Here is a 57671-nt window from a genome sequence, read left to right on the forward strand (position 1 = left end):
ATTTTAATATTTTAGAAATTAATAAAATTTTAACTAAAAAATGTCATGGTTTGCGCCCTGTTGCTTTACTTATAGAATGCTCTAAGATGCTTTGTGAAATTTTAAAACTTCAAGCTACTTTAGGTGTACATGAAAAAAATCAAATCCGTTCTCAAAAAGGAAAAGAAAAAGGCTATTTTGTAGATTATCAAAAAATTTGGCTAGAAAATGGTGGAGAATTAATAAAAATCGATAAACACAAATACTACAAGCTCCACCACTCGCAAAAAAACCTAGAAGAAATCCCTTCACAAAAACGCTCCATGTATAAAAAACGTTTTGCCATGCTTGAAAATATTAAACAAAATTTATTCCAAATTTTATCTAAATAATACTTTTTAAATATTCTACACTTTTCTCACAACCTTTTTTTTGAAGTTTTAAAAGCCTCTCTAAGCATTCTTGAGATACTTCTTGAGGATAATAATACTGCATAGCTTTTAAATCTTCAAACAAAGATTTTTCTATCTTAAAAGCCCCTTTACCTAATTCTTTAACCCCGCCTGTTCCTTTTTCTCTTTTAAAAGTCGCACAATAAGGATAACATTGCTCTACATTAATACGGTCAAGTCCTTCTTTTTTAAGAATTTCTACACAAGTTTTAATGTCTAAATTTCCTTCTCCCAAAGGAACGCCACAAACATATTCTACACCCTCTTCAATGAAAACTATATGATCTTTACAATGCGTGCTAAAAGTATATTTAGCCATGTCTTTGCAAGCTTTTATAGGATCTTCATAGGCCATCATAGAATTTCCAAAATCATATAAAAATCCTATTTTAGGATGATTGATCAATTTCAACAAATCAAGCAAATCCTCTGAAGTTTGATACTCATGATTTTCTATAGCAAGTTTTAAATCATATTTTTCCAAAATCGGTATCAAAGCTTTTATTTCATCCTTTGTAGCTAAAAAATCTTCTTTATCGAATCTAGCAGTAATTTTAGAATCATCATAAGCCCCATCGCTAGCATGTTTAACCTTTTTATTTTTATCGGTTAAGGGCACATAAGAGCGTATAATTTTAGCGCCTAAAATAGAAGCTACTTTAGCAATTTTTTCAAATTTATCTTTATTAAAACCCTTAGAGTCGATCTCACAATACATATTGTATTCATCCAATTTAGCTTTAATTTTTTTAAGATGATTTTCGTCATCGCTTCCTAAGCATCCCCATTCTTCATCCAAACCAAAATCTTTAATGATATTTATAATCACACCCTCACAGCCCAAATTTTTAGCAAAATCGATATAAGAAAATATATCCATCCTGCCATTTTGAAACCATAAATGCATGCTTTCAGTTTCTAAACCTATTTTCATGATACCACTCCTTTTGATGCTTTTTTTCTAGCTATCATCTTAAGTAAAATCGTAGTTACAATCACACCACAAATAGCAAAAATCCCCATTAACGCAAAAACAATTTGATAGCCTAATAAACCTTTAAAATGATCGATCATAAAACCATAAAGCGCAAAACAAAAAAGTTGTGGAGAATAACCAAAAATACAAGCTATACTCATAGCAGCTCCGCTAATTTCTCTAGGTACTTCTATCTCATCCACAGGTGCAAAAAATGTCGCACGCATAGTAAAAACAAGAGCGGCAAAACCTAAGGTTAAACTCATACCAAAATAAATATTTAATTTCTCATGAGGCATAAAAACAAAAATTAATATGGCCAAGGCTCCTAAAATCAAAGCAAAACGCAAATATCTTGTTGAAGATTTAAAGGTTTTATCTGCTAAATATCCCCCAATTGGCCCACCTACTAATTTTAAAGTGTATTGATTGATAATACCATAAGCACCAACCAAAGCCACAGGCATACCATAAATATCTTTTAAAAATGGAATAAAATAAGTCAAACCACAATACACAGAATAAATAGTAAAAATGGTCAAAGATACCACCCAAATTTCAGGAGTTTTAATCGCTTTAATAACTCCATTCCAAGCGGTTTTGTTTTTGCTGATTTCATTTCCTTGCTCATCTTGGGTATTAATTTTGTCATCTTCAAGTAGAAAATATGCCAAAATACCTGCTATAATCACACAAGCGCTATAAAATAATATAGCAGCCTTAAGTCCACCTGCACCAGACCCTAAAAGTAAAAAAATTCCCAAAGCACTAGAAGCAACTATAGTATCTATAACACCACGTCCTGCTTCTAAAAATCCGAAAAGTCTTCCTTGTTGAGTAGAATCTCCAAGCAAGCGAATGGCTTTAAGCAAAACAGGCCAATACACAACTTCTCCAAATAAAGAAAGCAAACCCCAAGCTATTAAAATTCCATAAAAAGAAGGAAAAGTAGAAATATAAATTCCAACCAAACCCACACAAACCAATGAAAAAGGAATGAGTATTTTTTTAGAAAATCTATCTGCTATATAAATAGATGCAAAATTTCCTACCGTTTGCACTATGCCATAAACTGAGAGCGCGAGTCCAATTTGTGTATTGCTAAGATTCATAAATTCTTGCATAGGCACATAAAAGGCATCTTTTAAAGAGGAAAGTTTAAAAACAGTTCCTCCGCCAATAACTAAAACGATAAAAGTAAACCAACGAATAGGTTTCGTACTATTCATATCCACCCTCCTTTTTTAACAATTCGCAACTTAAATTAATTATATCACGGATTAAGATAAAAGGTTAAAATTTCACCTTTAAATTATAAACAGTAATTACAAAAAGTTACAACACTTATTGAAGTATAAATTAAGTATATTTTGATATAATTTAGTCTTGCTTTATGCAAAATCCTTGCTCATGAAAATGGGCTTTAATATCCATAAGGAGAAAAAATGAAACATTATGAGGTTTTATTTATCTTAAAACCAACACTTACCGAAGAGGAAGTGAATGCGAAGTTGGAATTCGTTAAAGAAGTCCTAACCAAAAATGGTGCAGAAATTGAAACTGTTGTTCCAATGGGCACTAGAAAATTAGCGTATAAAATCAAAAAATACGAAAGAGGAACTTATTTTGTGATTTATTTCAAAGCTCCTACAAACTTGATCGCTGAGCTTGAAAGGGTGTTAAGAATCACTGAAGAAGTAATAAGATTTTTAATCGTAAAATATGAAAACAAAAAAGAAATTGCAGCTTGGAAAAAACTAAGCCACGGGATTAAGCAATCTAAAAAAGAAATCAAACCTTTAGATGCTCCTGAAATTCAATAAGGAAAAAGATGTTTAACAAAGTTGTTTTGGTTGGAAATCTTACACGTGATATAGAAATGCGTTATGCACAAAGCGGTAGTGCTATTGGGGCTTCTGCTATCGCAGTAACAAGAAGATTTACCACAAATGGAGAAAAAAGAGAGGAAACTTGCTTTATTGATATAAGCTTTTATGGTCGCACCGCAGAAGTTGCAAACCAATACCTTACAAAAGGTTCAAAAGTACTCATAGAAGGACGTTTGAGATTTGAACAATGGAGTGATCAAAATGGGCAAAATCGCTCTAAACATAGCATTCAAGTTGAAAATATGGAAATGCTTGGCGGCAATTCCAATGCTCCACAACAAGGTGGAATTGGCAATAATAGCTTTTCAAACAACAATTATAGTGGAAACTATGAAAATCAAAGCTATGATCCTTATATGAGTGAAAATCAAAATTTTAATAAAGCAAAAGCAAACCCTGCTCCACAAAGAAACCAAAACCCACAACACGAAGAAAAATTAAAAGAAATTGATATCGATGCTTATGATAGCGATGATACTAATTTACCATTTTAAAGGATAAACTATGGCAGAAAAAAGAAAATACTCTCGCAAATATTGCAAATACACTGAAGCAAAAGTTGAATTTATTGATTATAAAGATACAGCAATGTTAAAACATGCTTTATCTGAAAGATTTAAAATCATGCCACGCCGTTTAACAGGTACAAGCAAAAAATACCAAGAAATGGTAGAAGTTGCAATCAAACGTGCAAGACATGTAGCTCTTATCCCTTATATAGTGGATAGAAAAGAAGTAATCAATAATCCTTTTGAAGGACTATAATCTTTTAAAAGCAAACTTATAAAAAGTTTGCTTTTATATACATTTATTCTCAAAATAAAATTAAACCAAAGTATATTCTAAAACATCACTAAAAGTATCAACAGCAATGATTTCCATATTGTCTCTAACCTCACTAGGAATATCTTTTAAATCCCTTTCGTAATTTTTTCTTGGGATTAAAGCTATTTTTATATCTGCTTTATAAGCCGCAATTAATTTTTCTTTTAATCCACCTATTGGTAAAACTTTTCCTTTTAAATCTATTTCACCTGTCATTGCAATATCTGCTTTAACCTTTCTATCACTAAAAATAGAAGCAATAGCTGTGCTTATCGTAATGCCTGCACTTGGGCCATCTTTTGGAGTAGCTCCATCTGGCACATGTATATGAATATTATAACTATCATAAACATTAACTTTAGGATCGATAATTATTTTTTTAGGTATTTTTATTTTTCCTTCATCGATTAAAACTTTTATCATGCTAAAAGCAATTCTAGCTGATTCTTTCATTACATCACCCAAACTTCCCGTGAGCGTTAATTCTCCTTTACCTTTAATTTTTACAGCCTCTACTTTTAAAACATCTCCACCTACACTTGTCCAAGCCAAACCATTAACCTGACCTACTTGATTTTCTCCATTATTTTTTTCTATTTCAAAAACTTTTTTATCTAAAAATTCATTCAAATTTTTTGTATTAATAATGACTTTTTTAATATTTTCTAAAAGTAGTTTTTTAGCACTCTTACGACACAACTCTGCCACTTTGCGACGCAAATTTCTGACTCCTGATTCACGAGTATAATCACTAATGATTAACTCTATAGTTTCATCATCAATAGATAATTCATTGGATTTTAAGCCATGTTTTTTAAGCTCATCTGGAATTAAATATTTTTTCATTATATGAAATTTTTCACTTGGAGTATAAGAGCTAAGTTCTATAAATTCCATTCTATCTCTTAAAGGTGCAGGAATATTGCTAATATCATTTGCCGTTGCTATAAAAATGACTTTACTTAAATCAATATTAAAATTTAAATAATAATCCCTAAATTTAGAATTTTGCTCTGGATCTAAAATTTCTAAAAGCACCGCACTTGGATCGCCTCTAAAACTGCGATTTAATTTATCAATTTCATCCAATACAATTACAGGATTAATTTGTTTTGCCTCTATGAGTCCTTGGGTAATACGTCCAGGCATAGCGCCTATATAAGTTCTACGATGACCACGTAGCTCATTAACATCTTCAAGTCCGCCTAAGGCTATGCGAATAAGCTCTCTTTTTAAAGCTTTTGAAACAGAATTTGCCAGTGAAGTTTTACCCACGCCAGGAGGTCCATAAAGACAAAGTATAACTTTAGCACCATCTTTTTCTGCTATTTTTCTTTTTTCTAAAAGTTCCCTAACTGCAAAATATTCTTCTATGCGTTCTTTTGGTTTATTTAATGCATAATGATCATGGTTGAGCTGTTTTGAAACTTCTTTAATATCAAGTTTTTTCTTAGAAATTTTTTCAAAAGGAATATCTAATGCTGTTTCTATGTAAGTTTGAATCATCGATGCTTCAGAATTATCTTGATGAATGCGTTCGAATTTTTCAATTTGTTTTTTGATTTCTTTATAAGCGTCTTCGTGCATAAATTTCTTCTTTAACTCCAGACGCTTTTGATATTCTCTAACCTCATCTTCTTTTTGTGTATCAGAACCAAGCTCTTTTTGAATTTGTCTTAATTGTTCTTTTAAAAAATATTCTTTATTTACCTTGTCAATACGAGAATGTACTTTATTTTTAATTTCTTTTTGAATTTTATTGGCTTCTATTTCTTGAGCAATTAAATCTATTAATTTTACTAATTTTTGCTCAAGATCTGTTAAAACAAAAAACTCATAAGCAACTTGTTTTTTAATACGCACAGTATTTAAAATCAAATCACAAATCCTAGATGCATCAAAGCCTTCTTCAATTGTTCTTAAAAGATCTGGAGAAAAATAATGACTAATATTTGCCAAATTTTTTACCTTCTCTTTTAAAACTTCAAGAAGTGCTTCTTTTTTAGTTCCTTCTAAAAAGTCTTCTTTTATAAGTTCTATCTTGGCTTCCAAAGGTTTATTAGAAACTTGCTCTATAATTTTACCCTTAGCATATCCTTGAAAAAGTATTTTCACTCTTCCATCAGGTAAAGGAACTTTTCGCATGATAGTCCCAATCACTCCACAATTATAAATTTCATCAAAATTTCTTCCATTTTCCAACCTTGAAGGTGCAACAAAAAGCATACTATCATTTTTAATCGCAAGATCTAAAGCTTTCATATTGGATGAATCGTTAATAAAAATAGGAGTTATCATAAAAGGATATAAAAATAATTCATCTTCAACCAATACTGGTAAATTTGCTGGATAATTTTGTATCTCTTCAATCTGCATTTATTTTCCTTGTTTATTAAAATCTTTCAAATATACTTCTATACCAAGGAAGCTCAGGTTTGATAATACTTTGCTGATAAAATTCACTTTCTTGAAGTCTTTGTTTATAAATTTGTGCACTTTCATCATGCCCTATGCGCTGGTATAGATTTTCTATAGTACTATTAAGATAAAAAACCGCTAAATTAAATTTTGTAAGCATTGTCTGAACCAAAGGTTCATATTCTGTATAAGGATAATCTTTCAAAAAAGTATCTATTTCTTTTTGGCTTTCAAGCATTAAAGCCTGATTACGATTTGGCACTGCAAATGCATCAAATTTTGCTTTAATTTTAAGATAGCGAATATAATCAGCATTGCGTGAATTTCCAAATTTTTTATTATATTCATCTAAATAAAATTCAGCTAACTTATATTCCTCTTCATCCATATGAGCTTGTGCTAAAATAATTAAAGTAGTTTCCAATAAAGGATCGGCAATGTGCTCACTTGCCATGCCATTATAATGATCATCGGCTTTTTCCAAATCCTTGTCCTGTAAATCTTTAATAATTTGCTTATACCACTCACTAGCACTAAGATTGTATAAACCTTCATCATTTTTCGTACTACACGCATTAAAAAAAACACTTAAAAAAACCAATAAAAAAATACCTTTTTTCATACTTCACCTTGATTTATATTCTCAAAAATCTATATTTTAACGATTTTATAATTATGTTCTTCTAAAATTATAATAAAATTAATTAAATAATTTAAAATTTTTGGAATGATTATTGCTTATTTTATGTTAAAATATTAAACATTATAACTTGAGGAGAAAACATGACCCTAGCTGTTAAATGCCCTATCTTAGGTTTTGAAGAAACCAAAAATATGGAATTTTCAACTATCGATGAAGTATTTGTAAGACTTAAAAGTCTTGATGGTAAAGACTTTTCTTTTGTTTTAATTAATCCTTATTTAATTAGACCTGATTATGAATTTGATATACCAACTTATTATCAAGAGCTTCTTTCTTTAACACCTGAATCTAATATGAAAATTTTTAATATAGTAGCCATAGCAAAAAGCATTGAAGAATCGACAGTGAATTTTCTAGCTCCAGTAGTCATTAATCTTGATAATAATACTATGGTACAAGTGATACTAGATACAGTTAATTATCCGGACTTTTTTCAAGCTGATCAAATTGCTAATTATATTAAAAAATAATGCTCTATATACTTGCAAATGGAGCTATGGCAACAGCCTTAGCCTATGGATTAAAAGATGATTATGAAATTTGTATAGTAGGAAGAAGTATAGAAAAACTTCAAGCCCTCACCAAAGAAGGCTTTAAAACCTTACTTTACAAAGATTTTAACATAGAAGGTAAAGATGTTATTTTAGCATTTAAACCCTATGCTTTAGAAAATATTGCTCAAATGCTAAAAGGACAAGCACGTATCTTAATCTCTGTTTTAGCCAATGTTGATTTTGAAAAACTACAAACCATCAAAGCTCAAAATTATGTTAGAATAATGCCTAATACAGCAGCTAAATATAAGGCTTCAACCACACCATATATACTTAAAAACTCTCATTTTGAAAATGAAATTTTAGACATTTTAAAAACTTTTGGCTCGGCTTATAAATTAGATAATGAAATACAAATGAATGCAGCTATGGCGATTAGCGGCTGCGCTCCTGCTTTTTTAGCACTTATAGCAGAAAGTATTGCTAATGCTGGAGTTTATGAAGGTTTGTCAAAAGAACTTAGTCTCAATCTTACGCGCTCTTTATTTAAAAGCTCTAGTGCTTTACTAGAACATGAACATCCAGCTATTATCAAAGAAAATATTTGCTCTCCTGGCGGAGTTACAATAAAAGGCATAAAAATACTCGAACAAAAAGCAATTCGCGGAAGTTTTTTTGAAGCCATAAATGCTAGCAGCGCTAAATGAAAAAGGCTTTCATACTTATAGAAAGTATTAGTGCTATAACGATCATATCTTTAATTTTCATTGGCATTTTTTATTATTATACTCAACTTTACAAAAACTATGAAAATTTAAATATTTTTGAAAGACTCTATAGACTTCAAGAAGAATTATATGAAAAGCCCATTTTTAAAACCATCATACTTCAAACTTCAGCCTTAAAACCTATAATTTTACAAGAACAGTTTGTTAATGATGGTATATTTCAATTTCAAAAATTATATTTTCAAGATCAAAATTATAGTGTTTATTTTAAAGAATGAGCAAAGCTTTTACACTTTTTGAACTTATATTATCGCTAATACTTTTTACTTTTATAGCTAGCTTACTTTCAAAACCTTTAATGGATTTTTATCATTTAAATTTCACTGCTTTACATACAAACAATCTTATCACTCAAACACATTTAAACTTGCTTAAAATAGAAAAATTAATACAAAATTGTATTAATATTACATTTTCACAAAATACATTAAAATGTCTTTTAAAAGATGAGTTAATTAGCCTAAAAGATAATAAACTTTATCTTATTAATTCTGCTCTTATTTTAGAAAATAATCATACACTTTATTCACCTCATTCTGATTTTAAAACACAACTCCAAAACAGAAAAGATTTATATAATGACAATGAACATATTGGCTATGCTTATAAAATTAATAAGGTTGAAAAAATATTCATCTTAGAAAATGGTATATCTGCAAATTTTACAGGTAGTTTTATTCCTTTGCAAGCTCAATTAGTTATCAAATTGCAAAATGGAGAACTTATATATGAAATAAAGCCAAAATTTAATGGACAATTAAACCAACAAGGATTAATTTCTAAAAACATAAGCTCATTTAACCTGCAAAACAATAAATTAAAAATTTGCCTAAAAAGACAAACAAAATATTGCCTTGAAAAAAGAATTTTACTATGAAAAAAGCTTATGTTTTAATTTGGACAATTTTTTTAATATTACTAATAAGTCTATGGATGAGCTTGACCTTAAACATATCTAGCTACACTCCAAAAATAATCCAAGATAGTTATTACTACCTTCAAGCTCAAATTTTAAGTCATAATGCAACACAATTTTCTAAATATTTTTTATATCAAGCAAAGCAAGAAAATAAAGAATGTTTAGATAATATATATTTTAATTACACAAAAGCTTTGATTAAAATAAAATATTTTTATCCTATTGCACAATGTGTTAATTTTAAATTTTCCAACTTCAATCCCGATGCAAATTTAAGCAAAGATGGTGTTATTATAGCCCACATTAGCATTGCTTTAAATCGTGATAAAAACGTCAATGATGAAATTTTACTCACAAAAAGCATTATTATTTATCCCAAAGAAAATTTTTGGAATTTAAAAAATTAAACCAAAGTCTTAGCAAGCTTAACACACTCTAAAAGACTTTGATTTTCGCATATATAAAGATTTTTAAAATTTAAAAGCTTCTTTGCTGTGCTTTGTCCTATAACTACAACCTTATCTTCTTCTTTTAAGCTATAAAATTTTAAAAAATTTTCTACACTTAAAGGAGAGGTAAATATAAAAATAGCAGGATGAGTAAGTTTTTTGTCACCTTTTTTAAAAACATTTTCATAAACAATCACTTCATCTAAATCCACACCTACATTTTTAAGATCCAAATTTAAAGTTGAAACAATATTTTTAGCCCTTAAATACAAACATTTTTGCGTTTTTAATTCCTCTTTAAATTCAAGAAAAAGATCTTTTCCATAAGCCTTTGATGGAATTTTAATCTTTTTAAAACCTAAATTTTTAGCGTATTGAGCTGTACTTTGTCCTACAGCGTATAAATTGAGTTTAAAATTTAAAGTGATTTTTGCATGTTGTAAAGCTTTTAAAGCATTTTTTGAGGTGCAGATTAAAGCATCATATAAACTTAAATCCACACTAAAATCGTAAAAAATAATCTCATTTAAAATAAGATTTTCCACCCCTTTAAAAGGAGTTTCATTTAAAAGGTAAATTTTCATAGATTTTACGCTTTAACTCTTTAGCTGCCAAAAAAGCATCTTTAGCATCCATGATCGCCCTAACCACAGCCACGCCGCTTAAATTTATACCCTTTAACTCATCAAGCACTGCTTTATCAACCCCTCCTATAGCTACAACCCCTATAGGACTTTTATCACAAATTTGACTTAAAAGCTCAAGGCTTAAAAGCGAACTTTCTTTAGTAGGTGTTGTCTTAATGGCTCCACAACCTAGATAATTTGCTCCCTGTATGAACTCAAGTTGTTCTAGCTTTTTAAGGCTTAAGCCTATGATTTTTTCATCTCCCAAAAGCTTTCTAGCTAGTTTTACTTCTAAATCTTCCTGCCCTAAATGCACCCCATCAGCATCTAAAGCTAAAGCTATGTCCACTCTATCGTTAATTAAAAAAGGTATTTTATAAGCCTTGCAAAGTTTTTGTACTTTTAAACCTAGTTTATAAAATTCTCTTGCATTAAGCTCTTTTTCACGAAGTTGTATGATACTTACTCCGCCTTTTATAGCATTTTCTAAAGTATTTAAAAAACACTCCTCGCTTTTATTTCCCTGAGAAGCAACTAGATAAAGACTAAGATCTAATTTATTTTTCATCTAAAAACTTGAAAAAATGATTTGTAGGACCACAACCTTTTCCAAGATTGAGTGAATAATAAATCGCATTTCTTACATATTCTTTAGCTTCACTAACGGCGTGAAATAAATCCTTGCCCTTAGCTAAATTACTAGCAATAGCCGAAGAAAGCGTACAACCTGTACCATGAGTATTTTTAGTTTCTATGCGTTCGCCTTTTAAAATATAAATTTCTTTTCCATCATAAAGCACATCATTGGCATTTTCTTCACTATGTCCGCCTTTAAGTAAAACCGCCTTAGATCCCAAGCTACATAAATGCTTAGCTGCCTTTATCATCTGCTCTTCATTGGCAATCTTAAAACCACATAAAAACTCTGCTTCAGGAATATTAGGCGTAAGAATGTCTGCAAATTTTACTATGGTTTGTTTGAAAAAATCACAATTTTCTTGAGGCATTAAAGCATAACCATTTTTAGCAAACATTACAGGATCAATCACTATATTTTGAGGTTTAAACTCGCTTAAATTTTTAGCTACACAGCTCATTAATTCACAAGAACCTATCATTCCGATTTTAGTTGCCTTTGGCGCTATATCTTCAAACACGGCAAGCATTTGTTCGTCCACGCTTTGAGTAGGTATATCGTGTACAGAAATCACCCTTGCGGTATTTTCAGCTACCACACTTAAAACCACACTCATACCAAAAAGATTGTGTGCACTAAAGGTTTTAAGATCGGCTTGTATCCCTGCTCCACCACTACAATCACTCCCTGCTATAGTTAAAACAGGTATAAGTTCACTTCCTTTTGCTTTCATAAATCTTCCTTTAAAATTTTAATCCATTCTTCACCCTTAGGGCTTAATTTTTGTCCTTTAAAACTCTGTTTTGCAAAAGCTACGATCAAAGCATGAAAAATTTGATAAAGTTCGTAAAGTTCGCATTTTTTTCCTAAAATTTTACACAAATTTTCTTGCTCACTTTCTATGCCACTTTGAAAAAATTCTCTTAATTCTTCATAATTTTCAAACTCATAACCTAAGTAAAAAGCCAAACGCAAACTATAGCTATCTACAACCAAAATCTCTCTTTTACAAAGATAGCTTAAAATACCATCAACACTTTCAAAACCTAAACCTTTGATATTTAAAAGCCATTCTCTGCTTACATTTGTTTTAAAATTTTCTAAATTTTTATAAGTGTTTATGATACTTTCTACCAAGCCTTTTAAACGCTTGGCTTTGGTGTTGTAAAATCCGCTAGGCTTAATTAAAGTTGCAAGTTCTAAATTGGATAAAGTATTGATTTGTTCTAAGCTTGCAATATTTTCTTTTTTTAAATTGTCTAAAGCTTTTAAGACATTTTTCCAATTTGTATTTTGAGTTAAAATCACAGAAATTAAAAGCTCAAATTCACTCAATCCTTGATTTTCAAGCCAATCAAAATCATGATAATTTAAATCCAAATTTAAAAGCTTGGTAAAAATTTGCGCTCCAGTCATTTAAAATTCTCCTTAAAAGCCAAATAAAATTGCTTTGCAGTACGACCACTTCTACTTGCTCTTAGAGTAGTAAATTCTTTAGCTTTAGCGTGTAAAAGCTCTTTATCACAAGAATAATCTTTAAAATAAAAATCTATCATCTTTAAATACTCTTCTAAATTTCCTTGATAAAAACTTAACCACAAACCAAATCTATCACTCAAGCTTAATCTTTCTTCAGCAGCATCGCTTAAATGAAGTTCTGTATGTGCAATTTGCGTATCAAGATTATCAGCAATGCTTTCACTTAATAAATGCCTACGATTTGAACTCGCATAAATAATTACATTATTTGGGGCTTTTTCTATGCTTCCCTCAAGTAAAGGTTTTAAAAATTTATAACTATCATCTCCCTTCTCAAAAGAAAAATCATCACAAAAAAGTATGAATTTAAAATTTTCTAATCTGATTTCATCGATGATATCTGCTAAGGCAAATAAATCTTCTTTATTTAATTCAACAAGTCTTAAGCCCTGATCTTTAAATTCGTTAAATATAGCCTTAATTAAACTTGATTTTCCAGTACCCTTAGATCCCCATAAAAGTGCGTGATTTGCCCCTTTGTTTTGAATGAAATTTAAAGTATTTTCATAAAGTGCTTTTTTTTGTTTTTCCATACCTACTAAATCTTTTAAAGCAATAGGATCGATTTCAAAAATAGGCTTTAAATAGTCTTTTCTTGCTCTATAAATTGCTGCATAAGTTTTATTCCAATCCATTTTAAGCCTTTCTTAAATGCGTTAAAATTGCCTCTAAAATATCATCATCGTCTTTGCTTTTTGCTTTGATGAGTTCTTTTTCATCATTTAAAGCAGTAAATTGAATATTTTGCTCATAGTTGCTAATACTTTTAAATTTATTTAAAGCTAAAATTTTAATAATAATCAAAGATAAAAATTGCTTAGTATAAACATCAAGTTTTCCAAAGCGATCTTCAATTTCACCTTCGATCTCATAAACCTCATGAACTTGCTCACACTTGCTAAGTCTTCTATAAAGTTCTAATCTTAAGCGATCTTCGCTGATAAGCTCACTATTTAAAAAGGCATTAACATTGAGTTTTAAATCAAGTTTATTTTCTTTTTGATCCACTTCATTTTTACTTAAAGCATTAAGTTCATCTTCTAACATTTTAAGATATAAACTATATCCAATTTGCTCGATATGTCCACTTTGATCTACGCCTAATAAATTTCCACCGCCACGAATTTCAAGATCATGATAAGCCAAAACAGAACCTGCGCCTAAAAAAGAATTACTTTCTAAAGAAACTAGACGCTTTAAAGCATCTTTTGTGATAGCATTTTTATCTTCGATTAAAAAATAACAATAACCTTGCTTATCACTTCTTCCTACACGCCCACGCAATTGGTGCAAATCAGCCATACCAAAACGATCGCTTTTTTCTACTATGATAGTATTTGCATTAGGTAAATCAATCCCACTTTCTACGATAGAGGTACTTAAAAGCAAATCATATTCTTTGTTTTCAAATTTCAACATTTCTTCTTCTTGCACCTTGGCATCGATTTTAGAATGTAAAATCAAAATACGCAAAGTAGAAAAAAGTTCTAATAAATGTTTTTTACACTGCTCTATACTTGCAATATGATTATGAATATAAAAAATTTGCCCACCACGTCTTAACTCTCTTGCTATAGCTTCTTTTAAAAGTGCGTCATCATTTTCTTTGACAAAAGTTCTTACATCCATTCTATCTTCTGGTGGAGTTTGTAAAACACTATAAGATTTTATAGAACTTAAAGCTTGATTTAAGCTTCTTGGTATAGGGGTTGCTGACATGGATAAAATATGTGAATTTTGAGTGATTTCTTTAAGCTTTTCTTTTTGCTTCACTCCAAATTTATGCTCTTCATCAATAATAACAAGAGCTAAATTTTCACATTCTACACTTAAAAGCGCATGAGTTCCTACAACTACACAAGCTTTATTTTCTTTTAAATTTTGTAAAACTTGTTTTTTTTCTGCACTACTTGTAAAGCGATCCAGTTTAAAAACCTTTATATCAAAAGGATCAAAACGCTTTTTTAAGGTTTTATAATGCTGATGAGAAAGCAAAGTTGTAGGCGCAAATAAAAATGCACAAAATCCACTTTTAACCACTGGATAAATAGCATTCATGGCAACTTCTGTTTTTCCAAAACCCACATCACCGCTTAAAAGCCTATCCATAACTTTTCCACTTTGAAAATCTTGCAAAATTTCATGACAAGCTTTCTCTTGATCGCTTGTATAAATAAAACCTGCACTAGTTATAAAATCAGCTTGTCTATTTAAATCCACTGTAATTTTTTTTGCTTGCACCAAAGATCTTTTAGCCGCCATAATAACAATTTCAGAAGCTATGGCTAAAAGTTTAGTCTTTAATTTTTCTTTAAGTTTAATAAAGCTTGTTTTACCTAGTTTATCTAAGCTTGGAATAGATCCACTCACACCCAAATATTTATCAATCAAATAAAGATTTTCCACTGGTAATAAAAGCTTATCAGAATTTTGATACTCTATAGCAACAAACTCTTTTTTTGCTCCGCTTATCACTATCATCTCAAGACCTAAAAATTTGCCCACTCCATAATCTTCGTGCACTATATAATCCCCATTTTTAAGCTCATCTATAATCAAACTAGCTTTTTTTCTTGTTTTTTGTTTTTCTTTTTGATTTAAAGAAATGATTAGCTCTTCAGGACTAATAAGATTAAGCCTTAAATCACTTTTTACAAAATGGATATTTTGAGTATCTTCAAGCTCCAAAGCTTTAAACAAAGCTTCATTTTTAGCTAAAAGTGTGATTTTTTTATTTTTATGAAATTCAAAAAAATCTTTATTGTAAGAACTTTGCAATTCTTTAAATTTTTTAGCTTGAGGTAAAATTTTTGCATTCACAAAACTTATATCTTTTTCATATTCATTAATATCAAACTTTTCACAAGCTAAAAAATCAAGTTCTAAATAATCAAAAAAATCATCAATACACCAAAATCCTAAAGAATTAATATCATGTATTAAAGTATCGCTTTGAAAATCTTCTAATTTGTCCTTAAAAATTTCATAATTTTCTTTGTCAAAATATTTTAAAAAAGGACAAATTTCAAAATATTCTAGTTCATTAGGAATAGACTTTTGACTTTGCAAATCAAAATATCTTATGCTTTCAATCTCTTCGCCAAAAAGTAAAATTCTAATAGGATTTTCTTCATTGATACAAAAAATATCAATAATATCCGCACGAATTGAAATTTCACCTTTATCCTGAACTATATCTACAAATTCGTATCCCAATCTTGAAATTTCATCTTCAAAACATTTCAAATCAAAATTTTGTTTTTTATCGATATGATAATTTTGTAAATGTTTTTTTGAAGGAAGTTTTTTTAAAACAGTATTTAAAGGAGAAATAAGGATTTTTTTTTCTTCTTCTTTATGATAAGCATTTAAAATCTTGCAAAGATCAAAAAGTTCTTTGGAAAAAGCCCTTAAATCATCTCCAAACTGCGCTCTAAAATCAGGTAAAACAAAGGTTTTTAAACCCTTAAATCGTGAAACTTGAGCAAGTAAATCTGCTTGTTTTTCATCTTTACAAAGCAAAAGTTCACAAATTTTTGGATTTTGTAGGTATTCATAAAATGAAGCTTGCATTATTCTTCGTTGTTATTTTCAATAAGTTTGATAGTATCTTCTTTAATTTTACTAGTTCCATTAAAGCGACCGCCATTTTCTATAGAAATTTTTTGCGTTGAAATATCGCCATTAACAACTCCGCCTGCTAAAATTTCTAAACTATTAGCCTCAAGCTGCCCTTCAAAATACCCATTTACTACAATTTTATCTGCTTGTAATTCACCTTTTAAATTTCCATTTTTTCCGATAACTACAATACTTTCAGAATGAATAATACCACTTAACTCTCCATCAACATGAAGCATAGAAGCAAAATAAAATTTACCCTCAATTCTCGCACCTGAAGAAATTACTGTTGTTTCTGAGCTAGAGCTGGATGTTGGGCTGATACCGCCTTTATTAAAGATTGCCATGGAACTCTCCTTTCTTGATTAAAAAAATCATTCATATTTTTTCTTTGCAAATTTAAAAAATACAAAGGTTCTAAAGTTTTATTAATAAACCTTACCTCATAGTGCAAATGCGGCCCCGTAGAAAGACCTGTATTGCCACTATAACCTATCAACTGCCCTTTATTAACAAATTGACCCGCTTTGACTACTTCTTTGCGCATCATATGAGCAAATACTGTTTTAAAACCAAAATTATGCAATAAAATTACATTATAACCATAGCCATTATCATTATAACCTGAAAATTCCACCACTCCACTTGCTGGTGCATAAATAGGAGTACCAATTTCTGCTCTTAAATCAATGCCAGGATGAAATTCCCTTCTTTTTAAAAGCGGATGCTCTCTCCAGCCAAAATTTCCCGTAATACCTTTATTTTCAATAGGCCATCCATTAGGAATTTGTCCCAAAATTCCAAGTTGCTGCTCATTGGTAAGCTGAAGATTATCAAGTCTTGCACTAATTGTAAGATTATTTTCTGCTTCTAAGCCCAAAGCCTCTTCAAAAGAAGCTATTTTATCTTCTATAGCTGCATACTGCTGAGTTTTTTCTTCTATGCTTTTTTGCATTTGCGAATTAGATAATTCCAATTCTTTACTTTTTTTCAAAAGCTCCTCACGCTTTTCACTGATATCACTAAGTTTGCTATCGAGATATTTGATATAAAAACCACTAAAAACTAAAAATAAAACAATAAAAGCAATAGTATAAAAAACTATTTTTTTGATTATTTGATTTAAATAAAAATGTCTTGAACCGTTAATATCTGTAATGGTAATAGTGAATTTATTTTTTACCACACCACTCCTTTAAAAAATTTTCTACCAGCATAAAAGAGCCAAAAACTAGATTTTTTTTATTTTCTTCTAATTTTACAAATTCTTTACATTGTATGCCTAGCTTTGATGCAATACTATAAATTTCATCATCAGCCAGCTTTCGTTCTGCACTTTTATATTTATATATTTGTATTGTATCAATAATAGGCTTTAATGCATTTAAAATTTGAAAAATATCCTTATCTAAATAAGCATTATAAATAAGATTTATTTTTTCTCCTTGAAATTTATCAAGCATAGCCTTAGCAGCCATGGGATTATGACCCACATCAACAAAAAAATTTGGAGAAATTTCTTGGCATCTTCCTTGTAAATTTAACTCTTGTAACTTTTTTAAAGCTTCTAAGGTTTTTTCTTGCGAAGTTAAAATTTCACAAGCCTTTAATGCAAGCTTTAAATTATGCTTTAAAAAATAAGGTAAAACAAACTTTTTACAATAAATCTCAAAATTTTCTTTCAAAAAAGGATTTAAGGAAGAAACTTGCAAATCAGCTTTTTTTAAAAAAGCAATTTTTTTTGCTAAATTTAAAACATTTTGCTCTTGCTCATCACTTATAAGCGCTATAGGTGCCATAATTTTAAGCTTGGTTCTTGCAATATCTTCTAAAGAATTACCCAAAATTTGAACATGGTCAAATCCAATTCTTGTAAAAATATTCATTCTTCTTTCAAAAACAGAAGTAGCATCATATTCTCCACCCACCCCTGCTTCTAAAACAATGAAATCGCATTTTTGAAATAAAATCATAGCTAAAAAAGTAGCATATTCGAAATAACTTAATTTTTGCAAGTCTTGTTTAAAAATTTCTTCAAGTCTTATATGAGCTTGTTCTAATTCTTTATCATTTGCAATCTTACCATCAAGATAAAATCTTTCATTAAAACTGAAAATGTGCGGGCTAGTATAATGCCCTATTTTATAATTTAAATTTTCTAAAAGTTGGGTTAAATATCTACCCGTGCTACCTTTACCGTTTGTGCCTATAAGTTGAATTATAGGAATATTTTTAAAACATTTCTTATATTTTTCATACATTCTAAACATCAAAAAACGGTCAATTTTATCGTAATTTATGCTTTTTTGGGCTAAAAAATTCTCAACTTTCATTATATTGTTCATTAACCGCTGCAATTTGCTTTATTAACTCATCTAAAATATTAATACTTGGTTTACTTTGCTTATCAAGATAAGCCACGTGAATTTTAGGGGTTATAATATCTTGCTTATAAATAAATCTAAAATTTTCTATAGTTTTAAGATTTGTATTTACAAGCTGTGTAATTTCATCTTTGCTTTTTCCTGGCGAAACAATCAAATAACTCTTTTCATCTATCATCCACAGTTCATCAAATTCGCTACAAGAATCTTTTAAAATTTTTTTAAATCGAACAAAAATTTCATTCAAACTTCCCATACCATATTTTTCCATAATGAAACGGTAATTTACTATAGAAAATAAAGCTAAAGAATAATTAACTTTATACTTATTAAAATTTTCATCCATTTTATCAAGCTCTTTAAGAACACTCCAAGCCTCTCTCTCCTCCAAATTTTGCGTGAATTCAATTTGATTATTTAAAGATGTAATTTTTTCTCCAAGTTGTTTAAATTTTAGTTTTAAATCCTCAAAACTAAGTTTTACTTCCCCATTTTCATCTGGTTTTAAGGTATTGATAAAATCCATATTTTTTTCATTCGATTTATTAAGCAAAACAAGTAATTCATAGATTTTTTTTAGATTATCATTAAAAAAATTTAAATTTTTTTGGACATACATATTATCAACCATTATGCGATGATTGATAAATTCCATTAATTCGTTCTTAAAATTTTCTTCGCCTATTACAAAAGGCTTTTGTGTTAAATTTTGTATAAAACCTTGAATTTTTAAATCTTCTACCAATGAAGGATTTAAACCCAAGCATAATAATTCACTAAAGTGCTCATAACTACGCTCTTCAAGTTTAACTAAGAGTTTTTTAATCACGCTATCATAATCATCATATTTACTAATGCCATATTTACGAGCTTGTTCTTCTAAATTATTTTCATCATAATTTCTTTCAAGCTCTTTCCATTTTTTGGTAAGCAAGTAAATACTTTCACTATCCATAGTTTTAGAAATTCTAATCGAAGTCACCTTAGCCAAATCTCTTATCTTTTTATCCTTACTTATTTGCAAAGTTTTAGATATAGTATATAAAAAATCAAAAAATTCACTAAATTGTTTTCCGCTTTGTCTATTTAAAACAGAAATTAAAAAACTAATTAGTTCTTCTAAACTTCTTATAGTTTTAGAATTTAATTCTTGTTGATAAATCGGTAAAAGCAAGGTTTTGTATTTGTCAAGTTTAGCTTTATTTGAGCTTGTGATACCATATTTTAAAGATAATTCTTCAAAAATTTCCGTATAATTTTCAGGAGTTGGTTTTAGTTTTCTTTCTTTTAATGCAATTAAAGTTTGCTTTGCTATTTCATTAGTATTTGGAATCACGTTTTTGCCCTTTAATAGCAATTACGGAAATAAACTCATCAAATGCCTCGCTTGAAGCTGCTCGAATAGCCTCATACCTTGCAGAATCACTAATAATACTATTTGGAGAAATTTCAAAATTATAACTTCCACTTGTACTAAAAGCCTGACTTGAACCATCTTTAAAGACAACATTAAAATCTAAATTTAATTTAGCTTTATAACTAATAACATAGCCATTTTTATCATAAGCTAAAGGAATAAATTCTAAATTATTCATTTTAACATTAATTACATCATCTGCCTCGTGTTTTAAAGCAAGTTTACGCCCTAATTTTGAAATTACCATTTCTTTTAAAGTATCGGCAACATAGATACTATTTTTTGGGTCTTGTTGACTTAATTCAACATTAACATAAACCTTCTCATCAAAAATATTATTAGCGATTTTTGATGTAGGAACATATCCACAAGCACCTAAAAATAAACCTATACAAAAAATTAAAATCTTTTTCATTTAATCACTAGATTAACTAGCTTTCCTTCCACATAAATTTCTTTAACTATACTCTTACCTTCAAGCCATTTAGCAGTATTTTCTTTTGCAAAAGCTAAAATTTCTTCTTTGCTCGCACTACTTGAAATTTCAAATTCAGCCCTTTTTTTACCATTAATACTTACAGCTAAATTTAAAGTATCTTTTACAAAAACCTCTTCTTTAAGTTCTAATTTTTTGAAATTTTTACATTTAAAAAGCTCCTCGCTAAGCTCAAAACAAACATGAGGAATAATAGGCTCTAAAATATTTAAAATAATATAAAAAGCCTCTTGCTCCAAAGCTTCATTTTTACAAAGCGCTAAAGCATTTAAAGCCTCCATACAAGCTGCAATTAAAGTATTGAAAGCAAAACTTTGATGATAAACTTCAAAGGATTTTTTCAAAGCTTCATATACCTTTAATCTTGCATATTTTTCTTCTTTATTTAAATTTTCTTGTTTTAATTCTACAAGCTCACCTTTTTTAACATTTTGCGCCCTATCATAGAGTTTGCAAATAAATCTATAAGCCCCTTCAACAGCATCATCATTCCATTCAAGCTCTTTAGCCGGAGGCGCAGCAAAAAGTATAAAAAGTCTTGCGGTATCAGCACCGTATTTTTCTATAATCTCATCAGGATCTACAACATTGCCTTTTGATTTTGACATTTTAGCACCATCTTTTAACACCATACCCTGAGTTAAAAGTCTATCAAAAGGTTCATTTTGCGTTAAATAACCCAAGTCTCTTAAAGCTTTTTGGAAAAATCTCGCATAAAGTAAATGCAAGATTGCATGTTCAATACCACCTATATATTGATCCACACTCATCCAATACTTTACACTTTTTTCATCTAAAGCTTTTTCCTGCCAAGTTTTCTCATCACTTGCAAAACGTGCAAAATACCAAGAACTTTCAAAAAAAGTATCTAAAGTATCGCTTTCTTTTTGAGCCTCTTTGCCACATTTTGGACAGATACAATTTTTCCAAGTTGGATGTTTATCAAGTGGATTGCCCTCTCCTGTAATTTGCACATCTTCAGGCAGAGTAATAGGTAAATTTTCTAGTTTTTGAGGTACTATACCACAGCTTTGACATTTAATCATAGGAATAGGCGCACCCCAATATCTTTGACGCGAAACACCCCAATCACGAATTTTAAAATTTACAACCCTTTTTCCTATATTTTTAGCTTCAAACTGAGAAATGATTTTTAATCTTGCCTCATTACAATCAAGATTATCAAATTCTTGACTATGGATTAATTTTCCTGATTTTTGCGTATAAGGTAAATTTTCTTGAGTTTGAATAACTTGTTTGATGGCAAGATTATATTTTGTTGCAAATTCAAAATCTCTTTCATCATGAGCTGGAACAGCCATAACCGCTCCACTACCATAATCAGCCAAGACAAAATTAGCCACCCATAAAGGAATTTTTTCTCCGCTTAAAGGATGAATGGCATAAATTCCTAAAAAATAACCTTCTTTTTCAGAACTTTGTCTTTCTCTTGGGCTTTGATTTTGAATAGCTTTGATTTTATTTAATACATCTTGATTTAATAAATTTTGCGAAAGCAAATTTTGAACAATTTTATGTTCTGGAGCTAAAGCGATATACGAAACTCCATAAATTGTATCTGCTCTTGTAGTAAAAACTTCTAAAGAACTTTCTTTAGTTTTTTGCTTGCTTTCTTCGTCTAAATTTAAAGAAAATTCCAAACCTTCGCTTTTACCAATCCAATTTTCTTGCATAGTTAAAACTTGATTAGGCCATTTATCTTTTAATTCTTCTAAATCTTTTAAAAGTTCCTCAGCATAAGCAGTGATTTTTACATAATAACCTGGCATTTTTTTCTGCACCACTTCATGACCACAACGCCAACATTTTCCGTCTTCAACTTGCTCATTAGCCAAAACCGTTTGATCTTGTTCACACCAATTTACATTTGCTTCTTTAGTGTAAATCAAACCTTTTTCAAACATCTTAATAAAAAATTCTTGCTCAAATTTTGTATAAAGTGGATCTGAAGTAGCAAGCATTCTTTTTTTAGAAAAAGAAAAACCTAAAGAAAAAAGTTCTTTTTTCATATAAGCTATATTTTCATAAGTCCATGACTTAGGATGAATTTTATGTTTAATAGCTGCATTTTCAGCAGGCATACCAAAACTATCAAAACCTATAGGATGTAAAACATTAAAACCTATCTTGCGATAATATCTTGCTAAAGCATCACCTATAGTATAATTTCTTACATGCCCCATGTGAATGCGTCCGCTAGGATAAGGAAACATCGATAAAATATATTTTTTAGGCAAATTTAAATCATCTTTTGGCTCAAAATATTCCTTTTCATCCCAAATTTTTTGCCATTTTTTTTCTATTAAACTTGCTTCATAAGCCATAAATTCTCCTTACACTGTTCCTTTTTCATACATTGCACGATTGCGTTCTTTATCTTGTTTTCTTTTTGCTTTTTCAATTTCTTTATTTCTAAACTCAAGCACACTAAATTTAAACCATAATAATGTCGGACTTGCAACAAAAATAGAGCTTAAAGTTCCCGCTATAATACCTACAATTAAAGCCAAAGAAAATCCTTGTATCATTTCCCCGCCAAAGAAATAAAGTATCACAACGGTTGCTAAAGTTAACCCTGAAGTTAAAACCGTTCTTGATAAAGTTGCTGAAACACTTTCATTGATAATAGGTGCAAGTTCGGTTTTTTTACTTGTTTTAATGCCTTCTCTGATTCTATCAAAAATAATAATTGTATCATTCAAAGAGTATCCAAGCACAGTTAAAACAGCAGCCAAAGTATCTAAATTGACATCAATTTTAAATAAAGAAATTGCTCCTAAAGTAATCACAACATCATGAATTTCACTGATTATAGCCGCAAGAGCAAAACGCCACTCAAAACGCAACGCTATATAAATTAAAATTGCTATCAAAGATACAGCTATAGCCATAAGTCCTTTATTTCTAAGTTCATCACCTACTTTTGGTCCTACCACATCAGCACGACGCACCTCAAATTTTCCCGTATCCTTTAAAAGAGTGCTTATATGCTCGCCTATATCATTGCTTACATTATCATTACTTCCTAAAAAGCGTATAGTTACTTCTTCATTGCTTCCAAACTCAGTTACAGATAAATTTTGAAAAGTTCCTTGATTTTCTAAAATTTCTCGAATTTGCGTTATAGGAGCTGCATTTTCATATTTAAGCTGAACTAAAGTTCCTCCGCTAAAATCAATGCCATATTGTAAACCCCTATCCCAAAGTAAATAAATAGAACCAAAAAACAAAATAAAAGAAAGGGAAATAGCAGCAAAACGCATTCTCATAAAATCATAAATTTTCTTTTCGCTAAAAAACTGCATTATCTTCTCCTATAGCCAAACCAAAATCTTGTATTATTATTTTTTTCTATGCGTTGCATAAAATAATCAAACATTCCGTGAGTTCCTAAAATAGCTGTAATCATAGAAACAACGATACCAATTCCCAAAGTCACAGCAAAACCTTTAACTGCTCCTGTTCCATAGGCATAAAGTGCTACCGAAGTAACTAAAGAAGTGATATTTGAATCTATAATCGCACTCATAGCATTTTTATAACCTTGTTCTATACTAACTCTTATATTTACTCCATCTCGCAAGAGTTCTCGTATACGCTCATTGATAATCACATTTGCATCTACTGCCATACCCACAGTTAAAACAAGTCCTGCCATCCCTGGTAAAGTTAAAGTTGCTCCAAACATAGCCATAACAGCAACTACTACCAAAACATTAACTAGCATTGCAATATTTGCAAAAATTCCTGCCACACCGTAATACATCATCATAAATACTACAATAAAAACCGATGCACCGATTAAGGCTATCATACTCATTTTAATACTATCAGCACCTAAAGATGGTCCTATGCTTCTTTGTTCAAGTAATTTTACAGGCGCAAGCAAAGCTCCACTTCTTAAAGCTACCGCCACATCGCGTGCTTCTTCTTGAGTAAAAGCTCCACTGATTTGCCCACTACCTCCGCCTATGCGTTCATTGATAGATGGAGCAGAATATACTTTATTATCAAGTACAATAGCAAGACGCTTTCCAACATTTGCTCCTGTATAATCAGCAAATTTTTTAGAACCCTCGGCATTTAAAGTAAAATTAATCACAGGATAATTACTCTTATCACTAATCCCTACTCTAGCATCAGTAAGCATAGATCCATCTAAAATAGGTATACTTTTTAAGGTATATTTTAAATTTGGATTTCTAGAATCAGGCACTAAAATCAGTCCATAACTCGCAGCCTCAGCGTCGCTCATTGTGGAAGCTTGACCCATTTTAGAATCATCAACTTCCATAAGTTGTAAATGTGCTGCTTTTGTGATGCGTTCTTTTGCTCTTAGTTCATCTTCTTTGGTTTTAATCCCTGCAAGTTCAACCAAAATCTTATCATTACCTTGTTTAGCAACTGTTGGCTCTGCTAAACCAAATTGATCAAGCCTATTTCTTATGGTTTCAACTGCTTGCAAAAGTGCAAAATTTTCTATATTTTTTACTTCTTCTGAGGTAAAAGAAATTTTATAGTGCATATTTTCACTTTGTATATTAATTCCTTTTATTTCTTTAAGCAAATTTTCAACTTTTGCAATATCCGCATTATCAAGCAAAGTAAATTCTAAAATATCATCATGGGTATTTAAGCCGTCATTTAAAATATTTTCTTTATTAAAAGAATAACTCAATGAAGATGCAATTGATTTTATTTTAGATTTTACAGCTTCTTCATTATCTACACCTAAGAGCATATAAAGCCCACCTTGCAAATCAAGCCCTAAATTAATCTTCACACCACGTTCTGACTGCAAAAAAGAAGGGAGTGAAAAAGCCACTCCAAAAATAAATACCGCTATAAAAATAATCAAGCGATAATTGATTTTAGAATTACGCATCAATTTTCTTTGCTATAAATTCTCTTGAAATTTTTGCAGTAACATTGTCTTCATTAAGCTTAACTTTGATAAAATCCTCCTCTGGTTTTACGACTTCACAAATAAGTCCGCCATTAGTGATGATTTTATCTCCTTTTTGCAAAGACTCAAGCATTTGTTTATGTGCTTTTGCTTGTTTTTGTTGCGGTCTGATCACCAAGAAATAAAAAATTGCAAATAACACTACAAGAGGTAATAATGAAGTTAAAATTGAATTTTCTGCCATATTTTTCCTTTATTCCAAAAAAATTAAACACTAATTCTATCATTTTTAAAATAATAAAAGTCTTTTTTATTGCAATTTTACTTTCAAATTCTATTTATCTATCATTTTTTGAAAATATTTTTACACAAACCATTAGCCCATTTTTAGCTATTTACGGGTTAGTTTTACTTCTAAAAAGTAAAAATTCTAAACAATATTTTTGGATAGGTTTTTTTGTAGGGATTCTTTGGTTTTGGTGGATTGGTTTATCTTCAATTTATTTTAATCTAAACTATTTAGTACCAATTATACCAATTATCATTGGTTTTATTTATGGACTACTTTTTAGATTATGTTATTTATTAAAATTTGATTTTTTAAGACTTTGTGGAATTTTTTGCATAAGTTTTATCCATCCTTTAGGATTTGATTGGCTTAATTGGGGAATTTTTACAGTTTATGGTTTTTTTGACCCGAGTTATCGTGGTATTATTTGCATATTTTTAATAGCATATTTCATCTATGAGGGTTATATATCAAGATATTATAAAATAGCAATTGTTCTTGTTTTATTCTTTAGTGGATTTCAATATAATGAAAAACAAGCTCAAACTCTTAATTTAAACTACAAACTCATCAATACTAATATCTCTCAAGATCAAAAATTTTTACAAGAAAATTTAAAATCAAATTCTGATATCCTAATTCAAGATATATTTCAAGCTATAAATGAAAAAAAAGAACTTGTAATCTTGCCTGAAACCGCTTTTGCTTTTGATTTAAAAAATACCAAATATGAACTTATGCTTAAAGAATTATCTTATAAAATTACCATTATTACGGGAGCATTTTATACTGAAAAAGAGCATACTTACAATAGCACGTATATCTTTAAAAAAGGCAATGTCTATATTTTAAATAAGCATTTTTTAGTTCCCTTTGGTGAAGAAATTCCATTTTTTAAAGACTTAATAAAAAAATATTTTCTTAAAAATATTGAAGAATTTTCCCAAGGTCCTATACAAAGCAAATATAAATTAGACAATCAAATTATTACAAATGCAATTTGTTATGAAGCTACCAAAGAACAAAACTATCAAAATTCACAAATTATTATAGCTCTAAGCAACAATGCTTGGTTTAATAATAGCAGCGAATACAAACTCCAACAACTCTTAATGAAATTTTATGCAAGTAAATATGGGGTTAGTGTTTATCATGCTACAAATGGTAAAGAGAATATAGTTATACTCCCTAAAAAGCTTTTAAGTAAAGATTGGAAAAAATTTATCCAAAGAAATATTTAATGATAAAAAATAATATTAAAATTTTAATTTTAAAGTAATTTAAGTTATTTTATATTATAATTCTGTCAAATAATATTTTGACTTAGAGGGGTTTTTACCCCAAAGCTAAATTAATTTAGCTTCCTTCCTAACTTTTATATTTATGGGGGATATTGAAAAATATCCCTCTAAGTCAAAAATTAATACAACTTCATTAATTCTTTATAATTATACAAGCCTTATTTAAGCTTGTATAATATTGTTAATTTTTTAAAGCAGCTTTTTAAACTGTTCTAGAGCATCAAGTTGTTCCCAAGGATAGTCCTTTTGTCCTACTTGCCCACGAGCCGCTACATCCGCATAAAGAAAAGTTTCTTTACTTGGTTTATCCAGATGAAATTTATCACGGATCCAATTTGGCGTTAAAGAGAAGTTTTGCATAACAAAATCACTTAAAACATCATCATTTACACTGGTATTTGTGCCCATACAATCCACACTTACCGAAGTAGGTTTTGCAACACCTATAGCATAACTAAGTTGAACAATACATTTTTTAGCAAGCCCTGCTGCAACTATATTTTTAGCTAGCCATCTACCTGCATAAAGTCCACTTCTATCAACTTTAGTATAATCTTTGCTCGATTGTGCGCCACCACCTATTGGAGAATAACCTCCAAAACTATCTACTATAAGTTTTCTTCCTGTTAAACCACTATCATGTAAAGAAGAATGATTAATATATTTACCAGTTGGATTGATTAAAATTCTAGTCTTATTAGGGTCAAAAAGTTCTTTTGGTAAATTACTATCTAAGATAAGTTTCATCACCAAAGATCTTAAATCTTCTATTTTCATACTTTCAACACAAGGCGCAGAAACTACTATAGTATGAATACTTTGCGGTTTGCAATTTTCAAAATTCGCCTTAGTGCCATAATCAATAGTTACTTGAGTTTTAATATCCACGCCAAGTTCGTGTGGATTTGCTTTTGCATAAGCGTAGACTTTATCACATAACATTCTTGCATAGCTAATGGCTGCTGGCATGTATTCTTCAGCCTCACAACTTGCAAAACCAAACATAATGCCTTGATCACCTGCCCCTGTTTCGCCATCTTCTTGATCAACACCTTGATTGATATCAGGGCTTTGTTCATTTAAAAACACCATAACATCAACTTCATCAGGATGCAAACACTGCTCTTTGTTAAAATGCCCTGCCCCATCATAACCAATGTTTTTTAAAACATCTTTAACTAAATTATCGTAATCAGCTTTACTAAGTTTGTGATTTGACTTAACTTCGCCTCCTATCACAACCTTATTTCCTGCGACAAAAACCTCACTCGCCACCCTTGAATTTTTGTCATTTTTCAAGAGTATATCCACTATCGTATCAGCGATTATATCAGCGCACTTGTCTGGATGACCTGCACTTACGACTTCTGAAGTGAATAGATACATAAAAAGTCCTTTCATTTAAAATGAACCACAATTGTATCCAAATAAACTTATCAAAGCTTGATAAATTAAAAATTCTCTAAAATTAAGCAAAAATTAGCTAAAATCAACTTCTGATGTAAAAAATATTTAAAAGGTTTTTATGTTTTCTAAAATCATTCAAAGCTACGCTAAAGGCAACCTCATAGTTCAAATTTGCATAGGTATAGTACTAGGAATACTTATAGGCATTAGTTCTAAAGAAATATCTGAAATTGCAAATTTACTCGGAATACTTTTTACAAGTGCCTTAAAAGCTATCGCTCCTATGCTTGTTTTTGTTTTGATTTTAACTTCAATTTGCACTAAAGATTTTTCTCAAAGTGGTGCTAAGATCAAAAATATTATCATTTTATATATAGTAGGCACCTTTCTTGCTTCAGCTTGTGCGGTTCTTGCTAATTTTTTCTTTCCTGTAAAGCTTGTTTTAGATGGAATTCAAACCGCTACAAACTCATCTCCAACCCACATGAGTGAGATTTTTAAAGATCTTTTATTTAAAATTGTCGATAATCCTATAAATGCTCTTTCAAGTGGGAATTATTTAGGAATTTTAACCTGGGCAATAGCTGGAGGCATAGCATTAAAACACTGCTCTAACGAAGTAAAACAAGTTTTTATAGATATCAATGAAGGGGTTTTGAAAATTGTTAAATTTGTAGTAAAACTTGCTCCTTTTGGAATTTTTGGACTTGTGGCTAATTCTGTAGCACAAACAGGAGCACAAGGCTTACTAAGCTATATAAAACTTTTATTTTTACTTGTAGCTACTATGCTTTTTGTTACTTTTGTTATCAATGCCTTAATAGTTTTTTTTTATACAAGAAAAAATCCTTTTCCTTTGATTTTTATCTGCTTAAGACACAGTGCATTTTTTGCTTTTTTCACAAGAAGTTCAGCGGCAAATATCCCTGTTAATATGGCACTTTGCGCCAAACTTGGCATAGATAAAGAATTTTATGGCATTTCTATACCTTTAGGAGCTACTATCAACATGGCAGGAGCGGCAGTTACTATAGCTATTTTAAGTCTTACTACAGCCAATACCGTTGGTATAGAAATCAGTCTTTTGCAAGCCCTTTTATTAAGCATTATTGCCACCTTTGCAGCTTGCGGGGCTAGCGGAGTTTCGGGTGGATCCTTACTGCTTATACCTTTGGCTTGTTCTTTATTTAATATAGACTATGATATTGCTATGAAGGTAGTTGCCATAGGTTTTATTATAGGGGTTATTCAAGATAGTGTTGAAACTGCTTTAAATAGTTCTACAGATGTTCTTTTTACAGCAATTTGTTCTAAAAATGAATTAAATTATAATATCAAATAAGGTAAAAGCATGCGTCATCTCATCACTACAAAGGATTTTAATAAAGTCGAAATTATGGAGCTTTTTAAAGAAGCAAGTGATTTCTTAGATGAAAAACCTAGAACTTTTCTTAAAGGAAAAAGTATCACGACAATTTTTTTTGAAAACTCTACACGCACCCTTTCATCTTTTGAAAGCGCTGCAAGAAGATTAGGTGCTAGGGTTTTACGCCTTGATGTTTCAAGATCAAGCTCTAGCAAAGGAGAAACTCTTTATGATACTGCTGCTAATTTAGATGCCATGAGTCCTAATGCTATTGTTATAAGACACGCAAACTCAGGAGTTCCTTTGATATTGGCAAAGCATATGCATTGTCCAGTTGTTAATGGAGGAGATGGAAAACACGCCCATCCTACCCAAGCTTTGCTAGATTTATTCACTATTTATAATCATTTTCAAGGCGATGTCAAAGGTAAGAAAATTTGCATCGTAGGTGATATTAAAAATTCCCGTGTTGCAGCGTCCAATATAGAACTTTTAAGCAGATTTAATCTTGATATTACCCTAGTAGCTCCACCACATTTTATGCCCAATACCCATCTTAAAAAACATTATAAGCTTGATGAGAATATCATAGCAAATTCAGATATTATTATGAGTCTTAGAACACAAACAGAAAGACATAATAAAACCGTTTATGCTTCACTTAAAGACTACGCAAATGATTTTTGCATTCAAAAAAGCTTAGTAAAAGATAAAAAGCTTATTTTACTACATCCAGGCCCTGTAAATCGCAATATTGACATAAGTGATGAAATGATGAGTGATGAAAGAACTTTAGTTTTAAAACAAGTTAAAAATGGAGTGGCTATTAGAATGGCTGTTCTTAAAAAACTCATACTAGAAAATGAAGGATAAAAAATGTTAGAATGGGATTTAAGCGCTTTATTTCACGATAAAGAAACATTACAAAATTTTACACAAGATCAAATCCAACAAAGTTTAAATTTTAAAAAAGACTATGAAAATAAACTCTATACATTAAATGCTAATGAGTTTTTACAAGCTTTAAAAGATTATGAAAATTTAAATCAAGCTCTTGGCAAAATCATGACTTATGCTTATTTGCTTTTTGCTAAAAACACTCAAAATGGTTCTTTTTACGCACAATACGAAGAAGAATGCAAAAAAATAGAAGAAAATTTACTCTTTTTCGAGCTTGAATTTTGTGAGTTAGTTCCTGAAAAAAGTCAAGAATTTACAACTTTTTGTAAAGATTATGATTTTTATCTTTCTAATTTATTGCAAAACAAACGCTATAATCTTAGCAAAAACGAAGAACGCATTATGCTCTATCTTTCAAATACAGGTGCAAATGCTTTTAGTAGGCTTTTTGATGAAAGTATGAGTGCTTTAAAAATCCCTTTTGAAGGTAAAAAACTTAGCGAAGAAGAAATTCTAAGCAAAATGTATGACGAAGATAGAAAAATACGCAAAAAAGCTGCTAAAAAATTCAGTAAAGTTTTGCAAAAAAATAGCAGACTTTTAAGTTTTATTATCAATATGATAAAAACAGAAAGAAAAAATATAAGCTTATTAAGAGGTTATGAAAATGCTGAAATTTCAAGACATATCAGCAATCAAATTTCGCAAAAAAGCGTTGATTCCTTGATAGCAAGTGCGCAAAAACATTTTAACCTAGTATCGCAATTTTACAAAAGAAAAAAACAAATTTTGGGCTATGATGAGCTTAAAGACTATGATAGATATGCACCCATAGGAAAAGAAGCAAGTTTTGATTTTAAAACAAGTAAAAATATTGTTTTAGAGGCATTTCAAGCTTTTTCTCCGCAATTTTATGATATAGCAAAAAATGCTTTTAATCAAGGCTGGATTGATGTTTATCCACAAGAAAATAAACAAGGGGGTGCTTTTTCACATTCTGCAACTTCTGATGCGCATCCTTTTGTTTTATTAAACTACACCGATAAAAGGCGTGATCTTTTTACACTTGCACATGAATTAGGACACACTATCCATCAAAAACTTTCTTACAATGTAAGCTACTTAAATCAAAACACACCTTTAACCACCGCAGAAACAGCTTCAGTTTTTGCCGAAATGCTCGTATTTGATTTTATTAAAGATAAGTTAAAAAAAGAAGAACTCCTATCTTTATATGCAAATAAAATCGAAGATATTTTTGCAACTTTTTATAGACAAATTAATTTTACTTGTTTTGAAAGACGCTTACATGCTCAAGAAAATGAATTAAGCACCGAAGAAATCAATAAAATTTGGATGGAAGAATCTCAAAAAATGTTTCAAGATAGCGTAAAACTTACAAAAAATTATGCTTCTTGGTGGAGTTATATTCCTCATTTTATCCATTCTCCTTTTTACTGCTATGCTTATGCTTATGCCCAACTTTTAGTTTTAGCTCTTTATGGACTTTACAAAAGCAAAAAATGTGAAAATTTTAAAGAACTTTATATCAAAATGCTTTCTTTAGGTGGAAGTGTGAGTCCAAAAGAACTAGTAGGAATGTTTGGATTTGATATAGAAGATGAAAATTTTTGGGAAATAGGCATAAAAGAAATTCAAAAACTCATCAATGAATTTATGGAGTTACAATCATGCTAGAAACAATCTTAAAAAATAAAAATTTTATCCATACCATGCAAAAGCATTGTTATGAAGTTATTTCACACCTTATAGAAGAAAATATAGAATTTTCTATAGTTGCAAATACAAATTTCATAGATTTCAACCCTGAACTTCCCAAAGAGCTTGATGTTAAACAAAATCCTTATGCTCTTTTTGCCCTTGGAGGATACACCTTTGAATCCATACAGCTAAATAAAGATTTCATTCAATTTCACGCAGGTTTTGGTAATGATGATTTTGATAGTTTTGTAAAGGTTGATTTAGGAGCTATCACGCAAATTCAAATAGAAAATAGCATTTTATTTGTTAATTTTAGCCTTTATAAACGTGAAAATAGTAAAAATTTACAAAAATCTAAAAATATATTTTTAAATAATCCAAAAAATAAAGATATTTTCAAAAAATGAATCTATTTGAAGATTTAAATGATAGCCAAAAACAAGCGGTAAGCCACATTGATGGAGCTATGCTTATCCTAGCAGGTGCAGGTAGTGGAAAAACCAAAACTATCACCACTCGTCTTGCTTATCTTATCGGTGAAGTAGGCATCCCCTCGCATAACACTCTTACTCTTACTTTTACGAATAAAGCAGCTAGTGTTATGCGTCATAGAGCATTAAATTTTCTACAAGGTAATCACAATCCTTTGCTTTGCACCTTTCACAAATTTGGACTTTTATTTTTAAAACTACACTTTGAAAGATTGGAGCGTAAAAATAGTTTTATTGTTATCGATACAGATGATACAAAAAAAATAATTAAAGATTTAATCCATGATAAAAACAAAGATAATGTCTATGATATTATCAAATACATATCTTATTGTAAAAATGAAGGCAAAAGAGTAAGCAATGTCTTTGAAGATTTAAATTTACTAAAAGAACATAATTTTGAAAAATATCAAAATGAATACAAATTTGCCAACTATTACCGTGCTTATGAAGAATACTTATTAAAGCAAAATTTTGTAGATTTTGATGATCTTTTATTGCTAAGCAATCTCATTTTGGAAAATGATATAAATTTTGCCAAAGAACAAAGCTTACTTTATAATTACATTACAGTTGATGAGTATCAAGATACTAATACCTTGCAATATAAAATTCTAAAAAATCTATGTTGTATGCATGAAAATATCACAGTTGTTGGTGATGATGATCAAAGTATTTATAGTTGGCGTGGAGCAAAAATTGAAAATATTTTAAATTTTCAAAACGATTTTAAAAATGTTAAACTTGTAAAACTTGAACAAAACTATCGTTCAGTAGGGACTATTTTACAAGCAGCAAATAATCTCATATCTCACAATGAGCAACGACTTGGAAAAACTTTAATCTGCACTAAAGATACTGGGGAAAATATTAAAATATTAAAAAACGAAAACGAAAAAGATGAAGGTTTATATATCGCTCAAGAAGTGAAAAAATTGCTAAATTCTGGAGTAGAAGCTAAAGAGATCGCCGTTTTATTTCGAGTTAATGCACTATCAAGAGCAATAGAAGAAGCATTTATGAAGGAAAAAATTTCTTATAAACTGCTTAGCGGTATGCGTTTTTATGAAAGATTAGAAATAAAAGATTTAATCTCGTATCTTAGACTTATCTTAAATCCAAACGATGATTTGTCATTTAGGCGTATTATTAATCGCCCTAAAAGATCCATAGGAGAAAAAGCCCTAAAAAATTTAGAAGAATATGCAAAAAAACGTCAAATTTCACTTTTTGATGCCTTATGTGAAAGCGATGGCGGTGTAGGAATTTTAACAACAAAAAAAGCACAAAATGAAGCAAATATTTTTATACAAAATATTCACACTCTAAAAAGCTACGATAATGCAAAAAAGGTTTTTGATAATATAGAAGAATTATTTAAAATCAAAGATTATTTTTCAGAGCAAGATGATGGAGATGAAAGAATCAGAAATCTTGATGAGTTTTATGCTAATCTAAGAGAAAAACTCAAAGAAGATCCCGAAGCTTCTTTAGAAGATCTACTTAGTGAAATTTCTTTATTAAGTGATCAAGATAATTTAGATGAAGAATGTGTTTGCTTGATGAGTATTCATGCTAGCAAAGGTTTGGAATTTGATTATGTTTTTATAATAGGCTTTGATGAAGGATTTTTTCCTTTAAATAGCGAAGAAAATCTCGAAGAAGAACGCCGTCTTGCTTATGTTGCCATCACTCGCGCCAAAAAATTTCTCACAATAAGTGTTGCAAATTCTCGTTTTTATCATGGTTCAAGAGCAAATATCAATCCTAGTCGCTTCTTAGAAGAAAGTAAATTAATCAATGAAAAATCAAAAAATCAAAATATACAAAAAACTAGCTTTTGTAAAGGAGATCTAGTTAAACATAAAATTTTTGGCATTGGTAGGGTTGTTGAAGTTAATAAAAGCGGAAAAGAGGAAAAGCTTAATATTAATTTTGGTGGTATAATGCGTGTAATCATGGCAAGCTTTGTGGAAAAAGCAGTATGAACAAGATCTTTGCAGCCTTTAAACCAAGGGGTTTGAGCTCTAATGCCTTTTTAAGCACTTTAAAGAAAAAATATAAAAATAAAAAAGCAGGATATTCTGGCACTCTTGATCCTTTCGCCAAAGGGATTTTAATCGTTGCATTTGGACAATACACAAAACTTTTCCGTTTTTTAAAAAAAACTCCAAAAACCTATAAAGCTACTTTATGGCTTGGAGTTTACTCCTTAAGTCTTGATGATCAAAATATAAAAGAAATTAAAAATATAAAAGAATTTGATCTTGCAAATTTACAACAAATCGTTGATCAAATGCAAGGAATTATCTCCTATACACCACCGCAATTTAGCGCCAAAAGAATCAATGGAACTCGCGCCTATGAACTTGCAAAAAAAGGTATAGAAGTAAATTTAAAACCTTGTCAAATGGAAGTATTTGATTGCAAGATCTTAAGCTATAATCATCCTTTTTTAAATATTGAAATCACAGTCAGTGAAGGTGCTTATATAAGATCTTATTGCGAACTTTTTGCTAGAAAACTAGGTATTAATGCGACTTTAAGCTCTTTAGAGCGCATTAAAGAAGGTAAATTTGTTTATAATAATGAGAAAAGCTTAAATGTGTTAAAATACATTAACCTAAAGCCAAATTTTATCAAGAATTTAAGTAAACTCGAAAATGGTGCTAAAATTTTTGTCGAAGAATTAGAATTTCATGATGAAGGAGATTATTATATTGAAACAGAAAAATATTTTAGCGTAATTAATATTAAAGAAAATACAGTAAAATATCTTCTGAATAAGGTTGAAAAATGTTAATATTATCAAGAAAAGAAAATGAAAGTATAATTATCGGAGAAGGTATAGAAATCAAAGTCGTTCAAACAGGGAAAGGATATGCCAAAATAGGCATAGAAGCTCCAAAATCTCTTATGATACTTAGAAAAGAACTTGTTCAACAAGTAAAGGATGAAAATTTGCATTCTGTTGTTCAGAATGATATTAAACTTGATGACTTAAGCAAAAAACTAATCAAATGAAAGCTTACGCTAAAGCAAATATTTTTTTAAAACTTACCGGTTTTGACTCAAGAAAATATCATCTTTTAGAATCACGATTTATACTTTTAAAAGATCTTTTTGATGAGCTTGAGCTTGTTGATAAAGAATCAGACTCTAAAAAAGAATTTGAAATCATTAGTAATTTTAAATGCGAAAATAATATTATTCAAAAGGCTTATTTGCTACTTTCTAAAAGATATAATAACGAATTAAAAGAATTATTTAGCAAAAAAAGCCTAAAACTCACAAAAAATATCCCAGTATGTGCTGGGCTTGGTGGTGGAAGTAGCGATTGTGCGAGTTTTTTACTACTAATGAATGAAACCCTAAATTTAAAATTAAACCTACAAGAACTTATAAATTTAAGCATACAACTAGGAAGTGATATTGCCTTTTTTTTAAGTGGCTTTCACTCTGCTAATGTAAGTGGCTGTGGTGAAATTATAAAAGAATTTGAAGATGACATACCTAATTTAAAATGGACTTTTCCACAAATATCTTGCCAAACTAAAGCTGTTTATGATGAATTTGATAGAGGAATATTTGACTTTCAAAAAAACAATAATCAAGCGCAAATCTACAAAAAACTCAGCACAAAAGAGTTGTTACAAAACTTTAAAAACAAAGAATTAAATGATTTATTTACTCCTTGTGCAACTTTATATCCTAAAATGAAGTCTTACTTACAAGAAGATTTTTTTCTAAGCGGTAGCGGTAGTAGTGTTTTTAAGGTTGATCGATGAAAATTATTGCGAGAAATAAAAAAGCTTTATTTGATTATAGCATCATAGAACGCTTTGAAGCCGGAATTGTCCTTAAGGGAAGTGAAGTTGTAGCTTTAAGAGCAGGAAGAGCAAATCTTAAAGACTCTTTTGTTCGCATTATAAAAAATGAGATTTTTTTACTTAATTCTCATATTTCATTGCTTCATACTACACATTCTTTCTATAAACACGAAGAAAGAGATGCTAGAAAGCTTTTAATGCATAGAAAGCAAATTGATAAATTATTAGGTAAAGTAAGTATAGAAGGATATACTATCGTTGCATTAGATCTTTATTTTAACACAAAAAATAAAGTAAAAGCCACTCTTGCTTTAGCTAAAGGGAAAAATTTGCACGACAAGCGTGAAACTTTAAAGAAAAAGCAAGCCGATTTAGAAGCTAGAGCTGCTATGAAAAATTATAAATAAAGGAAATTAAATGAAAAAAATTTTAACCCTATTTTTAATAAGTTTAGCATTTTTTCTTAATGCTTGCTCCAAAGAAGAAGAAATTCAAAATGATTTTATGTTTGAAGAGTATCACAAAGGAGATAAAATAGTATTAAATAGTGTAAATGGTGGAAGCAAAACTTTAATAAGAACAGATAAAGGTTTTGTGGTAGAAGGAGAGGAAGGAAAAGTTCTAATGTTTGATTTTTTTGGCACTTTTTGCACCCCATGCAAAGAAGAAGCTTTAGATCTTAGCAAACTTTGGAAAAATAATTCTAGCAAATTTATCATTATAGGACTTACACATTTTGAAGATGTTAGCGATGAAACAGTTAAAAAATTCGCAGATGATTATGGTGCTTACTATTTTCTAAGCAATGGCAGCTCTAACGATCGTATTATTGCTCAAATTTTAAAAGATATAGACTATCAAAATATGGAGCAACTTCCTTTTAAAGTTGTTTTAAAAAATGGAATTTATCAAAAAATAAGCGATTACTGGAATAATAATACTCCAACAAATTTTTATCTTGGCAAAATTCCAACAGAACTCATGCAAGAAGATTTAAATAAAATCTACAAAGGAAAATAATGCCAAAAACCCAAACTCTAGAGCAAATAAAACTTAGTGAACCAAAAATGTATAAAGTTATACTCTTAAATGATGATGTAACAACCATGGATTTTGTCATAGAAATTTTGATGAATATTTTTCATCAAAACCTTGAAAAAGCAAGTCAAACAATGTTAGAAATTCATCACAATGGTTCTGGAATTTGTGGCATTTACACTCAAGAAATAGCTCTTTCAAAACAAAAAAAAGTTATAGATGCGGCTAAACTTGCTAATTTTCCACTACAAGCAAAGGTGGAAGAAGAATGAAATACCAAGAAAATTTACAAAAATATCTTGATAATGCCAAAAATCTAAGCTTAATAAACCACCATGAATTTGTTACCTGTGAGCATGTACTGTTTGCATTACTAAAACTAAGCACTGATTTTAAGGATATATTTGAAGAATTTTCAGATGGAGATCTTGAACTTCTAGAAACTGAATTAAAAAATTACATTTCTCAAAACAATCAAATTATTAAACAAGAAATAGAACCTACAATATCTGTTGTTTTAGATGAAATCTTACTTTCACTTAAAAATAAAAATAATGAAATTAAAATTATAGATTTTTTAGAAAAGCTCATACAGGATTCAAGAAGTTATTCTAGCTATCTCTTAAAAAAACACAACATAAATCTTAACAAAATTCAAGAACTTCAAAATCATGAAAATATACAAAATTTAAGCAACCACACAAGTGATTTAACACTTTTAGCTCAAAATGGCAAGATTGATCCTTTAATAGGAAGAAAATTTGAACTTGAAAGAATGATGCAAATTCTTTCACGTCGCAAGAAAAATAATCCTATTTTAGTAGGAGAGGCAGGAGTTGGCAAAACGGCCATTGTAGAAGGATTAGCATTGGCTATTGCGGAAAAAAAGGTGCCTAAAAACTTACAAAATGCAAAAATTTTTAGTCTTGATATGGCTAGTATACTTGCGGGAACAAAATACCGTGGAGATTTTGAGAAAAGAATTAAAGAAATTTTAAATGAACTTGAGAAAATACCCAATGCTATTTTATTTATTGATGAAATTCACACTATAGTAGGAGCTGGAAGTACAGGAGAATCTCATACTGATTTTTCCAATCTTTTAAAACCGGCTCTAAGTAATGGAACTTTAAAATGCATAGGTGCAACAACTTTTATGGAATATAAAAATACTTTTGATAAAAATAAACCCCTAAGTCGCCGTTTTGCTAAAATAAATGTAGATGAACCAAGCCAAGAAGAAAGCTTGCAAATTCTGAAAGGATTAAAAAACAAATATGAAGAATTTCATCATATAAAATTAAACGATGAAATTCTTCAATATGCTGTAATTTGGGGTAAAAAATTTTTTAATGATAAATTTTTACCTGATTGTGCTATAGATCTGGTCGATGAACTTGGTGCTTCTTTTGCTTTAAATCCAAAAGCTAAAAAAAATGCCAATTTAAAAGATTTAGAAAATGTTTTAGCAAAAATGACCCACCATCACAAAATGTTTGAATTCGATCAAAATAAAGCTTTAATGAATTTAAAAACAAATTTAAAAGCAAAAATTTTTGGCCAAGATGAAGTTATAGATAGCCTTGTTTCATCACTTAAGCAAAGTTTCGCAGGATTTAAAAATTCCAATACACCACGCGGAGTGTTTTTGTTTACTGGATCAAGTGGAGTTGGAAAAACAGAACTTTGCAAAGCTTTAGCTGAATTTTTAGGTTTAAATTTAGAACGCTTTGATATGAGTGAATATGCAGAAAAACATGCTATAAGTAAACTAATAGGATCTCCAGCTGGATATATAGGTTTTGAAGAGGGTGGACTTTTAAGCAATGCTATCCGCAAAAATCCTTTCAGTCTTGTTCTTTTTGACGAAATAGAAAAGGCTCATCCTGATTTAAGTAATACCTTTTTACAGATTTTTGACAATGCTGAACTCACCGACAATAGTGGTCTTAAAGTAGATTTTAAAAATACAATCATTATTATGACATCCAATCTAGGACTTAAAGAAAGCAATGAGCTTGGTTTTTTAAGTAAAAATGAAGAAAAAAGTAATCGTGCTATCAAAGATTTTTTTGCTCCAGAATTTATTAATCGCATTGATAAAATTTTACATTTTAATGATTTAAACGATGCTATACTTGTTAAAATTATCGAAAAAGAACTTGATGAAATTTCTAAAAATTTAAATAATATAAAATTATCAGTGGATGATAAAGCTAAAATTTATTTAGCTAAAAAAGCCTATAATAAAGAATTTGGAGTAAGGCTTTTAAAACGCATAATTTCTGAGGAGATAGGAGAAAAAATCAGTGATGAAATTTTATTCGGAAAGCTTAAAAAAGGCGGTATAGCTAAAATCAAACTTGGTAAAAATGGAAAGCTCGAATTTATATTCTAAATTACTCAATGCACCTAAAAATGCCCCTGTATTTTTAAGTCAAAATTTAGAAGCTGATTTTATTGTAAAAGCTTATACTTTTGGTCTATTCCCATGGACAAGTAAACCTGTAACTTGGTGGTGTCCAGATCCTAGATGCATTTTAATTCCAAATCAAATTCACATCCAAAAAAATATGAAAAAATTTATTAATCTCTATCAAATTAAACTTGATTATGATTTTTTAAAATTAATTACATTATGTCGCGATACACGCTCTCAAAGCTGGATAGATGATGAATTTATTACCACTTATTATAAGTTATTTACCCAAGGCTATGCGCATAGCCTTGAACTTTATGAAAATAATGAACTTATAGGTGGAATTTATGGTTTAATTTTAGGCAAGGTTTTCTTTGGTGAAAGCATGGTAAGCATTAAAAAAAATGCATCTAAAGTTGCCATGATTAAACTTTGTGATTTATTAAAACCTTATGATTTTATCATAGATTGTCAAGTTTATAACCAACATTTAGAATTTATGGGTGCTCATAATATTTCTAGGAAAGAATTTTTAAATATTTTAAAAGAAAAATGCAATCAAGAAAGTGGTTTTAAAAATTTTAAAGATTTAATTACTTAAAAAATAAGCGTGAAAATCACGCTTATGACATTGCTTTAGCAACTTCAGCAGAGCTTTCACGAATTTTCTCCATACATTCTCTTGCTTCTTTTGCAAGTTCAACACTCTGATTAACATCCTCTAAACCGCTTTTAATACTCTCAACCACTTGTGATGTAACATTACGAATAGAATTAATCGTAGTGGTAATTTCATTAACTGAATGCCCTGTTCTTTCAGCTAAATTTCTTACTTCATCAGCAACAACAGCAAAACCTCTACCATGTTCACCAGCACGTGCTGCCTCAATAGCAGCATTTAAAGCAAGCAGATTAGTCTGATCAGCAATATCACTAATAGTCTGAATAATAGATTTAATTTCATCTGATTGTTGATTTAATGAGGAAACAAGATTTGAACTTTGAGACATCATATCAGCAATATTCTGAACATTTGAAACAGTGTTTTCAATTACACGATCTCCATCTTGAGTAAGATTATCATTTTTTTCTGCAAGTTCGCTTATGAGGCGAAGTTTTTCTTGATCTTTTTTAACTTGTTCGCTTATATCTGTAGCAAATTTAATAACCTTGTAAATTTTCCCATCATCATTTTTAACCGGATTATAACTTGCTTCAAGGTATACTTTTTTATTATTTCTTCCGTATCTTATATATTTACCTGATTGAAATTTGCCCTCTCTTAAATCTTCCCAAAATTGAACATAGTCCTTAGAGTGTCTATAATTAGAATCACAGAACATACTATGATGCTTTCCTTTAATCTCATCAATATTAAAATCCATAGTTCTTAAAAAATTTTCATTAGCCGTAATAATAGTCCCATCAGGTTTAAATTCAATAATAGCCATAGAACGATTAGCAGCAGCAATAGTATTTCTAAGATCAAGCATTTCATAATGTCTTTGAGTTATATCATTGGCAAATTTAATAATTTTATAAACATGACCATTATTATCACTAATTGGAAGATAATTTGCTTCTAAATAAACATCTATCCCTCCCTTAGCTATACGTCCAAAAAGACCACTTCTAGCTTTTCCATCTCTTAAATCTTTCCAAAAATCACTATATGCTGAAGAATTAACAACTTCAGGCAAACAAAACATACTATGATGCTTGCCCTTGATCTCTGAAAGGGAGTATTTCATAGTTGTTAAAAAATTTTGATTTGCCTCTAAAATAACGCCATCGGTGGTAAATTCAATTACCGCCATGGTATTCCCAATAGATCTTAAAATATCTCCTAAACCATTACACTTTTTTTCAAGTTGTTCAATTATTTCAGTATTGTTTTTCTTAGCACCAAACATAAAACTCACCTTTTTAATAATAAATTATTTTAAAATTATATCATATTTATATAGTATTATTTACTTAAAATTATATTAATTTATAAGTTAAATATATCTTTTAAACCTACAATAATCATCTTAAACCCCATAGCAGCAATAAATACTTGTGCTATACGAGAAAAAACATGTAAAATCAATTTTCCAACTATTTTTTCTATAGTAGCTGCAAAATGAAAAAGTATAAACATAAAAATAAAAGCTATCATTACTCCGCCAAGAGCAACATCAAGCCCACCATCTTCGGCTATAACGATAATACTAGCTAAAGTTCCAGGCCCAACAAGCATAGGAAATGCCATAGGTATTAAACTCTGTCTTAAAATTTCCTTATCATCCATATCCTGATAAGAACTAAAATCCTTAGTTGCAATTTTTGTTGAAAAAAGTAAATTTTTAATAGCCATTATAATAAGGACTAAGCCACCAGAAACCCTTAAATCATCTAATGAAACTCTAAAAATATAGTTCATAAATAAAGGTCCTGATAGTAAAAATACCAAAACTATAGTAAAAGCTGTATAGAGAATAGTTCTAAAAAGTTTTTTTCGAAGCATTAAAGGCAATCCATCACTCATAGCCAAAAATTGAGTTAAATTACCAAAAGGATTTAAGATGGCAAGTAAAGTAATTGCAGCAAAAAATATCAAATAAAGCTCAGAACCCATACTAGAAAACACTATCAATCCTTAGTTTTTACAAATTCCAAAGAAATAGAATTTACACAATGTCTTACATTTTTAGCAGAAAACCCTTCTCCTTCAAAAACATGACCTAAATGTCCATTGCAGTTTGCACACACAATCTCGGTTCTAATCCCATCTTTATCAGGAATTCTTTTAATAGCCCCTCTTATTTCATCATCAAAGCTAGGCCATCCACAACCTGATTTAAATTTATCTTCGGATTTATAAAGCGAAGCTCCACATTGCTTGCATTGATAAATTCCTTTTTCATAAAAATCATTATATTTCCCACTAAAAGGAGCTTCTGTTCCTTTATTTAAAATTACTTTTTTTTCTTCTTCATTTAATTCTTTCATGATCTACCCTTGTAAAATAATTTTTATATTATATAATTAAAATTTCAATTTTAAATGATAAATTTTTATAATTTTCAAGAAAGTTTTAAATGCAAAAAGAATTTTTTCAAGAGCTTCAAAATATTTTATATGAAAAAAATACAAATATAAAATTTCACTCTTTTCAAAATTTTTATGAAGACTTTAAAAGCCACAAATTTATTTTTAATCACGAGAATCAAAGCATTTTCAAAAAAAATACATCACAACAAATTACCTTACTTCATCCTACGCGTATAAGAAGACCTAAATTTGTCAATTCAACTCATGCGCTTGCTAAAATAATTCATTCAGTCGCTCATATAGAATTTAATGCAATTAACCTGGCTTTAGATGCGAGTTATCGCTTTAAAAATCTACCTTTGCAATTTTATTACGATTGGCTGGAGGTAGCAGATGAGGAAATTAAACATTTCAAACTTTTAAATTCAGTACTTGAAGAACTTGGTTACAAATATGGAGATTTTCCAGTGCATGATAATTTAGAATCTGCTCTAGAAGCTACGAAAGACTCTTTAAGCTTTAGAATGGGAGTAGTTCATAGAGGTTTAGAAGCTAAAGGGCTTGATGCCAACCCATTTGTTGTTCAAAAACTTGAAAGCTCCAATCACTCCATTAAAAATCTTTTAATGGAATATCTTGAAATTATACTTAATGATGAAATAAAACACGTTAAAAAAGGAGATACTTGGTGGAAATTTTCAAATCAAAACAAGTATGATTTTATCGAGCTTTGCAAAACATTTAAACAATTCTCTCTTGCAGGAAAAAAACTTAACATTCAGGCAAGAATCAAAGCTGGTTTCACTCAAGAAGAATGCGAAGTCATTGAAAAATTTTACTCTTGATTTCTTATCTTAAATTTTGAAACAATAATGGTATATAAAACCCGAATAATTCCATAAAGCACATACAAGCTTGCTAAAATTACTAAACTTTCAAGGGGATAAAGATATAAAAATGAAAATATTATAATTAATATAATTAAAACTTTTAAAACGCTAGAACGATTAAAATCAAGCTTTTTAAAGCTGGGATAGCGTATATTACTTACCATTAAAAGCCCCAAAATTGCTTGAAGCACCAAAAAAACTACACCATAAGGCTTTAAAAAATCATAACTGATAAACGCATAAGTCCATATAGCACTCACAACTGCTGCAGTAGGTATAGGAAGACCTATAAAAACAGAAGGTTCATAAGTGCCTGTGGTAACATTAAATCTCGCCAAACGAATGGCTCCAAAAACCACAAAAAAAGCCGTAATCAAAGATCCAAGTTTTCCAAAATCATAACCTATAGCCATATAAAAAAGAACCGCTGGAGCAACTCCAAAAGCTACTAGATCAGCTAAAGAATCAAATTCTACTCCAAATTTTGAAGTAGAATTTGTAAGTCTTGCAACACGGCCATCAAGCCCATCGCAAATCAAAGATAAAATAATATAAATCAAAGCTGTATAATAATTTCCATGTATTGAAGCTATAATAGAAATAACCCCTAAAAAAGCTGAAGCAGCTGTAAAAAGATTGGGTAAAATATAGATTAATTGCGGTCTGTTATTCATTATTTTTCCTTACGCAAAATAGCCTAACAATGAACCTGCTTTAATTTCATCATTTAAGCCTATATGAATTCTAGTATCTTTTGGTAAAAGTAAACTTATAGAGCCATTAATTAAAAAACCCATTCTATCTCCTGCTTTTAAATCATGAGAAATATTATCGAGCTTTAATTTTCTATCAAAAGAACCTGCATAAATTCGCAAAGCTATCGTTTTATTCTCTTTAACTTTTGCCAAAATAAAAGCTCTTTCATTCATCATTTTTGCAGATTTTAATTCACTGCACAAAAAAAGCCCGTGTCGTAAACGAATATCTATTATAGACATTGCAAAAGGTGTATTAAAATTCCCAGCATCATAAAGAGCATTTTTAATAGTAATTTCAACACATTCACCTAAATCTTTATGATGAATATTTTCTATTTTAGTAACCCTGCCATCTATAGGTGCAAAAATAGCTTTTTCATCACTACAAACAAGTTCTCTTTTGGGTGCTCTAAAAAGAAAAATACAAATTACAATTAATGCTAATAGTAGGATGGAAAAAGAATAAAAAATCCACACAAAAATAAAAATCAAGCTTAAAATAATAAGACTTAAATATCCATCTTTTGCAATAAAATCTTTCATTCTTCTACTTTAACTTCAATTTTAACTTCTTCGAGCTCTTGCAAACGAGTTGGTAGACTATTTTGTTCCTCAAACTCTTTAATAATCTCACGCACTTTAGCGCCTTCAATAGTCTCTTCTTCATAAAGGGCTGCTACCATAGTCTCAATCGCTCCTTTATAAGTATTTAAAGTATCTTTAACATCTTTATAGCGTTCATCTAAGGTTTTCTTTACATAATCATCTAAAGATTCTGCCATCTTTTCAGAATAATCTTTTATGGTTTGTCCACCACTTAAGAAAGTATTTCTTTGTTTTTCAAGCACCATAAGTCCTGCAATTTCACTCATACCATACATAGAAACCATAGCTTTTATGATATCAGTTGCTCTTTCTAAATCATTACTTGCACCCGTTGAAATTTCACCTATAAACACTTCTTCAGCTGCACGACCACCCAAAAGTACATCTACTTCAGCGATAAGCTCATGTTTTTGCATTAAAAATTTATTTTCCTCAGGAGTATTTAAAGTATAACCTAAAGCCGCAAGACCACGCGGAATCACAGAAACCTTACTTACACGTTTTGCACCTTTGGTAGTTTCAGCGATTAAAGCATGACCACATTCATGATAAGTAACAATTTTCTTTTCTTTTTCATTAATACGACGTGATTTCTTCTCAAGTCCTGCTATAGCTCTTTCAACAGCTTCAACTAAATCATTTTGTTCTACATATTTTTTAGAATCCCTACCCGCTAAAAGCGCCGCTTCATTAATAATATTTGCAAGATCAGCTCCTGCAAGTCCTGCGGTTAAGCGTGCTATGTCTTCTACCTTAACTTTTGGGGAGATTTTTACATCTTTCATGTGCACTTTTAAAATATCACACCTACCTTTAAAATCAGGTTTATCAACCAAAACTTGTCTATCAAACCTTCCTGGTCTTAAAAGTGCTGCATCTAAAACTTCTGGGCGATTTGTTGCTGCTAAAACAATGACTGGGGAACTTTCTGTCCCAAAGCCATCCATTTCAGCCAAAAGCTGATTTAAAGTTTGTTCTCTTTCATCGTTTCCACCCATCATGCCACTTGCCGCACGACTTTTACCAATAGCATCTATTTCATCTATGAAAACAATAGCAGGAGCTTCTTTTTTTGCATTTTCAAACAAATCTCTCACACGAGAAGCGCCTACACCCACAAACATTTCTATAAAAGACGAGCCTGAAACACTAAAAAACGGCACATCAGCTTCACCTGCAACTGCTTTTGCAAGCAAGGTTTTTCCTGTACCTGGAGGCCCAACAAGCAAAAGCCCTTTTGGAATTTTCGCTCCCAATTTAATATATCTTTCAGGATACTTTAAAAAATCTACAATTTCTTTTACTTCTTCTTTAGCTTCTTCAACACCAGCTACATCGCTAAATTTTACTTTAGGTTTTTCTGAATTTACAAGTTTCTTAGAACTTCCTATACCCAATATAGAACTTCCCATATTTTTTTGCATACGACTTGCCAAAAACATCCAAATACCAAAGAAAATAAATACTGGCAAAACCCATGAAAAAAGTATATCCGTAAACCAATTTGTTTCAGAATACGCACCATAAGCGATATTTTTACTATCTAGTAAACTCACAAGCTCAGGATCGTTAACTTTTTTTGCTGTATAAACAGTATTGTGAGAGCTTGAAATTGCTTTGATTGTTGTTTGTCCTATACTAACTTGATTGATTTGTCCACTTTCAATAAGCTTTTTTAACTCAGAATAAGGGACATTTTTATTTACTTCATTACCATTCAATGCCCCACCAAAAGAACCATTGCCATCAAAAAATCCCTTAAAAATAATTATCATTATAATTGCAAAAATCGCAAAAATAAAAATGGGATTTTTGTTAAAAAAATTATTACCCTGCGGATTACCCTTATTATTTGGGGTATTATTATTCATTACTTATCCTTTTTATTATTTTTATATACAAAACTACACCACTCATTGATTTGCATTTCATCAATGAGTTCTAAATCTTGAAATTTTTCTTTAATTCTTGTTGAATATTTATCTAAAATTCCTGACAAAATAAGTATAGCATTATCTTCTAAATGGTTTTTAATATCTTTTTCTAAAATTAAAATCACATCTGCAATGATATTTGCAACAATTAGGTTATATAAACCATTTGCTTTATCTATAGATCCACACCAAGTCTTATGAAAATCGACATCATTTAATCTTGCATTTTCCAAAGAACTATCGATAGCCAACTCATCAGTATCACAAATTTCAACATTACAGCCAAACTTTGCCATGATAATACCTAAAATTCCACTACCGCAACCAAGATCTAAAGCTCTTAATTTACTTTTAGAAAATTTTTGTAAAAATTTTACACAAGAATATGTGCTTTCGTGATGTCCTGAACCAAAGGCTAATGCCGGATTAATCTTTATATTTATACAATTCTTTTTTTCTTCTTGCCAAGTGGTATGGATGTAAACATTATCCACTAAAATAGGTTTTATACCTTTTTTATATTCTTGTATCCAGTCCTTGTTTTCTTTCTCTATAAGACTTAAATTAGAAATAATTTTATGGTTTAAATTGAAAGTAGTTGTAAGTTTTTGAGCAAATATTTCAAGTGCCCATGAAAGATCTTCTAAACTTTCATGGGATCTAATGTAAACACCATTATCTTTCTCTTCTATGGCTTCTATACCTAAATCAAAAACAAAATCAAGAAATAAATTTTTATACCGCTCTTCTACGATAAAGAACAATTCGTAATATTTTTTTTGCATTTAGAATTTTAAAAATCAGCCTTTACTCAGCTGCACCTTCTCCACTTCCTATTCCTAAAACATCTTCAAGTTTTTCCTTTAAAACTTGTGGAGTAAAAGGTTTTACAATATAGTTATTTACGCCAGCTTTTAAAGCAGTAATCACTTCAGCTTTTCCGCCCTCAGTTGTAACCATGATAATAGGCATATCTTCATATTTTTTCTCTGCTCTTACTTTTTTTACCAACTCCAAGCCGTTCATTTCTGGCATATTCCAATCTGTAATTAAAACTTTTACATCTTCATTTTTAGTTAATAAATCCCAAGCTTCAACGCCATGCTCAGCTTCTAAAACATCATCGTGTCCAAGTCTTGTTAGGGTATTTTTAATAATCCTTCTCATAGTAGAACTGTCATCAACAACTAACAATTTCACAATTTCGTCCTTTCAAAGTTTTTATAGTTTTATTTTACCCTTTTTAGCCTTATTAATCAAGCTAAAAAATTTTAAAAAATAGCATTATATCATCTTTTATTTAAAATTTTACTCAAATATTATTATTTTTATACTTAACCGTAAATAAATATACACTTAAACCTAAAAGAAGCAAGCTCACTCCACCGATAAGATAAATCGCATAAATCATCTGAGAAAAATCACCAATAGCAAGTTTAAATACCAACATCAAAGCTTCTATAGCCAAAGCAATGATAATAGAACCTAAAAATCTCACCATAGTTTTTTGAATTCCACCTTCTTCTTTTTTTGTCCTTCCTAATACTTCTTGTTCGATCAAAGTTTTTGCCAAATCAAAAATAGCTAAAGCCAAAGTTATAGCAATAGTACTTTCAAACATATGTTCTATACCTATAGCTTGATTATCAAAAAGACTAAAAAAACCTTTTTGAAATAAAAAACAAGTAATCACAAATAAAACCAGTGCGAAGCAAAAATATACCAAACGACTAAATTGAGTAAAAACAAACTCAAATTTTCCTGCTTGAATAATCTTTAAAATATCTTCAAGCTTGATATCAATACAAACAACAAAAAGCAAGTTATTTTTATCATCGTAAATTGGCATAGAAGCTGTCACGCAAAGCTCATTATTTAAAACCGAAGGATAAGGATCGCTCAAAACACATCGTCTTAATTTTACAGCTCTATAAAAATAAGAACGAGTACTTCTATCCTCACCCTGCCCTATTTCATGAGCCTTATTTAAGGAAATCGCATTTTCTATTTGCATGCCTGAAATATCTAAAATATACAAAGCATCAAAAACAACAACTTCATGAGCTATTTTATCTAAAGCTGTTTTAATCGTTTTAAGGTGAATGTCAGGAAGTTTATTAGGTAAATTTCTTGTTAAAATATAACTCATATAAGCTCTAGCGCGATAGCGATTATCTTCAAATCTTTGTATATCTTTTATATACATTATACACCTTCTTTATTGTGTTTAAATTCAGGCACAATCTTTAATAAAGCTTCTGAAATATCTTCACATATTTGTAAATTGTCTATCTCTTTATTAAGCCAATCAAGATCAACCTTTTCATTCTTTGCTACAAAAATACTCTCATATTGCGTTTTAGCATTATTTTCATCAATCAAAAGCTCTTCATAAAGCTTCTCGCCTTTTCTTAAGCCTGTGATTTTAATTTCTAAATCATTACGATTAGAAAGTAAAAGCATTTTTTTAGCTAAATCTATGATTTTTACAGGCTTACCCATATCCAAAACAAAAAGTTCTCCCCCTTTTGCAATAGCTCCAGCTTGTAAAACAAGTTGCACTGCCTCAGCCACAAGCATAAAATAACGCACTATATCAGGGTGTGTTAAAGTTAAAGGCTCATTATTGGCAATTTGTGCTTTAAATTTCGGTATCACACTACCGCTAGAACCTAAAACATTACCAAAACGCACACAAGCAACTTCAAAATTTTCATCACTCATATTTAAAGTATAAAGCTCGCAAACTCTCTTAGTACAACCCATAATATTTGTTGGTCGCACTGCTTTATCTGTACTTATCATCACAAATTTAGCTACTTTATTTTCTTTAGCACTGTCGCATAAAATTTTAGTTCCTAAAATATTATTAATTACTGCTGAATGTGGATTTTGTTCGCAAAGAGGCACATGTTTATAGGCGGCTGCATGTAAAATAAGCTCAGGTTTATAAGTTTTTAATACCTCATCTAAACTTTGCTTATCTAAAATACTCAGTAAAATAGGAGTAATTTTTTCTTTATATAAATTTAAATCATCATTGATCTTATAAAGATTATACTCACTATGATCAACCATAATAAGATGCTTAGCACCAAATTTAATACATTGCTTACAAAGTTCACTGCCTATAGTTCCACCTGCTCCACTTACCAAAACTACCTTATCTTTTAAAAAAGCCGCCACAGCACTATCATCTAAATCTTTTGGTTTTCTAGCAAGCAAGTCTTCTATACTGATATCTCTTGCTTCGTTTCTTGTAAAAGAAAATATTTTTACATCGCAAATACCATAAGCTACAAGTTCTTCAAAAAGTTTTTTAAGCTCTTCTTGTTCAAGTCTTAAAGCAATAATGGCAGTTTTTACCCCTTGTTCTACATAAGATTTTATTTTTTCTTTTTCTTCTACAATAAATTTATCACAATAAGTCCCTATAAGCTCTTTTCTCGCATCAACTACGCCTACAGGAAAAAGCCCTAAAGAACCTTCTTTTGCACCTTTTAACAAATGCAAAGCCTTAGAAGTTGCCCCTACTACAATACAAGGAGTTTCTTCTTCTTTCATTCTAGAAGGTTTAAAATCCACAAGCATTCTTTTGCTAATTCTTAAAGTACCTATAAACATATAAGAAAGAACAAAATCTATCACAATAGCACTTCTTGGAAAAGGATTAAAAAAATCACTAAAAAAATAAAAAATAAGAAAAAAACAAAACTCAGCTAAAAGTAAAGCAATAAAAATTTTTCTTGCTTCATTGAGAGAAAAAAATCTCCAAGCTACTTTATAAATTCTAAAAACAAACAAAAATGAAAGTTTTAAAACAAGCAAAATAATAGCAGAAATCATCATACCATGATAAAAAATACTCGGAATATCTCCACTAAATCTCAAAGAAAAAGCCAGATAAACGCTAAGTAAAATTAAAACAATATCTAAAGTTAAAAAAAATGCTAATCTTTTGCTTTTATAAAAAATCATTTTAAGCCTTTATGCTCTTTAAGATCAGTTTTGAAATTTCATAAACATCATCTTTACTCATCGCCGTGCCACTTGGCAAACAAATTCCTTTTTGGAAAAATAACTCACTATTGCCATTAAGATAAGCCTTAGCTCCTTTAAATACTTCTTGAGTGTGCATAGCTTTCCATAATGGTCTTGTTTCTATTTGTTCATTTTTCAAATCTTCTATGAGTTTTGAAATTTTTGGATGCAAAGCGATATTTTTTTGACTGATATTTATATCTTTTTGACAAGCATTAAGTTCATTTTTATCAAAATCAATCAAAGCTGTACTTAACCAGCGATTGCTTCTTGAATTTTCTAATTCATCTAAAAAGCTAAAATGCTCTCCTAAAAATTCTTTATACCACTCATAAATTTCTCTTTTTTTAAGCACTCTTTGTTCTAAAACCTCCATTTGTGCTACACCAATAGCTCCTAAAACATTGCTTAAACGGTAATTATAACCATAATCTAAATGTTCATAATGCAAACAATTTTCCCTTGCTTGAGTGCTATAAAATCTTGCTTTTTCAATCTTTTCTTTATTTTTTCCTATAAGCATACCTCCACCTGAAGTGGTGATAATTTTATTACCATTATAAGAATAAACTCCAAATTCTCCAAAAGTTCCTAAAGCTTTATTCTTATAAAAACTTCCTAAAGCTTCGGCAGCATCTTCGATTAAAACAATTTCATTTTCTTTGCAAATTTTAACAATCTCATCCATTTTTGCAGCATTGCCATAAAGATGAGTTAAAATCAATGCTTTTGGTTTTTTTTCACATTCTTTAATGGCGAGTTTTAACAAATCTACATCAATATTATAAGTTTCATCACAATCTATAAATACAGGCTTTGCTTTAAGATAACAAATAGGTGCTACTGAAGCGATAAAAGTAAAAGAAGAAGCTAAAACGATATCATCTTGTTTTACCCCTGCCACCCTTAAAGCTAAATGCAAAGCCGCTGTGGCTGAATTTAAAGCTAAGGCATTTTCACTTTTGCTATAATCTTTTACACTTTGCTCAAAGCGATTTACAAATTCACCCAAAGGTGCTATATAATTGCTTTTGAAAACTTCTTCTATGTATTTTAATTCATTGCCACCCATATGCGGAGGAGAAAGAAAAAATCTCATGATTTATCCTTTGTATAAAACAAAATTTTTATAAATTGACTCTATTTTACCTAAAAAAATTTACAAAGAATCAAACAAAAATCTTTTTATAATCATTTCATATTTTTCTTTTTGCAGGCACTCCCACAAAAACACCTTTTTCATCTTGACTTTTAACCAAAGTTGCTCCACCACCTAAAATACTATCATCTGCTAAGCTTAAATTAGGCAAAACACAAGAATTAATCCCTAAAAAACAATTTTTACCGATTTTTACATTGCCCGCACACTTAGCCCCTACACTCACATGAGAAAATTCCCCTATCACGCATTCATGTTCAATCACACTTGAAGTATTTAAAATCACGCCTTTTTCTATTTTGGCTTTAGCATTAACTACTACATAAGGCATGATTAAAATTCCTGCATTTTCCTCCACACCTGCACTAGGACTTATAAGTGCACTTTTATGGATAAGATTAACAATTTTAAAGCCATTTTCTGAAATTTTTTGATAAATCTTTTTTCGAATTTCATTGTTTCCTATGGCTATAAAAAAATCATATTTAGGTAAGGTGCTTTCAAATTTCACTCCTTTAAAATCATCTAAAAAAATACATTCTTTATAACCCATATTTTTAGCCACATCTTCACAAACAAGCCCATGACCACTAGCACCATAAATATAAATTTTTTCAGTTCTTGCCATTAAATTTCTCTGTTGTAACATGGCCTTCTTTGCTTACCCCGCTTCGTTTTAAAACCTTTAAAGCTGTTAAAAACATGATTTTTAAATCAAGCAAAAAAGAAATATTTTTCACATAATACACATCAAGTTCGAATTTTTTCTGCCAAGAAATAGCATTTCTACCATTTACCTGCGCCCACCCTGTTATACCTGGACGCACTTTATGACGTAATTTTTGCCCTTCATTGTAAAGAGGTAAATACTCAACCAAAAGAGGTCTAGGTCCAACAAAACTCATATCCCCTTTTAAAACATTAAAAAGTTGTAAAAGCTCATCCAAACTTAAGCTTCTAACGATTTTTCCAAAAGCTTTCAAACGCAATTCATCGCTTAATAACTCACCCTTTTCATCTCTTTCATCGCTCATGGTTTTAAATTTATAAATTTTAAAAATTTTTTCATCTAACCCTGGGCGATTTTGGGTAAAAATCACACTTCCTTGAGTGATTTTTAAAAGTAAAGCAGTGATTAAAATCACCGGAGAAAAAAGCACCAAAAGCACTAAAGCTAAAATAAAATCAAAAATTCTTTTAAAAACTTTTTCATACATTCTTAATTACCCTATCATAAAGTTTTAAATAACGCTGTGCGATATTATTTTCATCGTATTGTAAAGCATCTTGGGCGGCATTTTTAGCTAAATTTAATCTTAATTTTTCATCTTCTAATAAAAGTGAAATTTTTTCGCTTAAATCTTTAGCATTTTTTGTTTTTGCCCAAAGTCCATCATAAGCATTAGAAATAGCCTCCACACAACCTTCGCAATCACTTACCACTATAGCCTTACCGCAAGCTTTTGCCTCCAAAACACTTACAGGAAAGCCTTCTTTATAGCTTGGTAAAACAAAAATATCACAATTTTGCAAAAGCTCGACTATATCACTTCTAGCACCCAAATAATGCACCACGCCAGAGTTTAAAAACTCCAAACTTGCACAAGAAGGATTTTCATCTCTTCCGCCAACTAAAACAAAATTTGCTTTGTCTTTTAGCATAGCAGCACTTTCATAAAATTCTTTCACACCCTTATGCCATAAAGTTCTTGCTATCATAAGCACAATTGGTTTTTTATCTATGTTTAAATTTTTCCAAAAAAGCTCTTTTTTTTCCGATTCTACATAAATAGGAAAAAATTTTTTTACATTGATCCCTACAGATTTTATCACGCAAATTTTATTTTCTTTAAGTCCTAAATTCCGCATAAACTCAGCATTACTTTCATTAACAAAAATAAATTGGTGTGCAAATTTAAAACTTAATTTATAAAGATTATTAATAACAAAACGCACTAAATTTGCCTTGAAACCTTGATCTATATAAAAAGATCCCAAGCCTTCTACCAAAGCAAAACGATAAGGAATTTTTGCCCATTTTGCTGCTAAAATTCCAAAGGTATTGCTTTTATGTGCTGCACTTTGAATAAAATCAAGATTTAAATTTTTCAAAACCTTAGCAAGATAAAAAAAATTCTTTAAAACCACAAAAGGATTTAAACTAGCTCTTGAAAACTCATAAACAATTACTTTTAAGCTAAGATCTCTAAGTTTTTGCGTGTATTCATCTTGCGGCACTATAACAAAAACTTCGTCTTTTCTATCTTTTAACGCTTTTATAATAGGCATTCTAAAATGATAAATACTCGCTCCTGCATGTGATAAAAATCCTATTCTCATTTTCAACCCTTAAATTTTAAGTTTAAAAACCTTAGCATCTCTAGAATTAATCACCAAGTCAAATAAATTCTTATCATAATTTCCCAAAAAAAACATTTGCACATAAGCACTATTAAACATGGTTTTATCCATTAAAATAAATTGTGCATAAGGAATAGCACTATCCTTTAAATAAAAAATATAAAACTGAGCCTTATCATCAATTGGAGTGATTTTGTATTCACCTTGTTTAATAGAATTAATCTCTACGATACTATTTACAGAAACCACATTATCACCTATTTTAAAACTTCTAAAATCATCACTTAAAACCACTCCATTGCTAAGATAAATTTCTCCATTTTTAACATCAAGTGGATAAGCTGTGCTAAAGGTAAAAGGTTTATCCAAAACTCCTGTATCTAAATTAATAAAAGAAAAACTAGCCACCGTAGAAAAAATCAAAGACATTCTAGCGGGCATATAAAGATAAATATCACGAGTTTTTGGCGTATCGATTTTAAAATCAGGTTTTGATAATGAAGCTAGAAACAAATCCACATTGCTTTGATTATAATCTTTCATCATGGCTTGTAAAATGTCTGTTTTTAAAATATCATTTTGCGGAGCATAAAAGCTTTTTTCTGTATATTCTACACTAAGTCTTGCCATATTAGCTGCAGCTTGTTCATCTTTACTTAAAACAAAAGAAGGGAAAAAATTATCCTTACCTAAATGCTTTCCACCATCTACTAAAGTTTTCACATCGCTATAATAACGCACAGGATAACCATAATCCCACCAAGTTACCACATAATCTTCTCTATTGGCTATATTTTTTAATTGATTTAATAATGATGCTTCATTTTGAGAAAAAACTGTTGGTGCTTTATAGTTGTAAATATGAATAAATACTGGGGCTAAAGTCAAAATAGTTGCAAAAACAATACAAATATTTGAAGTTAATTGGCTATATTTTTTAACCAATATAGCCTTACACTCGCTCAATAAAAAACCAAATCCTAAAGCCATTACAGGTACAGAATAAATGGTAAATCTAAGCCCCCCTTTTAAGGCTAAAAACCCAAGCACCAATATAGGTAAAGCCATAATCATACTTTTATGTTTTCTCAAAAGCCATACAAAACCAAACAAAGAAAACAAAAAAACAATTTCACTACCACTAATTCTTCGCATAAATTCGCTAAGATCTACATTTTCAACTTCTTGTATGGTTTGATTGACATTAAAATACATAAAACCCTGTGTTAAATTCGCACTTTCATCACTTCTAAAAATATAAAATTTAAGCTGATAAAGTATAGGATCAACCCCTCCGCTTAAAATCAAAAATATTAAAGTTGCACTACCTAAAATTCCTATAATCATAAAATTTAAGCGTTTTTGCTCTAAGGCGAATAAAGCAAAAAGTATTACTATAATGGCACTTTGATAAAACCATGCTATATTTGAAAGAGTAAGAGAAGACAAAATCACAGCTATATAAAAAATCTTTTCTTTTCTATGAAAAATAAGTGTATAAATTAAAAAAAGTCCAATTAAAGCTACATTTAAAGTATAACTTGAAGGATACCACCAAAGATAAATTCCTATAAATAACGGCAAGGCAATCAATGAAAAAAAGTCTTTTTTTAAAATCATTCTTACCATAAAAAATAAAATAAACATAGGTAAAACAATTACCAGCATATCCGTATCATAATACCCACTCATAGTGCGATTATAATAACTGTTTGCTATGCTTGCTAAAAGAGCAGCTACAAAGCCCATTAAAGGACGTTTGTATTCATTAGCTAGCAAAATAATAGGAATCACCACCAAAGAAGATAAAAAAGTACTCATATATAAAATGATACTTTCAAAAGAAAAAGGTGTGACTTTATAAAGCCAATAAGTAAGCGTAGATAAAGAAGATCCATAATAACTCAAATCATTAGGCTGATGAAAACCTGCTATCATATCTCTTGCGCCCTCAGCAAAGGCATAGCCATCGTTTGAAATGATCATTAATTGATTATTGAAAAAATACTCATTAAACTCACTTGCCCACCAAACCCAATAAAACCTGCAAAATACACTAAAAACATAAGCTAATACAATCATCGCAAACAAAACTAAATAAGGGTTTTTTAAATACTCTTTTTTCAACATCTTTTATCCTAATAAATATTTCAAAGCATCACGTGCAATTTTTACTTTATCAAAAGCCTTAGCCCTAGTTTTAGCCTTATTTTTATACGCTTTTCTTAATTTATCATCTTCAAGCATAGTCTTTAAACCCTGAAACATAGAGTTTTCATTATCTACTTCTACTAAAAGTCCAAATTCATCATCTCCAAAAAGCTCTCTTGCACCACTTTTATGATCAGTGCAAACTACCGCACAAGAACAAGCTAAGCTTTCAATTAAAACATTTGAAAAACCTTCAAACACAGAAGCAAAAGCAAAAAATTCACATTTAGCCATGTATTTATAAGGATTATTATCAAATCCTAAAAGCAAAACCTTTTCTTCTAAATTTAACTCTTTAATCAAAGCCAAAAGCTCATCTTTAAGCACACCTTCACCTAAAATCACAAGCTTTAAATCTGTTTTCAATCTCGCA

The 57671-nt window shown here is 29.9% G+C and carries 59 protein-coding genes and 1 pseudogene (2 of these 60 cut by a window edge); 24 read left to right on the top strand and 36 right to left on the bottom strand.

Annotated elements, in window-relative coordinates; genetic code table 11:
* Window positions 1-371, top strand: partial view of a VirK family antimicrobial peptide resistance protein gene (locus tag AJ939_RS02405; RefSeq protein WP_070276532.1) — the end only. 490 nt of this gene lie to the left of the window's left edge; the window shows 371 of its 861 coding nt (coding positions 491-861); its start codon lies off the left edge, out of view; the stop codon is at window positions 369-371.
* On the opposite strand, the gene AJ939_RS02410 is transcribed toward AJ939_RS02405, so the two are convergent.
* Together AJ939_RS02410 and AJ939_RS02415 are read right to left on the bottom strand one after the other, a co-directional pair.
* The gene (locus tag AJ939_RS02410) at window positions 364-1365 is read right to left on the bottom strand and encodes a sugar phosphate isomerase/epimerase family protein (RefSeq protein WP_044306074.1); all 1002 of its coding nucleotides are present in this window, start codon (window positions 1363-1365) and stop codon (window positions 364-366) included. The two genes, AJ939_RS02405 and AJ939_RS02410, sit on opposite strands and share 8 nt — an antisense overlap.
* Window positions 1362-2636 (bottom strand): MFS transporter, encoded by a 1275-nt coding sequence (locus AJ939_RS02415; protein WP_070210250.1) that lies wholly within the window; start codon window positions 2634-2636, stop codon window positions 1362-1364. The genes AJ939_RS02410 and AJ939_RS02415 overlap by 4 nt, the downstream gene beginning before the upstream one ends.
* Window positions 2637-2852: 216 nt before the next feature.
* On the opposite strand from AJ939_RS02415, the gene rpsF reads away from it, so the two are divergent.
* The 3 genes from rpsF to rpsR are packed head-to-tail and all read left to right on the top strand — an operon-like array spanning window position 2853 to window position 4061.
* Window positions 2853-3230, top strand: a complete 378-nt coding sequence (gene rpsF, locus AJ939_RS02420) for a 30S ribosomal protein S6 (RefSeq protein WP_070276530.1) — start codon at window positions 2853-2855, stop codon at window positions 3228-3230.
* 8 nt (window positions 3231-3238) lie between these two features.
* Window positions 3239-3790 (top strand): single-stranded DNA-binding protein, encoded by a 552-nt coding sequence (locus AJ939_RS02425; RefSeq protein ID WP_002861797.1) that lies wholly within the window; start codon window positions 3239-3241, stop codon window positions 3788-3790.
* Between the two features lie 10 nt (window positions 3791-3800).
* A complete protein-coding gene (rpsR, locus tag AJ939_RS02430) occupies window positions 3801-4061 on the top strand; it encodes a 30S ribosomal protein S18 (RefSeq protein ID WP_002853032.1) in 261 nt (86 codons plus the stop codon).
* A gap of 60 nt (window positions 4062-4121) precedes the next feature.
* Here rpsR and lon read toward each other — a convergent pair whose 3' ends face one another.
* Both lon and bamD read right to left on the bottom strand, forming a co-directional pair.
* The gene (lon, locus tag AJ939_RS02435; RefSeq protein WP_002870546.1) at window positions 4122-6497 is read right to left on the bottom strand and encodes an endopeptidase La; all 2376 of its coding nucleotides are present in this window, start codon (window positions 6495-6497) and stop codon (window positions 4122-4124) included.
* A 16-nt stretch (window positions 6498-6513) separates the two neighbouring features.
* A complete protein-coding gene (bamD, locus tag AJ939_RS02440; RefSeq protein WP_002861799.1) occupies window positions 6514-7161 on the bottom strand; it encodes an outer membrane protein assembly factor BamD in 648 nt (215 codons plus the stop codon).
* Between the two features lie 161 nt (window positions 7162-7322).
* On the opposite strand from bamD, the gene fliW reads away from it, so the two are divergent.
* Genes fliW through AJ939_RS02465 form a run of 5 tightly spaced genes read left to right on the top strand, consistent with a single transcriptional unit; the run spans window position 7323 to window position 9850 of the window.
* The gene (fliW, locus tag AJ939_RS02445; protein ID WP_002852982.1) at window positions 7323-7712 is read left to right on the top strand and encodes a flagellar assembly protein FliW; all 390 of its coding nucleotides are present in this window, start codon (window positions 7323-7325) and stop codon (window positions 7710-7712) included.
* Window positions 7712-8443: a pyrroline-5-carboxylate reductase gene (locus tag AJ939_RS02450; protein ID WP_044779160.1), complete on the top strand. Its 732-nt coding sequence runs from the start codon at window positions 7712-7714 to the stop codon at window positions 8441-8443. Before fliW ends, AJ939_RS02450 begins: the two co-directional genes overlap by 1 nt.
* Window positions 8440-8742: a transformation system protein gene (locus AJ939_RS02455; RefSeq protein ID WP_044779159.1), complete on the top strand. Its 303-nt coding sequence runs from the start codon at window positions 8440-8442 to the stop codon at window positions 8740-8742. The genes AJ939_RS02450 and AJ939_RS02455 overlap by 4 nt, the downstream gene beginning before the upstream one ends.
* Window positions 8739-9401, top strand: coding sequence for a hypothetical protein (locus AJ939_RS02460; RefSeq protein WP_044779158.1), 663 nt, complete (start codon window positions 8739-8741; stop codon window positions 9399-9401). The genes AJ939_RS02455 and AJ939_RS02460 overlap by 4 nt, the downstream gene beginning before the upstream one ends.
* Window positions 9398-9850, top strand: a complete 453-nt coding sequence (locus AJ939_RS02465; RefSeq protein ID WP_002859148.1) for a hypothetical protein — start codon at window positions 9398-9400, stop codon at window positions 9848-9850. The genes AJ939_RS02460 and AJ939_RS02465 overlap by 4 nt, the downstream gene beginning before the upstream one ends.
* Here the strand turns inward: AJ939_RS02465 and AJ939_RS02470 are convergent.
* From AJ939_RS02470 to yajC, 15 genes are read right to left on the bottom strand one after another with little or no spacing between them, the layout of a single operon-like run.
* On the bottom strand, window positions 9847-10476 hold the full coding sequence (locus AJ939_RS02470; protein ID WP_002880802.1) for a uroporphyrinogen-III synthase: 630 nt from the start codon (window positions 10474-10476) through the stop codon (window positions 9847-9849). The two genes, AJ939_RS02465 and AJ939_RS02470, sit on opposite strands and share 4 nt — an antisense overlap.
* Complete coding sequence (gene thiE / locus AJ939_RS02475) at window positions 10454-11086, bottom strand: thiamine phosphate synthase (protein WP_070233065.1); 633 nt, start codon at window positions 11084-11086, stop codon at window positions 10454-10456. Before thiE ends, AJ939_RS02470 begins: the two co-directional genes overlap by 23 nt.
* Complete coding sequence (thiD, locus tag AJ939_RS02480) at window positions 11076-11888, bottom strand: bifunctional hydroxymethylpyrimidine kinase/phosphomethylpyrimidine kinase (protein ID WP_070233063.1); 813 nt, start codon at window positions 11886-11888, stop codon at window positions 11076-11078. Before thiD ends, thiE begins: the two co-directional genes overlap by 11 nt.
* Window positions 11885-12571, bottom strand: a complete 687-nt coding sequence (locus tag AJ939_RS02485; protein ID WP_070233061.1) for an endonuclease III domain-containing protein — start codon at window positions 12569-12571, stop codon at window positions 11885-11887. The genes thiD and AJ939_RS02485 overlap by 4 nt, the downstream gene beginning before the upstream one ends.
* Window positions 12568-13329, bottom strand: coding sequence for an ATP-binding protein (locus AJ939_RS02490; RefSeq protein ID WP_070233059.1), 762 nt, complete (start codon window positions 13327-13329; stop codon window positions 12568-12570). Before AJ939_RS02490 ends, AJ939_RS02485 begins: the two co-directional genes overlap by 4 nt.
* Before the next feature lies 1 nt (window position 13330).
* The gene (locus tag AJ939_RS02495; RefSeq protein ID WP_070233057.1) at window positions 13331-16267 is read right to left on the bottom strand and encodes a DEAD/DEAH box helicase; all 2937 of its coding nucleotides are present in this window, start codon (window positions 16265-16267) and stop codon (window positions 13331-13333) included.
* Entirely contained in the window at window positions 16267-16662 is a 396-nt protein-coding gene (locus AJ939_RS02500; protein ID WP_002868630.1) for a polymer-forming cytoskeletal protein, read from the bottom strand. Before AJ939_RS02500 ends, AJ939_RS02495 begins: the two co-directional genes overlap by 1 nt.
* Window positions 16599-17501 (bottom strand): M23 family metallopeptidase, encoded by a 903-nt coding sequence (locus tag AJ939_RS02505; RefSeq protein ID WP_044780205.1) that lies wholly within the window; start codon window positions 17499-17501, stop codon window positions 16599-16601. The genes AJ939_RS02500 and AJ939_RS02505 overlap by 64 nt, the downstream gene beginning before the upstream one ends.
* Entirely contained in the window at window positions 17488-18672 is a 1185-nt protein-coding gene (locus AJ939_RS02510) for a folylpolyglutamate synthase/dihydrofolate synthase family protein (protein WP_074470034.1), read from the bottom strand. Before AJ939_RS02510 ends, AJ939_RS02505 begins: the two co-directional genes overlap by 14 nt.
* Window positions 18638-20035 (bottom strand): hypothetical protein, encoded by a 1398-nt coding sequence (locus tag AJ939_RS02515; protein ID WP_070233053.1) that lies wholly within the window; start codon window positions 20033-20035, stop codon window positions 18638-18640. The genes AJ939_RS02510 and AJ939_RS02515 overlap by 35 nt, the downstream gene beginning before the upstream one ends.
* Window positions 20019-20531 carry an LPS assembly lipoprotein LptE gene (lptE, locus tag AJ939_RS02520; RefSeq protein WP_002860199.1) on the bottom strand — a complete coding sequence of 171 codons (513 nt, stop codon included), beginning with the start codon at window positions 20529-20531 and terminating at the stop codon, window positions 20019-20021. Before lptE ends, AJ939_RS02515 begins: the two co-directional genes overlap by 17 nt.
* Window positions 20528-22957: a leucine--tRNA ligase gene (leuS, locus tag AJ939_RS02525; RefSeq protein WP_070233051.1), complete on the bottom strand. Its 2430-nt coding sequence runs from the start codon at window positions 22955-22957 to the stop codon at window positions 20528-20530. Before leuS ends, lptE begins: the two co-directional genes overlap by 4 nt.
* A 9-nt stretch (window positions 22958-22966) precedes the next feature.
* Window positions 22967-23938, bottom strand: a complete 972-nt coding sequence (gene secF, locus AJ939_RS02530) for a protein translocase subunit SecF (RefSeq protein WP_002858025.1) — start codon at window positions 23936-23938, stop codon at window positions 22967-22969.
* Complete coding sequence (gene secD / locus AJ939_RS02535) at window positions 23938-25518, bottom strand: protein translocase subunit SecD (RefSeq protein ID WP_070240191.1); 1581 nt, start codon at window positions 25516-25518, stop codon at window positions 23938-23940. The genes secF and secD overlap by 1 nt, the downstream gene beginning before the upstream one ends.
* Window positions 25511-25783 (bottom strand): preprotein translocase subunit YajC, encoded by a 273-nt coding sequence (gene yajC / locus AJ939_RS02540; protein WP_002786346.1) that lies wholly within the window; start codon window positions 25781-25783, stop codon window positions 25511-25513. Before yajC ends, secD begins: the two co-directional genes overlap by 8 nt.
* Here yajC and AJ939_RS02545 point away from each other — a divergent pair.
* A pseudogene (locus AJ939_RS02545) lies at window positions 25756-27082 on the top strand (apolipoprotein N-acyltransferase). The gene yajC and the pseudogene AJ939_RS02545 sit on opposite strands and share 28 nt — an antisense overlap.
* 236 nt (window positions 27083-27318) lie before the next feature.
* Here the strand turns inward: AJ939_RS02545 and metK are convergent.
* Window positions 27319-28515 carry a methionine adenosyltransferase gene (gene metK, locus AJ939_RS02550; RefSeq protein WP_002861817.1) on the bottom strand — a complete coding sequence of 399 codons (1197 nt, stop codon included), beginning with the start codon at window positions 28513-28515 and terminating at the stop codon, window positions 27319-27321.
* 139 nt (window positions 28516-28654) lie between these two features.
* On the opposite strand from metK, the gene sstT reads away from it, so the two are divergent.
* Genes sstT through aat form a run of 13 tightly spaced genes read left to right on the top strand, consistent with a single transcriptional unit; the run spans window position 28655 to window position 40903 of the window.
* Complete coding sequence (gene sstT / locus AJ939_RS02555) at window positions 28655-29878, top strand: serine/threonine transporter SstT (protein ID WP_070276528.1); 1224 nt, start codon at window positions 28655-28657, stop codon at window positions 29876-29878.
* A gap of 9 nt (window positions 29879-29887) precedes the next feature.
* Window positions 29888-30775 (top strand): aspartate carbamoyltransferase catalytic subunit, encoded by an 888-nt coding sequence (locus tag AJ939_RS02560; RefSeq protein WP_044780198.1) that lies wholly within the window; start codon window positions 29888-29890, stop codon window positions 30773-30775.
* Between the two features lie 3 nt (window positions 30776-30778).
* Window positions 30779-32500 (top strand): M3 family oligoendopeptidase, encoded by a 1722-nt coding sequence (locus tag AJ939_RS02565; RefSeq protein ID WP_070276526.1) that lies wholly within the window; start codon window positions 30779-30781, stop codon window positions 32498-32500.
* On the top strand, window positions 32494-32931 hold the full coding sequence (locus AJ939_RS02570) for a hypothetical protein (RefSeq protein WP_044779148.1): 438 nt from the start codon (window positions 32494-32496) through the stop codon (window positions 32929-32931). The genes AJ939_RS02565 and AJ939_RS02570 overlap by 7 nt, the downstream gene beginning before the upstream one ends.
* Window positions 32928-35003 (top strand): ATP-dependent helicase, encoded by a 2076-nt coding sequence (locus AJ939_RS02575; protein ID WP_002866122.1) that lies wholly within the window; start codon window positions 32928-32930, stop codon window positions 35001-35003. The genes AJ939_RS02570 and AJ939_RS02575 overlap by 4 nt, the downstream gene beginning before the upstream one ends.
* Window positions 35000-35818 (top strand): tRNA pseudouridine(55) synthase TruB, encoded by an 819-nt coding sequence (gene truB, locus AJ939_RS02580; RefSeq protein ID WP_002870522.1) that lies wholly within the window; start codon window positions 35000-35002, stop codon window positions 35816-35818. Before AJ939_RS02575 ends, truB begins: the two co-directional genes overlap by 4 nt.
* A complete protein-coding gene (gene csrA / locus AJ939_RS02585) occupies window positions 35812-36039 on the top strand; it encodes a carbon storage regulator CsrA (protein ID WP_002852854.1) in 228 nt (75 codons plus the stop codon). Before truB ends, csrA begins: the two co-directional genes overlap by 7 nt.
* On the top strand, window positions 36036-36803 hold the full coding sequence (locus AJ939_RS02590) for a 4-(cytidine 5'-diphospho)-2-C-methyl-D-erythritol kinase (protein ID WP_002870521.1): 768 nt from the start codon (window positions 36036-36038) through the stop codon (window positions 36801-36803). The genes csrA and AJ939_RS02590 overlap by 4 nt, the downstream gene beginning before the upstream one ends.
* Window positions 36800-37252 carry an SsrA-binding protein SmpB gene (gene smpB, locus AJ939_RS02595; RefSeq protein ID WP_044779146.1) on the top strand — a complete coding sequence of 151 codons (453 nt, stop codon included), beginning with the start codon at window positions 36800-36802 and terminating at the stop codon, window positions 37250-37252. Before AJ939_RS02590 ends, smpB begins: the two co-directional genes overlap by 4 nt.
* A gap of 10 nt (window positions 37253-37262) precedes the next feature.
* On the top strand, window positions 37263-37865 hold the full coding sequence (locus tag AJ939_RS02600; protein ID WP_002888338.1) for a TlpA disulfide reductase family protein: 603 nt from the start codon (window positions 37263-37265) through the stop codon (window positions 37863-37865).
* Window positions 37865-38155 carry an ATP-dependent Clp protease adaptor ClpS gene (locus AJ939_RS02605; RefSeq protein WP_044779145.1) on the top strand — a complete coding sequence of 97 codons (291 nt, stop codon included), beginning with the start codon at window positions 37865-37867 and terminating at the stop codon, window positions 38153-38155. Before AJ939_RS02600 ends, AJ939_RS02605 begins: the two co-directional genes overlap by 1 nt.
* Window positions 38152-40281, top strand: coding sequence for an AAA family ATPase (locus tag AJ939_RS02610; protein WP_070233040.1), 2130 nt, complete (start codon window positions 38152-38154; stop codon window positions 40279-40281). The genes AJ939_RS02605 and AJ939_RS02610 overlap by 4 nt, the downstream gene beginning before the upstream one ends.
* Window positions 40256-40903 carry a leucyl/phenylalanyl-tRNA--protein transferase gene (gene aat, locus AJ939_RS02615; protein ID WP_002826100.1) on the top strand — a complete coding sequence of 216 codons (648 nt, stop codon included), beginning with the start codon at window positions 40256-40258 and terminating at the stop codon, window positions 40901-40903. Before AJ939_RS02610 ends, aat begins: the two co-directional genes overlap by 26 nt.
* A 22-nt stretch (window positions 40904-40925) precedes the next feature.
* Here the strand turns inward: aat and cetZ are convergent, their stop codons facing one another.
* The 3 genes from cetZ to AJ939_RS02630 form a co-directional block, all read right to left on the bottom strand.
* Entirely contained in the window at window positions 40926-42215 is a 1290-nt protein-coding gene (gene cetZ, locus AJ939_RS02620; protein WP_070233038.1) for an energy taxis response protein CetZ, read from the bottom strand.
* Between the two features lie 80 nt (window positions 42216-42295).
* Window positions 42296-42922 (bottom strand): MarC family protein, encoded by a 627-nt coding sequence (locus AJ939_RS02625; RefSeq protein ID WP_079860114.1) that lies wholly within the window; start codon window positions 42920-42922, stop codon window positions 42296-42298.
* Window positions 42923-42936: 14 nt separating this feature from the next.
* A complete protein-coding gene (locus AJ939_RS02630; RefSeq protein WP_002861829.1) occupies window positions 42937-43296 on the bottom strand; it encodes a methionine-R-sulfoxide reductase in 360 nt (119 codons plus the stop codon).
* Between the two features lie 89 nt (window positions 43297-43385).
* Here AJ939_RS02630 and AJ939_RS02635 point away from each other — a divergent pair, with 89 nt between their 5' ends.
* A complete protein-coding gene (locus AJ939_RS02635) occupies window positions 43386-44183 on the top strand; it encodes a ferritin-like domain-containing protein (RefSeq protein WP_002870517.1) in 798 nt (265 codons plus the stop codon).
* On the opposite strand, the gene pssA is transcribed toward AJ939_RS02635, so the two are convergent.
* From pssA to pglJ, 13 genes are all read right to left on the bottom strand, one after another.
* Window positions 44174-44902, bottom strand: a complete 729-nt coding sequence (pssA, locus tag AJ939_RS02640; RefSeq protein ID WP_002859122.1) for a CDP-diacylglycerol--serine O-phosphatidyltransferase — start codon at window positions 44900-44902, stop codon at window positions 44174-44176. The genes AJ939_RS02635 and pssA overlap by 10 nt on opposite strands.
* A 9-nt stretch (window positions 44903-44911) precedes the next feature.
* Complete coding sequence (locus AJ939_RS02645; RefSeq protein ID WP_044779141.1) at window positions 44912-45529, bottom strand: phosphatidylserine decarboxylase; 618 nt, start codon at window positions 45527-45529, stop codon at window positions 44912-44914.
* The gene (gene ftsH, locus AJ939_RS02650; RefSeq protein WP_044779140.1) at window positions 45526-47463 is read right to left on the bottom strand and encodes an ATP-dependent zinc metalloprotease FtsH; all 1938 of its coding nucleotides are present in this window, start codon (window positions 47461-47463) and stop codon (window positions 45526-45528) included. The genes AJ939_RS02645 and ftsH overlap by 4 nt, the downstream gene beginning before the upstream one ends.
* Window positions 47463-48311: a 50S ribosomal protein L11 methyltransferase gene (locus tag AJ939_RS02655; RefSeq protein ID WP_044779139.1), complete on the bottom strand. Its 849-nt coding sequence runs from the start codon at window positions 48309-48311 to the stop codon at window positions 47463-47465. The genes ftsH and AJ939_RS02655 overlap by 1 nt, the downstream gene beginning before the upstream one ends.
* Window positions 48312-48333: 22 nt before the next feature.
* The gene (locus AJ939_RS02660) at window positions 48334-48726 is read right to left on the bottom strand and encodes a chemotaxis response regulator CheY (protein WP_032603349.1); all 393 of its coding nucleotides are present in this window, start codon (window positions 48724-48726) and stop codon (window positions 48334-48336) included.
* A 112-nt stretch (window positions 48727-48838) separates the two neighbouring features.
* Window positions 48839-49732: a PDC sensor domain-containing protein gene (locus tag AJ939_RS02665; protein ID WP_044793933.1), complete on the bottom strand. Its 894-nt coding sequence runs from the start codon at window positions 49730-49732 to the stop codon at window positions 48839-48841.
* Window positions 49732-51504, bottom strand: coding sequence for a UDP-N-acetylglucosamine 4,6-dehydratase (configuration-retaining) (gene pglF / locus AJ939_RS02670; RefSeq protein WP_044779137.1), 1773 nt, complete (start codon window positions 51502-51504; stop codon window positions 49732-49734). The genes AJ939_RS02665 and pglF overlap by 1 nt, the downstream gene beginning before the upstream one ends.
* Window position 51505: 1 nt before the next feature.
* A complete protein-coding gene (pglE, locus tag AJ939_RS02675; RefSeq protein ID WP_070276524.1) occupies window positions 51506-52666 on the bottom strand; it encodes a UDP-N-acetylbacillosamine transaminase in 1161 nt (386 codons plus the stop codon).
* A gap of 97 nt (window positions 52667-52763) precedes the next feature.
* On the bottom strand, window positions 52764-53354 hold the full coding sequence (gene pglD, locus AJ939_RS02680) for a UDP-N-acetylbacillosamine N-acetyltransferase (protein WP_032603433.1): 591 nt from the start codon (window positions 53352-53354) through the stop codon (window positions 52764-52766).
* A complete protein-coding gene (gene pglC / locus AJ939_RS02685) occupies window positions 53341-53943 on the bottom strand; it encodes an undecaprenyl phosphate N,N'-diacetylbacillosamine 1-phosphate transferase (RefSeq protein WP_070276522.1) in 603 nt (200 codons plus the stop codon). The genes pglD and pglC overlap by 14 nt, the downstream gene beginning before the upstream one ends.
* Window positions 53936-55066, bottom strand: a complete 1131-nt coding sequence (gene pglA, locus AJ939_RS02690) for a N,N'-diacetylbacillosaminyl-diphospho-undecaprenol alpha-1,3-N-acetylgalactosaminyltransferase (RefSeq protein ID WP_002861840.1) — start codon at window positions 55064-55066, stop codon at window positions 53936-53938. Before pglA ends, pglC begins: the two co-directional genes overlap by 8 nt.
* 9 nt (window positions 55067-55075) lie before the next feature.
* A complete protein-coding gene (gene pglB / locus AJ939_RS02695) occupies window positions 55076-57217 on the bottom strand; it encodes an undecaprenyl-diphosphooligosaccharide--protein glycotransferase (protein WP_070276520.1) in 2142 nt (713 codons plus the stop codon).
* A gap of 3 nt (window positions 57218-57220) precedes the next feature.
* Window positions 57221-57671, bottom strand: the end of a protein-coding gene (gene pglJ, locus AJ939_RS02700; protein WP_002861842.1) for an N-acetylgalactosamine-N,N'-diacetylbacillosaminyl-diphospho-undecaprenol 4-alpha-N-acetylgalactosaminyltransferase. Its footprint extends 647 nt past the window's final position; the window shows 451 of its 1098 coding nt (coding positions 648-1098); the start codon falls outside the window, past its right edge — the gene reads right to left on this strand; its stop codon occupies window positions 57221-57223.

Source organism: Campylobacter sp. BCW_6889, from assembly GCF_001762535.1.
Classification (GTDB): Bacteria; Campylobacterota; Campylobacteria; order Campylobacterales; family Campylobacteraceae; genus Campylobacter_D; species Campylobacter_D jejuni.

Coding starts and splice junctions, on each gene's coding strand:
- AJ939_RS02565 (WP_070276526.1), top strand. CDS start 30,779: ATGTTAGAATGGGATTTAAGCGCTTTATTTCACGATAAAGAAACATTA.
- AJ939_RS02665 (WP_044793933.1), bottom strand. CDS start 49,732: ATGTATATAAAAGATATACAAAGATTTGAAGATAATCGCTATCGCGCT.
- AJ939_RS02470 (WP_002880802.1), bottom strand. CDS start 10,476: ATGAAAATTTACCTTTTAAATGAAACTCCTTTTAAAGGGGTGGAAAAT.
- AJ939_RS02415 (WP_070210250.1), bottom strand. CDS start 2,636: ATGAATAGTACGAAACCTATTCGTTGGTTTACTTTTATCGTTTTAGTT.
- pglD (WP_032603433.1), bottom strand. CDS start 53,354: ATGGCAAGAACTGAAAAAATTTATATTTATGGTGCTAGTGGTCATGGG.
- truB (WP_002870522.1), top strand. CDS start 35,000: ATGAACAAGATCTTTGCAGCCTTTAAACCAAGGGGTTTGAGCTCTAAT.
- AJ939_RS02655 (WP_044779139.1), bottom strand. CDS start 48,311: ATGCAAAAAAAATATTACGAATTGTTCTTTATCGTAGAAGAGCGGTAT.
- AJ939_RS02645 (WP_044779141.1), bottom strand. CDS start 45,529: ATGAAAGATTTTATTGCAAAAGATGGATATTTAAGTCTTATTATTTTA.
- thiE (WP_070233065.1), bottom strand. CDS start 11,086: ATGAAAAATAAATTAGATCTTAGTCTTTATCTAGTTGCTTCTCAGGGA.
- pglC (WP_070276522.1), bottom strand. CDS start 53,943: ATGTATGAAAAAGTTTTTAAAAGAATTTTTGATTTTATTTTAGCTTTA.
- pssA (WP_002859122.1), bottom strand. CDS start 44,902: ATGAATAACAGACCGCAATTAATCTATATTTTACCCAATCTTTTTACA.
- secF (WP_002858025.1), bottom strand. CDS start 23,938: ATGCAGTTTTTTAGCGAAAAGAAAATTTATGATTTTATGAGAATGCGT.
- AJ939_RS02425 (WP_002861797.1), top strand. CDS start 3,239: ATGTTTAACAAAGTTGTTTTGGTTGGAAATCTTACACGTGATATAGAA.
- lon (WP_002870546.1), bottom strand. CDS start 6,497: ATGCAGATTGAAGAGATACAAAATTATCCAGCAAATTTACCAGTATTG.
- AJ939_RS02630 (WP_002861829.1), bottom strand. CDS start 43,296: ATGAAAGAATTAAATGAAGAAGAAAAAAAAGTAATTTTAAATAAAGGA.
- rpsF (WP_070276530.1), top strand. CDS start 2,853: ATGAAACATTATGAGGTTTTATTTATCTTAAAACCAACACTTACCGAA.
- AJ939_RS02575 (WP_002866122.1), top strand. CDS start 32,928: ATGAATCTATTTGAAGATTTAAATGATAGCCAAAAACAAGCGGTAAGC.
- bamD (WP_002861799.1), bottom strand. CDS start 7,161: ATGAAAAAAGGTATTTTTTTATTGGTTTTTTTAAGTGTTTTTTTTAAT.
- AJ939_RS02455 (WP_044779159.1), top strand. CDS start 8,440: ATGAAAAAGGCTTTCATACTTATAGAAAGTATTAGTGCTATAACGATC.
- lptE (WP_002860199.1), bottom strand. CDS start 20,531: ATGAAAAAGATTTTAATTTTTTGTATAGGTTTATTTTTAGGTGCTTGT.
- csrA (WP_002852854.1), top strand. CDS start 35,812: ATGTTAATATTATCAAGAAAAGAAAATGAAAGTATAATTATCGGAGAA.
- AJ939_RS02450 (WP_044779160.1), top strand. CDS start 7,712: ATGCTCTATATACTTGCAAATGGAGCTATGGCAACAGCCTTAGCCTAT.
- AJ939_RS02605 (WP_044779145.1), top strand. CDS start 37,865: ATGCCAAAAACCCAAACTCTAGAGCAAATAAAACTTAGTGAACCAAAA.
- sstT (WP_070276528.1), top strand. CDS start 28,655: ATGTTTTCTAAAATCATTCAAAGCTACGCTAAAGGCAACCTCATAGTT.
- AJ939_RS02635 (WP_002870517.1), top strand. CDS start 43,386: ATGCAAAAAGAATTTTTTCAAGAGCTTCAAAATATTTTATATGAAAAA.
- rpsR (WP_002853032.1), top strand. CDS start 3,801: ATGGCAGAAAAAAGAAAATACTCTCGCAAATATTGCAAATACACTGAA.
- pglB (WP_070276520.1), bottom strand. CDS start 57,217: ATGTTGAAAAAAGAGTATTTAAAAAACCCTTATTTAGTTTTGTTTGCG.
- AJ939_RS02610 (WP_070233040.1), top strand. CDS start 38,152: ATGAAATACCAAGAAAATTTACAAAAATATCTTGATAATGCCAAAAAT.
- AJ939_RS02490 (WP_070233059.1), bottom strand. CDS start 13,329: ATGGATTGGAATAAAACTTATGCAGCAATTTATAGAGCAAGAAAAGAC.
- smpB (WP_044779146.1), top strand. CDS start 36,800: ATGAAAATTATTGCGAGAAATAAAAAAGCTTTATTTGATTATAGCATC.
- ftsH (WP_044779140.1), bottom strand. CDS start 47,463: ATGAATAATAATACCCCAAATAATAAGGGTAATCCGCAGGGTAATAAT.
- AJ939_RS02600 (WP_002888338.1), top strand. CDS start 37,263: ATGAAAAAAATTTTAACCCTATTTTTAATAAGTTTAGCATTTTTTCTT.
- AJ939_RS02560 (WP_044780198.1), top strand. CDS start 29,888: ATGCGTCATCTCATCACTACAAAGGATTTTAATAAAGTCGAAATTATG.
- AJ939_RS02460 (WP_044779158.1), top strand. CDS start 8,739: ATGAGCAAAGCTTTTACACTTTTTGAACTTATATTATCGCTAATACTT.
- AJ939_RS02500 (WP_002868630.1), bottom strand. CDS start 16,662: ATGGCAATCTTTAATAAAGGCGGTATCAGCCCAACATCCAGCTCTAGC.
- fliW (WP_002852982.1), top strand. CDS start 7,323: ATGACCCTAGCTGTTAAATGCCCTATCTTAGGTTTTGAAGAAACCAAA.
- aat (WP_002826100.1), top strand. CDS start 40,256: ATGGAAAGCTCGAATTTATATTCTAAATTACTCAATGCACCTAAAAAT.
- leuS (WP_070233051.1), bottom strand. CDS start 22,957: ATGGCTTATGAAGCAAGTTTAATAGAAAAAAAATGGCAAAAAATTTGG.
- AJ939_RS02495 (WP_070233057.1), bottom strand. CDS start 16,267: ATGCAAGCTTCATTTTATGAATACCTACAAAATCCAAAAATTTGTGAA.
- cetZ (WP_070233038.1), bottom strand. CDS start 42,215: ATGTTTGGTGCTAAGAAAAACAATACTGAAATAATTGAACAACTTGAA.
- AJ939_RS02410 (WP_044306074.1), bottom strand. CDS start 1,365: ATGAAAATAGGTTTAGAAACTGAAAGCATGCATTTATGGTTTCAAAAT.
- thiD (WP_070233063.1), bottom strand. CDS start 11,888: ATGAAAGCAAAAGGAAGTGAACTTATACCTGTTTTAACTATAGCAGGG.
- AJ939_RS02465 (WP_002859148.1), top strand. CDS start 9,398: ATGAAAAAAGCTTATGTTTTAATTTGGACAATTTTTTTAATATTACTA.
- pglE (WP_070276524.1), bottom strand. CDS start 52,666: ATGAGATTTTTTCTTTCTCCTCCGCATATGGGTGGCAATGAATTAAAA.
- AJ939_RS02590 (WP_002870521.1), top strand. CDS start 36,036: ATGAAAGCTTACGCTAAAGCAAATATTTTTTTAAAACTTACCGGTTTT.
- pglF (WP_044779137.1), bottom strand. CDS start 51,504: ATGATTTTTTATAAAAGCAAAAGATTAGCATTTTTTTTAACTTTAGAT.
- AJ939_RS02485 (WP_070233061.1), bottom strand. CDS start 12,571: ATGACTGGAGCGCAAATTTTTACCAAGCTTTTAAATTTGGATTTAAAT.
- metK (WP_002861817.1), bottom strand. CDS start 28,515: ATGTATCTATTCACTTCAGAAGTCGTAAGTGCAGGTCATCCAGACAAG.
- AJ939_RS02570 (WP_044779148.1), top strand. CDS start 32,494: ATGCTAGAAACAATCTTAAAAAATAAAAATTTTATCCATACCATGCAA.
- pglA (WP_002861840.1), bottom strand. CDS start 55,066: ATGAGAATAGGATTTTTATCACATGCAGGAGCGAGTATTTATCATTTT.
- AJ939_RS02625 (WP_079860114.1), bottom strand. CDS start 42,922: ATGGGTTCTGAGCTTTATTTGATATTTTTTGCTGCAATTACTTTACTT.
- yajC (WP_002786346.1), bottom strand. CDS start 25,783: ATGGCAGAAAATTCAATTTTAACTTCATTATTACCTCTTGTAGTGTTA.
- secD (WP_070240191.1), bottom strand. CDS start 25,518: ATGCGTAATTCTAAAATCAATTATCGCTTGATTATTTTTATAGCGGTA.